This is a genomic window from Mycobacterium sp. IDUB_36 (genome assembly GCF_055419225.1).
The window spans coordinates 851,676-905,913 of record NZ_JBVAXH010000001.1; the positions used below are offsets into that span (position 1 = coordinate 851,676).

59 protein-coding genes, 1 tRNA gene and 1 pseudogene (2 of these 61 only partly in view) are annotated in these 54,238 nt (G+C 64.5%); 26 read left to right on the plus strand and 35 right to left on the minus strand.

What is annotated here, in order from left to right:
- Nucleotides 1–43: the 5' portion of a cytochrome P450 gene (locus ACZYW1_RS04105; RefSeq protein ID WP_463783492.1), read on the minus strand. The gene continues 1,235 nt to the left of window position 1, outside the view; only the first 43 of its 1,278 coding nucleotides appear in the window; its start codon is at nucleotides 41–43; its stop codon lies beyond the left edge, outside the window.
- 43 nt (nucleotides 44–86) lie between these two features.
- Nucleotides 87–287, minus strand: coding sequence for a ferredoxin (locus ACZYW1_RS04110; RefSeq protein ID WP_463783494.1), 201 nt, complete (start codon nucleotides 285–287; stop codon nucleotides 87–89).
- Between the two features lie 165 nt (nucleotides 288–452).
- Between ACZYW1_RS04110 and ACZYW1_RS04115 the strand changes: the two genes are divergently transcribed.
- Together ACZYW1_RS04115 and ACZYW1_RS04120 are read left to right on the plus strand one after the other, a co-directional pair.
- On the plus strand, nucleotides 453–1,001 hold the full coding sequence (locus ACZYW1_RS04115) for a TetR/AcrR family transcriptional regulator (RefSeq protein ID WP_463787672.1): 549 nt from the start codon (nucleotides 453–455) through the stop codon (nucleotides 999–1,001).
- A gap of 207 nt (nucleotides 1,002–1,208) precedes the next feature.
- Nucleotides 1,209–2,048 carry a mycofactocin-coupled SDR family oxidoreductase gene (locus ACZYW1_RS04120; RefSeq protein WP_463783495.1) on the plus strand — a complete coding sequence of 280 codons (840 nt, stop codon included), beginning with the start codon at nucleotides 1,209–1,211 and terminating at the stop codon, nucleotides 2,046–2,048.
- Nucleotides 2,049–2,150: 102 nt separating this feature from the next.
- Here ACZYW1_RS04120 and ACZYW1_RS04125 read toward each other — a convergent pair whose 3' ends face one another.
- The 11 genes and pseudogenes from ACZYW1_RS04125 to ACZYW1_RS04175 all read right to left on the minus strand — a co-directional run bounded on the left by ACZYW1_RS04125 (nucleotide 2,151) and on the right by ACZYW1_RS04175 (nucleotide 10,785).
- Nucleotides 2,151–3,047 (minus strand): SPFH domain-containing protein, encoded by an 897-nt coding sequence (locus ACZYW1_RS04125; protein WP_463787673.1) that lies wholly within the window; start codon nucleotides 3,045–3,047, stop codon nucleotides 2,151–2,153.
- Between the two features lie 309 nt (nucleotides 3,048–3,356).
- Nucleotides 3,357–3,671: a hypothetical protein gene (locus ACZYW1_RS04130; protein ID WP_463783497.1), complete on the minus strand. Its 315-nt coding sequence runs from the start codon at nucleotides 3,669–3,671 to the stop codon at nucleotides 3,357–3,359.
- Between the two features lie 12 nt (nucleotides 3,672–3,683).
- A complete protein-coding gene (locus tag ACZYW1_RS04135) occupies nucleotides 3,684–4,529 on the minus strand; it encodes a TauD/TfdA dioxygenase family protein (protein ID WP_463783499.1) in 846 nt (281 codons plus the stop codon).
- 31 nt (nucleotides 4,530–4,560) lie between these two features.
- Nucleotides 4,561–4,896, minus strand: a complete 336-nt coding sequence (locus ACZYW1_RS04140; protein ID WP_463783501.1) for a hypothetical protein — start codon at nucleotides 4,894–4,896, stop codon at nucleotides 4,561–4,563.
- Nucleotides 4,897–4,898: 2 nt separating this feature from the next.
- Complete coding sequence (locus ACZYW1_RS04145) at nucleotides 4,899–6,161, minus strand: aromatic ring-hydroxylating oxygenase subunit alpha (protein WP_463783503.1); 1,263 nt, start codon at nucleotides 6,159–6,161, stop codon at nucleotides 4,899–4,901.
- 24 nt (nucleotides 6,162–6,185) lie between these two features.
- Nucleotides 6,186–6,929: an SDR family NAD(P)-dependent oxidoreductase gene (locus tag ACZYW1_RS04150; protein WP_463783504.1), complete on the minus strand. Its 744-nt coding sequence runs from the start codon at nucleotides 6,927–6,929 to the stop codon at nucleotides 6,186–6,188.
- A 32-nt stretch (nucleotides 6,930–6,961) separates the two neighbouring features.
- Nucleotides 6,962–7,234: pseudogene (locus tag ACZYW1_RS04155) on the minus strand (2Fe-2S iron-sulfur cluster-binding protein); the annotation flags it as partial.
- 134 nt (nucleotides 7,235–7,368) lie between these two features.
- Nucleotides 7,369–7,821 (minus strand): MarR family winged helix-turn-helix transcriptional regulator, encoded by a 453-nt coding sequence (locus ACZYW1_RS04160; protein WP_463787674.1) that lies wholly within the window; start codon nucleotides 7,819–7,821, stop codon nucleotides 7,369–7,371.
- A 119-nt stretch (nucleotides 7,822–7,940) separates the two neighbouring features.
- Nucleotides 7,941–9,194 (minus strand): metal-dependent hydrolase family protein, encoded by a 1,254-nt coding sequence (locus ACZYW1_RS04165; protein WP_463783507.1) that lies wholly within the window; start codon nucleotides 9,192–9,194, stop codon nucleotides 7,941–7,943.
- Nucleotides 9,191–9,520 carry a hypothetical protein gene (locus ACZYW1_RS04170; RefSeq protein WP_463783509.1) on the minus strand — a complete coding sequence of 110 codons (330 nt, stop codon included), beginning with the start codon at nucleotides 9,518–9,520 and terminating at the stop codon, nucleotides 9,191–9,193. The genes ACZYW1_RS04165 and ACZYW1_RS04170 overlap by 4 nt, the downstream gene beginning before the upstream one ends.
- On the minus strand, nucleotides 9,517–10,785 hold the full coding sequence (locus tag ACZYW1_RS04175) for an aromatic ring-hydroxylating oxygenase subunit alpha (protein ID WP_463783511.1): 1,269 nt from the start codon (nucleotides 10,783–10,785) through the stop codon (nucleotides 9,517–9,519). The genes ACZYW1_RS04170 and ACZYW1_RS04175 overlap by 4 nt, the downstream gene beginning before the upstream one ends.
- Nucleotides 10,786–10,924: 139 nt before the next feature.
- Here ACZYW1_RS04175 and ACZYW1_RS04180 point away from each other — a divergent pair, with 139 nt between their 5' ends.
- Nucleotides 10,925–12,340 carry an aldehyde dehydrogenase gene (locus ACZYW1_RS04180; protein ID WP_463783513.1) on the plus strand — a complete coding sequence of 472 codons (1,416 nt, stop codon included), beginning with the start codon at nucleotides 10,925–10,927 and terminating at the stop codon, nucleotides 12,338–12,340.
- A gap of 12 nt (nucleotides 12,341–12,352) precedes the next feature.
- Here ACZYW1_RS04180 and ACZYW1_RS04185 read toward each other — a convergent pair whose 3' ends face one another.
- From ACZYW1_RS04185 to ACZYW1_RS04195, 3 genes are all read right to left on the minus strand, one after another.
- Nucleotides 12,353–13,690: a nitric oxide reductase activation protein NorD gene (locus ACZYW1_RS04185; protein ID WP_463783515.1), complete on the minus strand. Its 1,338-nt coding sequence runs from the start codon at nucleotides 13,688–13,690 to the stop codon at nucleotides 12,353–12,355.
- Nucleotides 13,691–14,028: 338 nt separating this feature from the next.
- Entirely contained in the window at nucleotides 14,029–14,802 is a 774-nt protein-coding gene (locus ACZYW1_RS04190) for an AAA family ATPase (protein WP_463783516.1), read from the minus strand.
- A 49-nt stretch (nucleotides 14,803–14,851) separates the two neighbouring features.
- Complete coding sequence (locus ACZYW1_RS04195) at nucleotides 14,852–16,000, minus strand: spirocyclase AveC family protein (RefSeq protein ID WP_463787675.1); 1,149 nt, start codon at nucleotides 15,998–16,000, stop codon at nucleotides 14,852–14,854.
- Between the two features lie 141 nt (nucleotides 16,001–16,141).
- On the opposite strand from ACZYW1_RS04195, the gene ACZYW1_RS04200 reads away from it, so the two are divergent.
- A complete protein-coding gene (locus tag ACZYW1_RS04200; protein WP_463783518.1) occupies nucleotides 16,142–16,744 on the plus strand; it encodes a TetR/AcrR family transcriptional regulator in 603 nt (200 codons plus the stop codon).
- 160 nt (nucleotides 16,745–16,904) lie between these two features.
- Complete coding sequence (locus ACZYW1_RS04205; RefSeq protein WP_463783520.1) at nucleotides 16,905–17,285, plus strand: hypothetical protein; 381 nt, start codon at nucleotides 16,905–16,907, stop codon at nucleotides 17,283–17,285.
- Between the two features lie 127 nt (nucleotides 17,286–17,412).
- Here ACZYW1_RS04205 and ACZYW1_RS04210 read toward each other — a convergent pair whose 3' ends face one another.
- On the minus strand, nucleotides 17,413–17,766 hold the full coding sequence (locus ACZYW1_RS04210; RefSeq protein WP_463783521.1) for a hypothetical protein: 354 nt from the start codon (nucleotides 17,764–17,766) through the stop codon (nucleotides 17,413–17,415).
- Between the two features lie 239 nt (nucleotides 17,767–18,005).
- On the opposite strand from ACZYW1_RS04210, the gene ACZYW1_RS04215 reads away from it, so the two are divergent.
- The 3 genes from ACZYW1_RS04215 to ACZYW1_RS04225 are packed head-to-tail and all read left to right on the plus strand — an operon-like array spanning nucleotide 18,006 to nucleotide 20,573.
- Nucleotides 18,006–18,341, plus strand: a complete 336-nt coding sequence (locus ACZYW1_RS04215; RefSeq protein WP_463783522.1) for a WXG100 family type VII secretion target — start codon at nucleotides 18,006–18,008, stop codon at nucleotides 18,339–18,341.
- A 5-nt stretch (nucleotides 18,342–18,346) separates the two neighbouring features.
- Complete coding sequence (locus tag ACZYW1_RS04220) at nucleotides 18,347–20,137, plus strand: DNA/RNA non-specific endonuclease (RefSeq protein ID WP_463783524.1); 1,791 nt, start codon at nucleotides 18,347–18,349, stop codon at nucleotides 20,135–20,137.
- A gap of 10 nt (nucleotides 20,138–20,147) precedes the next feature.
- The gene (locus ACZYW1_RS04225) at nucleotides 20,148–20,573 is read left to right on the plus strand and encodes an immunity protein YezG family protein (protein WP_463783526.1); all 426 of its coding nucleotides are present in this window, start codon (nucleotides 20,148–20,150) and stop codon (nucleotides 20,571–20,573) included.
- Nucleotides 20,574–20,690: 117 nt separating this feature from the next.
- Here the strand turns inward: ACZYW1_RS04225 and ACZYW1_RS04230 are convergent.
- The 3 genes from ACZYW1_RS04230 to pgm form a co-directional block, all read right to left on the minus strand.
- Nucleotides 20,691–20,766, minus strand: a tRNA-Ala gene (locus ACZYW1_RS04230).
- A gap of 54 nt (nucleotides 20,767–20,820) precedes the next feature.
- Entirely contained in the window at nucleotides 20,821–22,065 is a 1,245-nt protein-coding gene (locus ACZYW1_RS04235) for an MFS transporter (protein ID WP_463783527.1), read from the minus strand.
- The gene (gene pgm / locus ACZYW1_RS04240) at nucleotides 22,062–23,693 is read right to left on the minus strand and encodes a phosphoglucomutase (alpha-D-glucose-1,6-bisphosphate-dependent) (protein ID WP_463783529.1); all 1,632 of its coding nucleotides are present in this window, start codon (nucleotides 23,691–23,693) and stop codon (nucleotides 22,062–22,064) included. The genes ACZYW1_RS04235 and pgm overlap by 4 nt, the downstream gene beginning before the upstream one ends.
- A 59-nt stretch (nucleotides 23,694–23,752) precedes the next feature.
- Here pgm and crcB (ACZYW1_RS04245) point away from each other — a divergent pair, with 59 nt between their 5' ends.
- From crcB (ACZYW1_RS04245) to ACZYW1_RS04255, 3 genes are read left to right on the plus strand one after another with little or no spacing between them, the layout of a single operon-like run.
- The gene (gene crcB / locus ACZYW1_RS04245; RefSeq protein ID WP_463783531.1) at nucleotides 23,753–24,160 is read left to right on the plus strand and encodes a fluoride efflux transporter CrcB; all 408 of its coding nucleotides are present in this window, start codon (nucleotides 23,753–23,755) and stop codon (nucleotides 24,158–24,160) included.
- A complete protein-coding gene (gene crcB, locus ACZYW1_RS04250) occupies nucleotides 24,160–24,516 on the plus strand; it encodes a fluoride efflux transporter CrcB (protein WP_463783533.1) in 357 nt (118 codons plus the stop codon). Before crcB (ACZYW1_RS04245) ends, crcB (ACZYW1_RS04250) begins: the two co-directional genes overlap by 1 nt.
- Nucleotides 24,513–25,610: a DUF190 domain-containing protein gene (locus ACZYW1_RS04255; protein ID WP_463783537.1), complete on the plus strand. Its 1,098-nt coding sequence runs from the start codon at nucleotides 24,513–24,515 to the stop codon at nucleotides 25,608–25,610. Before crcB (ACZYW1_RS04250) ends, ACZYW1_RS04255 begins: the two co-directional genes overlap by 4 nt.
- Nucleotides 25,611–25,616: 6 nt before the next feature.
- Here ACZYW1_RS04255 and ACZYW1_RS04260 read toward each other — a convergent pair whose 3' ends face one another.
- Nucleotides 25,617–25,871, minus strand: coding sequence for a hypothetical protein (locus tag ACZYW1_RS04260; protein WP_463783538.1), 255 nt, complete (start codon nucleotides 25,869–25,871; stop codon nucleotides 25,617–25,619).
- A gap of 42 nt (nucleotides 25,872–25,913) precedes the next feature.
- Entirely contained in the window at nucleotides 25,914–26,393 is a 480-nt protein-coding gene (locus ACZYW1_RS04265; protein WP_463783540.1) for a VOC family protein, read from the minus strand.
- A 285-nt stretch (nucleotides 26,394–26,678) separates the two neighbouring features.
- Between ACZYW1_RS04265 and ACZYW1_RS04270 the strand changes: the two genes are divergently transcribed.
- Nucleotides 26,679–27,245, plus strand: a complete 567-nt coding sequence (locus ACZYW1_RS04270; RefSeq protein ID WP_463783541.1) for a hemerythrin domain-containing protein — start codon at nucleotides 26,679–26,681, stop codon at nucleotides 27,243–27,245.
- Between the two features lie 13 nt (nucleotides 27,246–27,258).
- On the opposite strand, the gene ACZYW1_RS04275 is transcribed toward ACZYW1_RS04270, so the two are convergent.
- Nucleotides 27,259–28,947 (minus strand): glutamate--tRNA ligase, encoded by a 1,689-nt coding sequence (locus tag ACZYW1_RS04275; RefSeq protein ID WP_463783543.1) that lies wholly within the window; start codon nucleotides 28,945–28,947, stop codon nucleotides 27,259–27,261.
- Between the two features lie 37 nt (nucleotides 28,948–28,984).
- Here ACZYW1_RS04275 and ACZYW1_RS04280 point away from each other — a divergent pair, with 37 nt between their 5' ends.
- Entirely contained in the window at nucleotides 28,985–30,448 is a 1,464-nt protein-coding gene (locus tag ACZYW1_RS04280; protein WP_463783545.1) for a protein adenylyltransferase SelO, read from the plus strand.
- Here ACZYW1_RS04280 and ACZYW1_RS04285 read toward each other — a convergent pair.
- A complete protein-coding gene (locus ACZYW1_RS04285) occupies nucleotides 30,424–30,876 on the minus strand; it encodes a DUF5994 family protein (protein WP_463783547.1) in 453 nt (150 codons plus the stop codon). The two genes, ACZYW1_RS04280 and ACZYW1_RS04285, sit on opposite strands and share 25 nt — an antisense overlap.
- A gap of 256 nt (nucleotides 30,877–31,132) precedes the next feature.
- Here ACZYW1_RS04285 and ACZYW1_RS04290 point away from each other — a divergent pair, with 256 nt between their 5' ends.
- Nucleotides 31,133–31,366, plus strand: a complete 234-nt coding sequence (locus tag ACZYW1_RS04290; protein WP_463783549.1) for a hypothetical protein — start codon at nucleotides 31,133–31,135, stop codon at nucleotides 31,364–31,366.
- An 11-nt stretch (nucleotides 31,367–31,377) separates the two neighbouring features.
- Here the strand turns inward: ACZYW1_RS04290 and ACZYW1_RS04295 are convergent, their stop codons facing one another.
- Nucleotides 31,378–32,229: an oxidoreductase gene (locus ACZYW1_RS04295; RefSeq protein ID WP_463783551.1), complete on the minus strand. Its 852-nt coding sequence runs from the start codon at nucleotides 32,227–32,229 to the stop codon at nucleotides 31,378–31,380.
- Nucleotides 32,230–32,320: 91 nt separating this feature from the next.
- On the opposite strand from ACZYW1_RS04295, the gene ACZYW1_RS04300 reads away from it, so the two are divergent.
- The gene (locus ACZYW1_RS04300; protein ID WP_463783552.1) at nucleotides 32,321–32,896 is read left to right on the plus strand and encodes a TetR/AcrR family transcriptional regulator; all 576 of its coding nucleotides are present in this window, start codon (nucleotides 32,321–32,323) and stop codon (nucleotides 32,894–32,896) included.
- On the opposite strand, the gene ACZYW1_RS04305 is transcribed toward ACZYW1_RS04300, so the two are convergent.
- Nucleotides 32,893–34,653 (minus strand): N-acyl-D-amino-acid deacylase family protein, encoded by a 1,761-nt coding sequence (locus tag ACZYW1_RS04305; protein WP_463783554.1) that lies wholly within the window; start codon nucleotides 34,651–34,653, stop codon nucleotides 32,893–32,895. The genes ACZYW1_RS04300 and ACZYW1_RS04305 overlap by 4 nt on opposite strands.
- Nucleotides 34,654–34,731: 78 nt before the next feature.
- On the opposite strand from ACZYW1_RS04305, the gene ACZYW1_RS04310 reads away from it, so the two are divergent.
- Together ACZYW1_RS04310 and ACZYW1_RS04315 are read left to right on the plus strand one after the other, a co-directional pair.
- Nucleotides 34,732–36,060 (plus strand): aromatic ring-hydroxylating oxygenase subunit alpha, encoded by a 1,329-nt coding sequence (locus ACZYW1_RS04310; protein WP_463783556.1) that lies wholly within the window; start codon nucleotides 34,732–34,734, stop codon nucleotides 36,058–36,060.
- A complete protein-coding gene (locus ACZYW1_RS04315; RefSeq protein WP_463783557.1) occupies nucleotides 36,044–36,649 on the plus strand; it encodes a TetR/AcrR family transcriptional regulator in 606 nt (201 codons plus the stop codon). The genes ACZYW1_RS04310 and ACZYW1_RS04315 overlap by 17 nt, the downstream gene beginning before the upstream one ends.
- Here the strand turns inward: ACZYW1_RS04315 and ACZYW1_RS04320 are convergent.
- Nucleotides 36,646–37,755: a peptidase M42 gene (locus ACZYW1_RS04320; protein WP_463783559.1), complete on the minus strand. Its 1,110-nt coding sequence runs from the start codon at nucleotides 37,753–37,755 to the stop codon at nucleotides 36,646–36,648. The two genes, ACZYW1_RS04315 and ACZYW1_RS04320, sit on opposite strands and share 4 nt — an antisense overlap.
- Before the next feature lie 142 nt (nucleotides 37,756–37,897).
- Here ACZYW1_RS04320 and ACZYW1_RS04325 point away from each other — a divergent pair, with 142 nt between their 5' ends.
- A complete protein-coding gene (locus tag ACZYW1_RS04325) occupies nucleotides 37,898–38,791 on the plus strand; it encodes a fructose bisphosphate aldolase (RefSeq protein WP_463783560.1) in 894 nt (297 codons plus the stop codon).
- Between the two features lie 45 nt (nucleotides 38,792–38,836).
- Entirely contained in the window at nucleotides 38,837–39,607 is a 771-nt protein-coding gene (locus ACZYW1_RS04330; protein WP_463783562.1) for an AraC family transcriptional regulator, read from the plus strand.
- Here the strand turns inward: ACZYW1_RS04330 and ACZYW1_RS04335 are convergent.
- A complete protein-coding gene (locus ACZYW1_RS04335; protein ID WP_463783563.1) occupies nucleotides 39,604–40,173 on the minus strand; it encodes a class I SAM-dependent methyltransferase in 570 nt (189 codons plus the stop codon). The two genes, ACZYW1_RS04330 and ACZYW1_RS04335, sit on opposite strands and share 4 nt — an antisense overlap.
- A 319-nt stretch (nucleotides 40,174–40,492) precedes the next feature.
- Between ACZYW1_RS04335 and ACZYW1_RS04340 the strand changes: the two genes are divergently transcribed.
- Nucleotides 40,493–41,002 (plus strand): hypothetical protein, encoded by a 510-nt coding sequence (locus tag ACZYW1_RS04340; protein WP_463783565.1) that lies wholly within the window; start codon nucleotides 40,493–40,495, stop codon nucleotides 41,000–41,002.
- Nucleotides 41,003–41,009: 7 nt separating this feature from the next.
- Here the strand turns inward: ACZYW1_RS04340 and ACZYW1_RS04345 are convergent, their stop codons facing one another.
- Nucleotides 41,010–42,737: an N-acyl-D-amino-acid deacylase family protein gene (locus ACZYW1_RS04345; RefSeq protein ID WP_463783566.1), complete on the minus strand. Its 1,728-nt coding sequence runs from the start codon at nucleotides 42,735–42,737 to the stop codon at nucleotides 41,010–41,012.
- Between the two features lie 63 nt (nucleotides 42,738–42,800).
- On the opposite strand from ACZYW1_RS04345, the gene ACZYW1_RS04350 reads away from it, so the two are divergent.
- The 4 genes from ACZYW1_RS04350 to ACZYW1_RS04365 all read left to right on the plus strand — a co-directional run bounded on the left by ACZYW1_RS04350 (nucleotide 42,801) and on the right by ACZYW1_RS04365 (nucleotide 48,682).
- Entirely contained in the window at nucleotides 42,801–43,415 is a 615-nt protein-coding gene (locus tag ACZYW1_RS04350; protein WP_463783568.1) for a TetR/AcrR family transcriptional regulator, read from the plus strand.
- Nucleotides 43,416–43,424: 9 nt separating this feature from the next.
- Entirely contained in the window at nucleotides 43,425–44,099 is a 675-nt protein-coding gene (locus tag ACZYW1_RS04355) for a P-loop NTPase family protein (protein WP_463783570.1), read from the plus strand.
- A 2-nt stretch (nucleotides 44,100–44,101) separates the two neighbouring features.
- On the plus strand, nucleotides 44,102–46,006 hold the full coding sequence (locus tag ACZYW1_RS04360) for a YhgE/Pip family protein (protein WP_463783571.1): 1,905 nt from the start codon (nucleotides 44,102–44,104) through the stop codon (nucleotides 46,004–46,006).
- A gap of 240 nt (nucleotides 46,007–46,246) precedes the next feature.
- Nucleotides 46,247–48,682 carry a glycogen/starch/alpha-glucan phosphorylase gene (locus ACZYW1_RS04365; protein ID WP_463787676.1) on the plus strand — a complete coding sequence of 812 codons (2,436 nt, stop codon included), beginning with the start codon at nucleotides 46,247–46,249 and terminating at the stop codon, nucleotides 48,680–48,682.
- Between the two features lie 2 nt (nucleotides 48,683–48,684).
- Here ACZYW1_RS04365 and ACZYW1_RS04370 read toward each other — a convergent pair whose 3' ends face one another.
- Genes ACZYW1_RS04370 through ACZYW1_RS04390 form a run of 5 tightly spaced genes read right to left on the minus strand, consistent with a single transcriptional unit; the run spans nucleotide 48,685 to nucleotide 52,114 of the window.
- Nucleotides 48,685–49,239, minus strand: a complete 555-nt coding sequence (locus ACZYW1_RS04370) for a carboxymuconolactone decarboxylase family protein (protein WP_463783573.1) — start codon at nucleotides 49,237–49,239, stop codon at nucleotides 48,685–48,687.
- The gene (locus ACZYW1_RS04375) at nucleotides 49,239–49,784 is read right to left on the minus strand and encodes a carboxymuconolactone decarboxylase family protein (protein WP_463783576.1); all 546 of its coding nucleotides are present in this window, start codon (nucleotides 49,782–49,784) and stop codon (nucleotides 49,239–49,241) included. Before ACZYW1_RS04375 ends, ACZYW1_RS04370 begins: the two co-directional genes overlap by 1 nt.
- Nucleotides 49,785–49,800: 16 nt before the next feature.
- Nucleotides 49,801–50,676 (minus strand): dioxygenase family protein, encoded by an 876-nt coding sequence (locus ACZYW1_RS04380; RefSeq protein WP_463783578.1) that lies wholly within the window; start codon nucleotides 50,674–50,676, stop codon nucleotides 49,801–49,803.
- Nucleotides 50,676–51,662: a quinone oxidoreductase family protein gene (locus ACZYW1_RS04385; RefSeq protein WP_463783581.1), complete on the minus strand. Its 987-nt coding sequence runs from the start codon at nucleotides 51,660–51,662 to the stop codon at nucleotides 50,676–50,678. The genes ACZYW1_RS04380 and ACZYW1_RS04385 overlap by 1 nt, the downstream gene beginning before the upstream one ends.
- Nucleotides 51,663–51,712: 50 nt before the next feature.
- Complete coding sequence (locus tag ACZYW1_RS04390) at nucleotides 51,713–52,114, minus strand: DUF4267 domain-containing protein (RefSeq protein WP_463783583.1); 402 nt, start codon at nucleotides 52,112–52,114, stop codon at nucleotides 51,713–51,715.
- Between the two features lie 123 nt (nucleotides 52,115–52,237).
- Between ACZYW1_RS04390 and ACZYW1_RS04395 the strand changes: the two genes are divergently transcribed.
- Nucleotides 52,238–52,906, plus strand: coding sequence for a hypothetical protein (locus ACZYW1_RS04395; protein ID WP_463783585.1), 669 nt, complete (start codon nucleotides 52,238–52,240; stop codon nucleotides 52,904–52,906).
- On the plus strand, nucleotides 52,903–54,078 hold the full coding sequence (locus ACZYW1_RS04400; protein WP_463783587.1) for a PrsW family intramembrane metalloprotease: 1,176 nt from the start codon (nucleotides 52,903–52,905) through the stop codon (nucleotides 54,076–54,078). The genes ACZYW1_RS04395 and ACZYW1_RS04400 overlap by 4 nt, the downstream gene beginning before the upstream one ends.
- Nucleotides 54,079–54,084: 6 nt before the next feature.
- Here the strand turns inward: ACZYW1_RS04400 and ngg are convergent, their stop codons facing one another.
- Nucleotides 54,085–54,238, minus strand: partial view of an N-acetylglutaminylglutamine synthetase gene (gene ngg / locus ACZYW1_RS04405; protein ID WP_463783588.1) — the 3' portion only. Its footprint extends 1,658 nt past the window's final position; the window shows 154 of its 1,812 coding nt (coding positions 1,659–1,812); the start codon falls outside the window, past its right edge; it ends in the stop codon at nucleotides 54,085–54,087.

Below are 54,238 nucleotides of genomic sequence, written 5' to 3' on the forward strand. Positions count from 1 at the left end.
TCTCAGCGTTGGCGAAGTAGTCGATGCCTGCCAGTTGAGTCATGGTCAGCGGCCTTCCACCGGTCGAGGGTGAAGATCAGTGCCGGTCACTGATCGACCCAGGCGATCGCTTGGCGAGGGCATGCCGCCACTGCGGCGTCGACTGCTTCGCGATAGCTGTCATCGGGTGTCTCGTCGCAGCGAGCCACGTCATCACCGAGGTCGAAAACCTCGGGGGCCAGCTCGATACACAGAGCGTGTGCTTCGCACAGTCGCGGGTCCACGCGTACGCGTTGATCGGTGGACATCGTCCTCCTCGTCGGTCCGAGCCTCGTTTTTGATCGATCGATCAAACTGCTAAGGTGCAGCATGCCTATCACGCAGTGTCGGCGGCGGTCAAGCATGGTGCCGGGGATGACCGGGTGACCACGTCGCGGAAGCCGAAGGCCGACGAGCGCGCGACGCGACTGCGCTTGATGGAAGCGGCGGCGCAGATCATGCACGAAGAGGGGTATGCGTCGGCGACCTCGCGGCAGATAGCCGCGCGTGCGGGTGTGAAACAGGCGCTCGTCTACTACTACTTCCCGACTATGGACGATCTGTTCCTGGCGGTTCTGCGGGCAGGCGCCGAAGTCGCGCTGGAACAGATGCGAGCCGCATTGACCGAGGACAATCCACTGCATGCGCTTTGGCAGCTCAACAGCGATTCGCGCCGCACCGTTCTCAACACCGAGTTTGTTGCTTTGGCCAACCACCGCAAAGCAATTGGTGCTGAACTCAGGGCCTACGCCGAACGCGTCCGCGACATTGAGACCGCCGCCGCGACGATGGTGCTACGCGCCAGCGGAAAGGATCTCGGCACCTATCCGCCCGTCGCTATCGCGATGCTCATCGCCCAGACCGCGCGAAGCCTCGGCAACGAAGCCGCCATCGGCATGGACGCAGGACACGACGAACTACGCGCGCTGGTCGAGCAGCACATCGACATGCTCACCACGCCAGCGGCAACGATCCGTAGTTAGCACGTTCTCGCGGTGAAATCCGGCGTTTTGCGACCATAGGGATCGACTGCACGCCCCGACGCTCCCCTCTCGTCTCGGCCGGCGGGTTGACACCGCGAATGGTAAATGCCATTGTTCCTGATCGATCGATCAAATCAACGAGCTTGCCGAGCGGTTCGAGACGGGTGGCGAGCGCGCGACGGAGAACTGCTGAAGCGAAGGTGAAACATGGCAGGACGAGTAGAGGGCAAAGTCGCCGTCATCACTGGCGCGGCGCGCGGCCAGGGACGTAGCCACGCACTGCATCTGGCCGAGGAAGGTGCCGACATCATCGCTCTCGACATCTGCGGTCCGGTCAGCAGCAACACTCAGATCGCGCCGGCGACACCGGACGATCTCGCCGAAACCGCCGATCTCGTCAAACAATTCAACCGGCGCATCGTCACCGCCGAGGTCGACGTGCGTGACTACACCGCACTCGCGTCCGCGATTGACAGCGGAGTTGAACAGCTCGGACGACTCGACATCGTCTGCGCAAACGCCGGAATCGGCAACGGCGGCCATACACTGGACCGCACCAGTGAAACCGACTGGGCCGACATGATCGATGTCAACCTGTCCGGAGTCTGGAAAACCGTCAAAGCGGCTGTCCCGCACCTTGTTTCACAAGGACAAGGCGGTTCGATCATCTTGACCAGTTCGGTCGGCGGCCTCAAGGCCTACCCCCACACTGGCCACTACATCGCCGCCAAGCACGGTGTAGTCGGCCTCATGCGGACGTTTGCCGTCGAGCTGGGGCAACATTGCATCCGCGTCAACTCGATTCACCCCACCAATGTGAATACGCCGATGTTCATGAACGAAGGCACCAAAAGGCTATTTCGACCCGACCTGGAAAACCCAGGTCCAGACGATCTGGCAGCGGCAGCAAAATTCATGCACGTCCTACCCGTTGGCTGGGTCGAACCCGTCGACATCAGCTACGCCGTGCTCTTCTTGGCATCCGACGAATCCCGATACGTCACCGGGCTGACTATGACGATCGATGCCGGCAGCATGCTGAAATAGTCACCGCCGCAGTGAGCTGCTACCCACCCGGCGACGGCTAGCGCGGGCCTGCCGGACGAACTACCGGCAATCGGATTTCTTGGCCATGGACCGCAATCATCGTTACCTGGCCGGGACGGTGGGCATAACCGGAGTGCCCGGCCAACAGCCCAGCGGCGAGATGTTTTTGGCGATGGCCGAGTTGATGCAGTTCTGCACAACGACATTCGGGTCGTTGCTGATCGAGCGGGAGATTATTTCGTTGGCCTTGGCCTGGGCCTCCGCGGTCTTCTGCGCCTCGGCTGCGATAGACGTCTGCGCCCGCTGCTGGTTGAGCTGGTTGATCTTGTCCTCGGTGCCATGGTCATAGCTGATCGTCGGCACGTTGACGTCGATGATTTCCACCTGTGTGTCGACTTCACCGCGCAGGATGTTGGTCGCCTTCTTGGCGAGCTCAGGCAGCGGTGAGCGGTCCAGGTTCTGCGGCGCCAGCGGATCGTATGACGCGAACACTTCGTTCAACGCCACGGCGAGGTTTCGCTCGACCAGGTTGACGCGCACGTTGTCGAACGTCTTGTACTGCTGATAGAGCTCAGGTGCTGCGCCCTGCTTCAGCTGCCAGCGGATCGAGACATCAGCCTTGGCAGTCGACGAGTTGCCGAGCCGGATCAAAATCTGGTCATTGCCAACGTATTTGTCGATCTGGATCGCGCCGTCCATCTCGTGTGTGATCGTCCACGGCATCTTGGCATGGAGCCCGTTGTTCAGCGCGACACCGGTCGGCCGGCCGAAGCTGGTCTGAATCGCGATCTGCCGGGTGCCGACGATCGTGAAACAGCCGAGAAGCAGGAACATGACGCCGACACCGAAAACTACTGCCGCGACTCCAGTTCCGCGGAATCGCCTGACCTTACGTTCTCCCGCGCGGGGCGCGACAACAAACGAAGCGATCGCGGACCCGCCGAAGATGAGCGCCGCGATCACGGCCGAGAAAAGGAACAGGATCATTTGCCAGGACATCAGTTGGGGTTCCTTTGGATAGTCGTTATCGCTGCGGTGATGCGTCTGGGCAGGGTGTGCTACAGGTCTCGCCAGTGTCATGGTGGCAGAAATCGGCCGCCAAGAGTTGCAAGTCGGGGGCACCAACCGGATGCCGGTCGATAAATCAGCCGGCGAACCGATCGTGGTACCACGCGCTCAACGCCTGCACGATGGCCGTCATCGGACTGATCGGTTCAATGCTGTACACCGATGGAAACAGCACCAACGAGCGATTCGCCCTGAATGCCAATGAGCTGTCGGCGGCGGCGCCGGGCGAAGGAGGGCGCTTTACGCGAGGGTTTCACCCACGAACGTCAGGTAGCGCTGAACCGGAGGCGGTTGCAACTGCACCACCTCAGGCCTGGACATCCGACCGGCTTGCAGTGCGGCTTTGAGGTTCGCGCGGGCAGTCTGGACATCGGTGTCGATCTCGTAGAGCGTAACGAAGGATTCCCCATCGTCGGCTTGCCAGCGTCGCGCGGACATGAAGCCGTCAAGGCTGAGCATCTCAGGGATGTGTGTGCTCTCGTGCCACGCGTGGTATTCCTCGACCTGGTCCGGTGATACGGGTTTGCTTTCGACAAATAGCAGTGCTTTGGCCACGACGTTTCCCCTCTACTGAATCGGCTCGTCGCCGAGGACGGTGGTGCGAAGCATCTCGCGCTGAGACTCGGGGTCGTACGGAGCGGCACGATGCAGCACGCCCTGGTTATCCCAGATCACGGTGTCGCCTACAGACCACGAGTGGCTGTAGACCTTGTCCGGCAACGTGGCTCGCTCGAGGAGCTCGTCGAGCAACGCCCGACCCTGATCGACGTCCATGCCGACGACGTAGTCGGCGGAGGCACCGAGCACCAATGACTTTCGCCCGCTTCGATGGGTCCAGACCAACGGGTGCTCGTGATTACGCCGCGCACGCCAGCGCTCTACCTGCTCGCGCGTGGGGTCGGGGTGTACTCGACGTTGGGATGCCTCCAACGAATGCACGACACGCAATGCCCCGAACCGCTCCTTCTCCTGCTCGGTGAGTGCGTCGTAGGCCGCATAGGAGTTGGCGAATTCGGTTTCCCCACCCCAATCGGCAACCTGGACCGCGGAGAGCACGGTGGCCTTTTGCGGGCATTCCTCCCCCAGCGGCGTGCAGCCGTCGATGTGCCAGTCGAAGGTCGCTTTCAGGTAGGCCGCCGAGGCGTTCTTGGACTTGTCCAGCGTGATCGGGTAGATGCCTGCCACGGGATGGTGCCCATCGGAGGAATGGTCGATGTCGCCGAGCCGCCGGCAGAATTCGACCTGAGCCTCCGGATCGAGTCGCAGCCCACGAAACACCAGAACACCGTTGCGCTCCAACGCATCCAGCAGGGCCTCGCCGACCGGATCCTCACCCCCCAACGCGGCTGGGTCGAGACCGATCACTTCGGCACCGACGGATTCGGTGAGTTTGGTGATGGTGAGAAGGCTCATCGATGCTCCTTGACGAAAGCCGGCAGAGTGGTCACGGGAATGGCTCCCCGGTGCGGATCATGACCGCGTCGGCGGCGTCGACCGGAGCGGGTTGGTGCATGATCTCCACGGCCATGGCGACCATGATCAACGAGTAGATCAGCTGCAACAGATGCAGGACGTCGTCAGGCAAATCCTCGAGGGGAAACTTGTCGCAGTACTCGATGGCCTCTTCCAGACGCGGGAAGAATGCGTCGTAAAAGTCGTGGAGGTCAGCCATGGAGGAGTTGACACGAGCATTCCACCGCTCGGTTTCGGTTGCCAGACACCAGATCTGAGCGAAGTCCTCGAATTCGGCGAAGGCGCTGGGCAGCAGACTCTCTCCCATCGTCACACCCGTACCGCAGCGTGGTCGCGCCGATGGGCCTCCACCCAATCGACGACTACCTTGTGCAGGTGGCGGACCAGAATTTCCTGGTCGTTGAGCGGAAAGTCGTCGACGATGCCGTATTCCAGTGCGGCCTGCGTTCCGCCGAGCATGCCCGCATCCTGCAAAGCGAATTCTTTGAGCACCACCGATGCGACTTCGTGTTCGACACGCTCCCGCACGTTGCGGGCCGGATTGAAGTAGGTGAAGGCCTCGAATCGGTGCGTGTTATGCGACGTCGGCCAGTAACGGTAGAGCAGGTACCAGCCGCCGTAGATGAGGATTTCGGTGTTGGGAAAGATCTGGAAGTTGCTGATTCCCCAGGGTTCGATGCCGCCGGGGTTGAGGCCTGCGGGGAGTTCCCCGATATCCGGAGTGCGCCACGGCCCGACAAGTCCGCTGCGAGTGGCTCGCTCGATCGGGTACATGTACTCGGGTGGCAGCAGCCATCGGCGCCGGCCCGCAGTGGACACCAATCTGTGGGGTCCGTCGAGTTGAAAATGGCCGCAGGTGAAACCGGCGTTGGGGTCGCGCACCTCGGCGGGAATCTGCTGTGAGTGCAGAGATGGCACGTGGTAGTACTCCTGGAACGCGTCGGCAAAAATCTTCCAGTTGCTGTTGTTGTGCGCCACCCACTCGTATCGCTCGGTCAGCGTGCCGAACGGGTAGTCGTCGAGCCCGGTGATCATGGGCCCGAGGAATTCGCGAAGGCTCTGCCGAGGCTCGGGGTCGAAGTTGATGAATATGAAGCCATTCCACACGTCGCACGGCACGGGTCGCAGGCCGTAGTCGGCTGGATCGAGGTCGAAGAACTCGGACTGCTGCTGGACAAAGGTGAGCGCGCCGTGCAGGTCGTAACGCCAACCGTGGTACTTGCAGGTGAACTGGCGGCAGGTGCCACGAGTCTCGTCACCGGGAAAGTCGTTCCACACCAGCTTGTTTCCGCGGTGCCTGCATACGTTGTAGAAGGCGCGGATCTGGTCGTCTTTACCCTTGACCACGATCACGGAGATACCGACGACTTCGATCTCTTTGGTCAGGTAGCTGCCGGCGCGGGGCAGCTCCTCGACCCGTGCGACGTTGAGCCACGCTTTTTTGAAAATTGCCTCACGCTCGAGGTTGTAGAACTCTTCAGAAGTGGAGTCTTTGAAGGAGACCGGCCCAGTTCCCAATTCGGGGTAGTGCTCGGTCCACGATCCTTCTGCGGGTCTACCTGTTCGCGTCATCGAAACCTCTTGCCCTTGTTGGGTTCACATCACCGCTCCGCCGTTGACTCCGAGGGTTTGGCCGGTGATGTAGCGCGCCTCTTCTGAGCACAGAAATCCCACCGCCGCCGCGATGTCCGCCCCGGTACCCAGGTAGCCCAGCGGAATGCTGCTGGCCATCTGTTCGTTGGACGGCAGGTGCCCGGCGGCCTGGCCCGCGTGTTGCATCGGTGTCTCGATGCCCGAAGGCGGGATGTTGTTGACCGTGATTCCGTGTTCGGCGTATTCGCGGGCGAGCGACTTGGTCAGCGTCATCACCGCCCCTTTCGACGCGGCGTAGTGGGCCGCGAACGGGGAGCCTCGCTGGGCACTGGACGAAGAAATCATCACGATCCGGCCCCATTGCGCGTACACCATGTCCGGCAGTGCGACCTGGCAGCAATGGAAGGTTCCGGTCAGATTGACGTCGATGATGCGGTTCCAGGCTTCGATGCTGATGTCTGCGAACGGAGAGAAGTCGAACATGCCGGCGCTGGTCACCAAAACCGTGACCGGACCCAGCTCGCTGCGCACCTTCGCGAAGGCATGTTCCACCGCTGCGCGGTCGGTCACGTCGACGCCATGTCCAAGGGCTGTGGTGCCCTGGGCGCGTATGTCATCGGTGACGCGTTGTGCGGCAGACTCGTTGAGATCGAGGACGGCTACCTTCAGTCCACGTCGGCCTAATTCGTGGCACGTTGCTTCACCCATACCCGAGGCGCCGCCAGTGACCACCGCTACCTTGTTCATTACCGGGGCCTTGCGGTCATTGTCTTTGCCGCTCACTCGTATTCAACCCGCAGCGTGCGGCTGGTAGGCAGCGCCTGACACGTCAGAACCCAGCCCTCATTCACCTCGTCCTCGTCGAGCGCGTCGTTGTTGAGCATCCGGGCGCTGCCCTCGGTGATGCGCGCCATACACGTTGCGCACGAGCCGGTTTCACATGACGATGGCGCACTGAGACCCGCCATGCGAGCCGTCTGCAAGATCGTGTCACCAACCGCGTACCTCGCTGTTGTCTTGCGCTTGTCCAGTACAACAACGATCTCGTCGGGTACCGACCCGACAGTGTCGATGCCTGACAACTGACCAGCGGTCGCCGGCGCACTTTCGTCGCTCATCCATCGCAGAGTATCAACTACTTGCGACTTATCTCAAGTACTAGATACTCGGCGGCAGCAGGCGCGGATCAGCCGTCGACATGATCGGTGAACAGCTCGTGACCGGTGCCCTTCTCGACCACGCGCCCCAGCAACTCGCGCAGCGTCTGCTGCTCGTCGTCGGTGAGGACACCGAATACCTCCTGATGCGCCGAAATCGCATCGCTGACAACCGTTTCAGCGACCTTGCCACCCGCGTCGGTGAGAGATGCCCGCAGGATGCGCGCGTGCTGGGGGTCCTGTGTGCGCTCGACGAGGCCCCGCCGCGCCAGCGCAGTGAGAGCAAGCTGCACGCCCTGGGGGCTGATCAGAAGGCGCCTGGCCAATTCGGCGCCGGAGAGGCCGGGTTCGTTGGCGAGTTGGCGCAGTACACCGATCTGGGCGGTGCTGACACCGTGCACCTTCATCGCGTCGTTGATGGTGGTCAGCGAGTAATAGAAGGCCTGCTTGAGTAGCCAGAGAATGTTGTCGGTGAGCTCCAGACCTGCCGGCGCGCTCGCGGTCTGCGGGCTTTGCTTGCGTGAACGCTGATCAGCCACAACTCGACGTTATCCCACGTCGCGGCCCAGAGTGTGGGCTCGCCTCGCGACGGCGCTGCTGATCATGCGGCAGGGGCCGTGAAGATCTGCCCGTCTTTCATGACAAACCGGACATCGAGGGTGGCCGCGACGTCGGCAAACGGATCACCCGGCACGGCGATGATGTCGGCCAGATAGCCCGGCGCCAACTGGCCCAGCTCACCGTCGGCCTCGACCAGTTCGGCAGCCACCATCGTCGCGGCCTTGATCGCCTGCGCCGGTGTCATGCCGCGATCCACCAATGCACCAAGCTCTTTGGCATTCTGACCGTGTGGGATCGCCGGCGCATCGGTGCCACACGCGATCCGGACGCCGGCGGCAATTGCCTTCGGCAGCATGGCTTTCGCCCGAGGGAAAACCTCGAGAGCTTTTTTGCGCAACTCCGGTGCAATGCGGTCGATGGCCATGGCTTCGGTGAGATATGTGGTCGACACCAGGAACGTGCCGTGATCGACCATCATCTGGATGGTCTCGTCGCTGGCGAGAAAACCGTGCTCGATGCAGTCGATTCCGGCGCGGATACAGGCCCGAATTGCGCTGTCGCCGATCGCATGCGCGGCCACTCGCACACCCGCTCGATGCGCCTCATCGGCGATCGCGGCAAATTCGGCATCGGAGTATTGCTGCGCACCCGGGGCCGTGCTGTGCGACATCACACCGCCGGATGCCGACACCTTGATCAACTTGGCCCCGTGGCGGACCTGGTATCGGACACAAGCGATCACGTCGGGCACGCCGTTGGCGATGCCCTCGCCGATCGAGAGGGGCATGATGCCCGGAGCCATCCGCTGAAAGACAGTCGGGTCAAGATGCCCGCCGTAGGGGGTGACGGCATGGCCGGCGGGATAGATTCGCGGCCCTATGTGCCAGCCCTGGTCGATGGCGCGCTGCAACGCGACGTCGAGGAGGTAGCCCCCGGTCTTCACCATCAGGCCGAGATTGCGGACTGTGGTGAAACCCGCCTCCAACGTGGTGCGCGCATTCACCGCTCCGCGCAGTGTCCGGTAGGCGGGATCGTCTTGGACCCCGTGCATCGGTGACGGCAGACCTTCGGGACCACCGGGCCCCCCGATGAGCAGGTTCAGCTCCATGTCCATCAGACCCGGCAAGAGCGTCACATCACCCAGATCCACGATCGTCGCCGAATCCGGCAGCGGCGCTGCCGGATTGATGGCAGAGATACGGGTTCCCTCGATCACCAGCACTGCCGGAGTGCGGATTTGGCCCGCCGCGACGTCCGCCCATCGCGCCGCCCGCAGAACGGTTACGTCGGTCACGGGGCGGGCTCGTAAATGCAATCCAACGTCGAGGCACCAGAGTCGGGGACGCGGGGCTGCTTCCAGCACTCCACCGGGAACGACACCATGATCATCGAGTAGAGCAGATGCATCAGATTCTGAACGTCGTCGGGTAAGTCGTCGAGCGGGAACTTGTCGCAATACGTCAGGGCTTCTTCGGCGCGAGGCGTGATGGCGTCATAGAACGCCTTCATCTCAACCATGGAACTGCCGAGCCGCTTGGCATAGCGCGCGGGCTCGCTCGGCAAACACCACTGCGCGAACCGTTCAAGATCGGCGAACTCGACCGGAAGCACGTTGCTCACACCCCCACCGTGGTGGCCCGCCGATAGTCCTCGATCCATGCCGCGGTCTCTTTGTGTAAGTGCCGCAGGAGAATTTCCTGATCGTTGAGCACGAACGTGTCAATCACCCGCGATTCGATCATCGACTGCGTTGCCTCGAGCGTGTTCGCGTCCTGTAAGCCGTACTCCTTGAACGAGACGGCGGCCAACTCTTGGGCCACCCGCTCACGCGGGGTTCGCGGCGCCGGGAAATACAGCGTGCCCTCGAAAACGTGACTGTTGAAAGACGTTGGCCAGTAGTGATACGTCAGATACCAGCCTTGGCCCCAGAACAGGATGACGAAATTCGGGAACAATTGGAACGAATCCAGGCCCCACGGTTCGCATTTGGCCGGATTCAGTCCGGTCGGCATCGGCCCCAGATCGGGTTTGCCCCAGGGGCCGAACAGGCCACTCTGACAAATGTCCTCGATCGGCTTACGCATCTCGGCGGCCATCTCCCAGGCCCGCACACCTGATGTGCTGACCAGCCGGTGCGGACCGTCGAGGCGATAATGCGGAGCTTCGAAGCCCGCCTGGGCGGCAGCTTTTGAGTATGCGGTCGGCGACTGGTTCGCATGCAGCACCGGCGCGTGATAGAACTCCTGGAACGCGTCCATGTAGAGCTTCCAGTTCGCCTTCACTTCAGAGCGGTAGCACCAGCGCGATGTCATTTTGTCGAATGGGTAGCCCTCCAGGGCAGCCACCATCGGTCCGAGGAATTCTCGCAGAGGTTGGTCCGGCTTTTTTGCGAAGTTGACGAAGATGAACCCCTCCCACACTTCGCAGTGCACAGGAACCAGCCCGTAACGGCTCTTGTCGAGGTCGAAGAATTCGCTTTCCTGCTGAACGAAGGTCAGGTTTCCGTCGAGGTCATACCGCCAGGCATGGTATTTGCAGGTGAACTGCCTGCACGTCCCTTTGGTCTCCTCCAGCGGCATGTCGTTCCACACCAGCTTGTTGCCGCGATGCCGACACACGTTGTGATAGGCCTTGATGTCGCCGGATCCGGTGCGGACCAGGATGATCGACGTGTTGACGACTTTCAGTTCCTTGGTGAAATAGCTGCCTTTGCGCGGAACCTGCTCGACCCGGCCGACATTCAACCAAGCCCGCTTGAAAATCGCCTCGCGTTCCAGGTCGTGGATCTCGGGACTGATGGAATCCTCGTAGGAGACCGGAGCCGTGCCGAGTTCGGGGTAATGCTCTGTCCAGCTTCCCTCTGCCGGCTTCGGAAAACGAGCCATCATCGCTCCTCTGCAGTCCGATCGAGCCAAGGCCTGCGACTGACAACCGTGATGCGCTGGTCGTTACAGGCCCGCGGAGCCGACGGTATAACGTGAGCAGAGCAATAGCAAGTAGTTGATACTGCGCATGGAGGCGCTTATGCCGGTACCTGACGAGGCCCACTTTCTGCGGGTCATCTCGCCGCACACGGAAGATGTCATCGCCGAAGTTGCAGCCTCGACGCGCGAGCAAGTGGACCACGCCGTCACGGCAGCGCGGACGGCTTTCGACTCAGGCGTCTGGCGCCATGGCGAACCCGCAGAACGGATCAACTCGATCCGTCGCCTGGCCGACATCTACGACCGGCGACGCAGTGAGATGGCGAACACCATCAGCGCCGAGATCGGCGCTCCCATCAGCTTTGCTCAACGCGCTCACGTCGGGCTGCCCGCGATGATGATCCGGGCGTTCTGCGACCTGGCTGAGAGGTACACCTGGCAGGAGGATCGACGCGGGTTCTTCGGGCCCGACGTACGCGTTGCCAAAGAGCCCGTCGGTGTCGTCGCCGCAGTCGCGCCGTGGAACATGCCCCAATTTCTGATCATCACCAAACTTGTGCCTGCACTATTGGCCGGCTGCGCAGTGATACTCAAACCTGCGCCCGAAAGCCCGCTAGACGCACTGCTTTTGGGTGAAATACTCAGCGAAGCAGGGCTCGCAGACGGCTTGGTCAATATCGTCGTCGGCGGTAGCGCCATCGGTGAAGCGCTTGTCTCCCATCCTGGAGTGGACAAAGTGTCCTTCACCGGATCGACGGCGACCGGCCGCGCCGTCGCCGGCGCTTGTGCCGCCAACCTGACCAAGGTGAGCCTCGAACTCGGTGGCAAGTCCGCGGCGATCGTTCTCGACGATGCCGCGCCCCACAAGGTCGCCACCGGAGTCCGATCCGCGAGCCTGTCGAACAGTGGCCAGATCTGCAATGCCCTCACCCGCGTCCTGGTACCTGAAGCACAGCACGACGAATTCGTGGATGCGCTGCGCGCCGAGATGGCGAGCCTTGTGGTCGGTGACCCTAGCAACCCTGATACCCAACTGGGGCCGCTCGTATCCCAGCGTCAGCAGCAACGGGTTCGTACATACATCGAGATCGGCGAAAGCGAAGGTGCGCACATGATTACCGGCGGCGCCAGTATGCCCGACGGGCTGGACACCGGCTGGTACGTCCGGCCCACTCTTTTCGCCTGGGCCGACAACTCCATGCGCATTGCGCGCGAAGAGATTTTCGGGCCGGTCATCACCGTCATCCCCTACCGCGACGAAGACCAGGCCGTCGCCATCGCCAACGACTCCGACTACGGCCTGGCCGGCTCAGTCTGGTCCGATGACACAGCGCGGGCCCTTGCCGTCGGATCCCGCATCCGTACCGGAACGGTTGGTATCAATCAGGGTTACACCATGGACCCGTTCGCCCCGTTCGGCGGGGTCAAGGGCAGCGGCTATGGCCGCGAACTCGGACCTGAGGGCCTGGACGGCTATCTCGAGACCAAATCAATTGCGATCGCCGGAGATTCGTAGATTTTCAGCGACTCACCTACTTCTTGACGTTGCCGAGACTTCGCGGAGAGCGAGAAGGAACAGCTCATCCATTCGTGGGCTGAGTTCGGCCAATGTTGCGGCGCTGACATGACTTGCGGAGCCATAGACGCTGTCGTGTTCGTGCGGGGCGGTCGGACTCCCGACGGCCAGGCACAGGACAGCCATTCCATCCGACCGCACCTCTTCCAGGGCCTTACAAGTGTCGGCTTCTGCGTACCGCCCCTCGTAACCCTGGTCGTACGGGGCGCCATCGGACAGGATGAGGAGCAGACGATGTGGCGTACCTGCCTGAGTCTTGAGAATGGCGGCGGCACCACGAATCGCGGCGCCCAGGCGCGTGTATCCCGATGGCTGAAGCTTGTCGAGCCGTCCGCGGCTCACTGCACCGAACCGCTCTCCGAATTCTTTGACCTCAAGCAGGTGGACCGAGCGTCGCCCCTCTGACCGAAACGCGTACAGCGCGACGCGGTCGCCGACTTCCTGCAGAGTGTTGACCAATGTCGCAGCGGCGCGTCGCTGGTGCTCGTGGACGGCGCGACCCGACTGGTCGGATTCGGTGACCGATCCCGACGCGTCGAGCAGCAAAAGGACACCAAGCTCGCGAGCGACTGTCCGGCGTTCGGCGTACACGCTCTGGGACGGATTCTGCCCAGCGCGAAGGTCGGCGACGAAATCAACAAGGGCTTCGGTGTCGAGGTCCTCTCCCTGGGGGCGCCGTCGCAGCATGCGTGGCCCAAGTGCCAGGCCTAACAGCCTTTTTCGAAGCACCAGGTCGATCGAGGGATCAGAGATCGCAATTCCGGCCCGGCCCGTCATCGGATACTCGAGAACCCGGCACCATTCGGATCGGTAGCGGCCGCGGAACGTATCCCACTCTGGGTACAGCGCGGCACGCACCCCCCGGACCGCGAGGAGCTTGCCTCGGTCAGGGGTGCTCGCGATTGACTGAGCCCGTGCTTGCGCGCCGACCCGGTCTGCACGGCGGCTGACTTCGATGTTCAGTTCTGCTCCAGCGGTGTCCTCGCCGTCCGACCGCGCCGTGCCGAACAACTTGCGCAAGAAATTGGACATCACCCGCGAACTCATGAGTGGGTTCTCGAACAGTCTAAGAAGTGCACTCCCCCGACGGTTCTGGTTTGGATCGTCCTCGGACTCGACGGCCTCCGTGGCGCCGATCGCGAATTGTGGGTCCTTGACTGGCGAATGGCGGTCGGTGTCGGGATCTTTCAGCAGAAGCGGCGGTTGGATGACGCCGAACCAATCAGGCGGCTCAGGGACGGCTCTCCGGCTTTTCGCGACAGCGAGGGACTCGTCGGCCGTGACGGTCATAGGTCGGACGTCGGCGCTGTGTGCGGCGGCGAGTGGAAGTTGCTGCGCCAACTCGTACAACGTCCGGAACCCTTCCAGCGCAAGGTAGCGGCGTGCACGGATTGGGCGGCCTCGCAACGCTCGGATTCGTTGCCCATCCAGGCTTCCGGCGCCAAGAAGGGCGCTCTGCACGAGGACCTGACGACGCTGATCGAAGGGAGTTCCTGCGGGAACGAAAATGGCCCGCCCGTCGGTGTGAGCGGCCTCCCCCGGTTTCGCTCTGGCCACTTCGAGAGCCCTGCCGGCTACCGAGGTGGCAAGTAGGCGGAAGCGACCCGTCTCTTGGGCACCCGCTTCAATCACGTCGGTGGCAGGACTGCGTCGACAAGCTCGCCGAGCGCTTTCACCATGTCTCGGTCGTCAGAAAGGATTTCCACGATTGCTGATTGCGCGGCGCGCCGAACACTCAGCCCTTCGGCGATGAGCTCACCGGCAAGGATCAGCGTTCGCGTCGACGCCCCTTCCGTGAGTGGCGATCCCGTCAGATTGCGTATCGAGTTCGCGACCTTGACCAGCTTCTGCGCGATGTCGAGATCGATCCCGGACTCGTGGGCGACCACGTCCGCCTCGACGTCGGCGGTCGGGAACCCCAGCTCGATTCCGACGAATCGCTGACGGGTCGACACCTTAAGGTCCTTCAGGACGCTCTGGTACCCAGGGTTGTACGAGATCACCAACTGAAACCCGGGCGCCGCCTGCAGCTTCAGGCCCAGCCGGTCGACATTGAGTTCACGGCGGTGATCGGCCAGCGGGTGAATGACCACCACGGTGTCTTGGCGTGCCTCTACGACCTCGTCTAGGTAGCAAATCGCGCCTCGGCGGACGGCCCGCGTCAAAGGCCCATCAGCCCAGACAGTTTCGCCACCTTTGAGCAGGAAGCGGCCGACCAAATCGGCCGACGTCATGTCCTCATGGCCCGCGACGGTGATCAGTTCGCGGCCCGACTCGCGCGCCATGGCCTCGACGAAACGAGTCTTGCCGCAGCCGGTTGGACCCTTCAACAACACCGGCAGACCGCGGCGCGCAGCCGCCCGGAATACGTCGACCTCGTCGCCGGATGCACGGTAATGCATTGTGGGCACTGATGACTCGACCGGAGTCGCGCGAGCGTCGGTCAACGCTTCACCTGCCCGGCTGAGTTGGAACGACTTTCGGCAGATCGGCCCCCGTGGGCAGCACGAGGTGTCCGTCGATATCGATATAACCGGAGCGCTTAGTCGGTATCGGCAGCACGGGATTGGGACACGGTTGAGCGGTCCCGTCGCCGCAGATACCTCCGTTGAAATAGGAGCGCTTTTGAACATCCGCGGGCCAGGGGTCGGCGTGCATGGCAAGCCATTGCGCCGGAAGGTTGTAGCAAATGAAGAAGCACGCGCTTACCGCAGCGAAGACAGCCAGGAACCGGACGAGTTGCGTCGTGACGAAACTACCTTGCAGACGGTCGATCTCGCGCTCGGCGATGGTCCGTCCGCGATCGTCGGTGAAATATCTCAGGCAGCACATACCGGTCAGTACGCCGCCCCACATCATCCCTTCATAGATGGGCCACTGGTAGTAGGTGCCTGCGTTGATAGACAGCGCGCGGATTGCTCCCGGGTACACGTAGAACCCGATCGGAAGCATGATCAGGCCTTCCATGATGAAGTCGACGACAATGTTGAACGCGTACACGACACCGATCAACGTGATGTTGCTGACGTGTGGCAAGCGGGACTTCACTTGGCGCATCACCCAGCAGCCCATGATGATGAACAACAGGTTGAGGGCATAGCCCGGAGTATTGGTCAGCAGCGGTTCGGCGACCTGGTGGCCAGGCGCCTCGGGTGACACCCAGCCGGGAATGTTCGACGACCACGAACCCCGGTTGAAGTTCCAGGTGTTGTAGGTGCACCAGGTGTTGAGGTAGTTCAACAGCGGATCCTGGAAAAAGATCAAGCCACATGACACCAGGAGCATGCCGTCGAGAGTGATCCGTCGTTCGCGTCGCCACGGCCGGATGATGAACCACCACACCGAAAGTGGCAGACCGACACTGGCGCAAATCGCGTTCGCGACCAGAGGCACCTTCATGTACATCGGTGGATCACTCGGACCCGACGGCACTTGCTCGAAATAGGGGCCGCTGATCCACCTGACCCATACATACAGCTGAAGGACGAGTAGCGCTCCGCCGACTGCGGCCCACACAGTGACCGGTTTGACCTTGGACTGGATCGGCCCGTCCGGTTCTGCCACGCCTACCGACATTGCTTCACGCGACAGTTCGCCCATCTTCCGCGACTCCCTTCCGGTCGGCCGCCGCACCTTAGGTACGCCGGATCGCTGACCAACGACTCCCGCCGCACAACCAATATACTGAGTAGTATCTGAAATACGTAATAGTTTCCAGAAGGTCTGGCAGAATCCGATCGCATGGTGGAGCGTTGGACGCGAGAGCGACGCTTGGCCCACACCCGCTCGCTACTCATCGACGCTGCCGAAGAGGTCTTTGGCGTCAAGGGCTTCTTGGCCGCGACATTGGATGACATCGCTAGTGCCGCCGGCTACACCAAAGGGGCTATCTACAAGCATTTTTCAACCAAGGAAGATCTTTTCCTCGCGGTCAGTGATCGTTACTGGCGTCGATACTTCGACAACTTCACTGAAGTCATGGCCGAGGCTTCCAAGGTCGGCGCCCGCGAGCTCGACGAAATCGCCGAGCGTTGGAGTCAACTGAGCCGCGACCGCGGCGCCGAACACGCCGCGCTGGGCCACGAGTTCACTCTGTATCTGCTTCGCAATCCCGATGCACGGGAACGAGTAGCGAGCAGAAGGTTAGAAGTGGTCGAGGCGCTGGCCAGGTTCATCAGTGCCGGCGTCGACCGACTGGGCGGCTCGCTGCTGATACCACCACTGACATTCGCTCAAGTACTCGTGGCCACAAGTGACTCGATCGTCCTAGGCAGCCAGCTCGACAGCGTCGATCTGTACCGGCCGATTGTCGAGATGTACATCTCGATGATCAAGATGGACTGACCCGTCGAGGCTTAGGAGCACCGGGTCGGACGCCGCCGCACGAAGCGGCTCAGCGGTCCTTCGCGACTGGGCGCACGGCCGTGCAAGCAAGGCAGGCTGCGGTGTACGACATTGCGGCCACGGCATTTCTGACGTAAATCGATCACAAGGAGCAACAGAGATGAAACGAGTCTTGTTTGTCGGGCAACTACCGGAAACGGTGGACTACTCCGATCCCGCCCTGCCGCCAGGTCTCGACGCCGAGAAAATAAACGCCGGGATTGCAGTCGGCCTCGCCAAGATCGGAGAGCGGGGCTGGCGGGGCGAGCCGTGCATGATCTCGCCCGACGAAGCAGGCGGCCTCATGTTGGAGCAGCGCTTGGCCACCGCGCACTATGACTGCGTGGTGATCGGCGGCGGCATTCGGCTTCCACCAAAGAGCACCTGGCTGCTCGAGGTGGTGGTCAACGCCGTGCGCAAGACCGCGCCCGGCACACCGATTGCGTTCAACACGGAGCCGGAAGATACCGCGGAGGCTGCCGCCCGCTGGTTGTCGGACTGACCGCGGCCGACAGCGCCGCAGAGGCGAGATGGCACGGTCGCCGATAGGCACAAGCCGGGCGCATCGGCTCGTTGGCAACTGCGACTAAACGCCAACCGAACTCACCGTGGACTGACCGTGCTTGTGCTCACGTCTCAGCCATAAAAGGGGTCGCTAACAGCAACATCGAGAGAGCGATTAACACAATCGACGCCGCGGGCCAGATCCACATCGTCCGCTCGCCGTTGGCCGCAATGATGACACCTACGAAACCGATTGCGACTGCGATGCCGATCCCGCCGAAAATGAGTAGGTACAACGCACGCAAATTATCAAAGGCGAGGACGAAGAGGGAGAACACCGCGGCTGCCAGGGCGCTGGTTCCCGCGAGCACGGACAAGATGACGGTCAGGGTGATGTCGACGGTCGTGTGCCGCTTCGGCGGAACGGGCGGGGGGTCGCCAGGCTGGTGCCCAGAGTCGTACGGATATTGCGGCTGCACCGCTCAACCATGGCGCACGATCATCAAACGCGCGGGATCTTGGGGGTCATGCGGTCCATCGGGGTTCGACCCTATGGCGGACGAACGCGTCCAGCCGCACCGCAGAGGGTACCGAGTGTGCAAAGACTCTTCTCGTCGTTGCAACACACGCTCCCTCACTCGTGTCACCCAAAAGCGGTGACTTGCGCTGGACACTCAGCTGTTGTCCCATTGTCGGCATTGCCGACAAGATGGTGACCATGGCGAACAGCAGCAATTTCCGCGTTGACTTAGAGGCCTTGGCGTCCTCGGCGGCGCACGTCACCGGACAGGGTGAGGATCTGGCGACGGCCCACATGTCGTCCGACGACCAGCTTGTCGCGGCTCAGTCGGGCTGGGTGGGCAGCTCGGGCACGGCGTTGAACGCCAAGACGGCGGCGTGGTTGGAGGCCTCGCGCAGGCTGATCACTGATGTCGGCAATCACGCCACGGATTTTCACAACGATGGTCGCAGCTTCGCGGAGATGGAGCAGACCCACACCAAGACTTTGCAGGCGCTGCACCCTGCCCCTGAGGGCCCCGCCGGTTCGGTCTGACCCTCATGGCGCTCACGGTGGCCGACATCGAGCGGTGGAGTGCCGGGGCGGTGCGCGATGTCTTCCATGTCGCCACGTCCCGAGGCAATGCCACCTTGGAGGCGTCCCGTCAGCTCGGCACGCTTAGTGTCTTCGACACCTGGGAAGGCGCGACAGCAGAGGCCAGAAAGCACACCAACGCAGCAATCCGCCAAGACCTCGATGCGCACGGCAATGAGTCCCTGGCCGTAGCCCGGGCAGCAGGCAAGGCCGCCGATGACATCGAACATGTGCAGTCCGAACTGCGGGCGCTGCGCGCCGATGCCACCAAGCTGCACATGACGATCGACGCGACGAGCAACACGATCGTCGCGGCGGAAAAGATGCCGCCGATGGAGGCAGAGCTGGCGAAGATGCAGCTGCAGCCCCGCCTGGACAAGATCCTGACCGAGGCCAACGCGGTCGACGCCGAGCTCGCCGCCGCCATCAACATGGCTGACGGCGACGCACCCATCCCCGCTGGTGCGCCGTCGCCACCAGCCGGTAACCCCGGCGGCAATCCTGCCGGCGAGCCACCGCCTTCTCCGGGCCAGGCCGGCCAAGGCAGACCCGATCCGACCGGGCCCCGTTACACCAAGTCTCCGCTGACCGATCCGATCGTGGCCGCTGACCCGTCGGTGATCGCCCGCCAAGCCGGCAAGGTCGCCGAAGCCCGTCGCGCCCTTGACGCCGCACAGGCCAAACTCGACGCCGCCGCAGCACAGGCCTACACCCAGGGACCCGGCTCCGGGCCGGGCCGCGATGTCACCGACCCCCTTAGCCAAGCTGTGTTCGATGCCCGCCGCACCCTGACCGAGCAGTCAGCGATCCTGGACAACCTCAACAAGTCCGCCGCCGCGACCGGCGCGGCTCGACCCATTCCCACTCCGGCGCTACCGCCCAACGCCAACGTCCAAGCATTCCCACCCGGGCCCAGCGTCGCCAGCCAAGCCGCGAAGGGTCTGTCCGACGCCAGTCACGACATCAACAAATACACCCTGGGAATCGTCCCCGATGTTGCCAAAGACGTTCGCACCTTTGGCAACTGGGGTGAGGCCGGGTCTGGTGAACGCACCGACGCGATCCTCGACTCCGCCGGTCTGATACCGGGCGGCAAGTTGCTCGGCTGGGCCCACCACGGCTTGGGTGGCCTCGTCGACGCCGTCAGACACGGCGACGACATCCCCACCCCGCACCTGGATACGCCGACGCCTCACGCGGACGCGCCACCGCCGGTAGAACACCACGTCGATGCTTCCCCACCCGGAGCCGGTCATGGCGACGGACTGACCCACACCAGCGCCGAATCCGGCGGGCCCGGGGCATGGAACCAAGAATTGAACCATCCGGCGCCGCTGACGCATTACACGGTCGACGACAGGTTCAATTACACAACGGACGCCAACGGCCGGGTGAACCACGCGGAGATGAACTACGACAGCACCCACGAACCGGGCGACCGCAACACGTATCAGCAGCGGATCGCCGGCGGGGACGACCGTCTCCCAGGTGATCATGGCGGGCACATCTTCGGCACGCAGTTCGGTGGGCCCGGCGAGGGCATCAACATCACGGCCATGCGCGACACCCTGAATGCTGTCGGGCAGCGGGACTACTACAACCTGGAGCAGCAGTGGCGCTCCTACGCCGACGCAGGATCACAGGTGCAGGTCAAGGTCGATATCGCCCACCCAGAGGGTTCGATGCGCCCCGAGACCTACTCCGTCGAGACCTACGTCGACGGGCAGCTGAAGAGCACCTACCATTTCGACAACTAGAGAGGTTGAGATGACCGACGAATCGCCGTACCTGGTACAGCAGGGCGAAGCGCAGACCGCGGTGGTGCGTGCGTTGTTCGACTCGCTCCCACCCACCGGCTGGTCCAGTTGCACCGTTGAGTACCGCAAGGCCGCTCGGGTCGCCGAGTCCCAGGTCTATCTCACCTACACCAACGGTGAGACGGAGGTGGTGAAGTCCCCGCTTCCGATGATCACCGCGCTGAAACGGCTGCGGGAGCTGATGGCAAGTCAGGGTCGCGGCGCATGGCTCTCGGTCACCCTGAACGCCTCCTCGGACGGCAAGTGCTCTTTCGACTTCAACTACGACGCCCGGCCGAACTGGACGGTGCAGCCCACCGACGAGACGTACATCGACGATCTGAAGGCGTACCCGCGCCCCGCCGAACTCGTTCCCGGGTGGTACCCCGCGACCTAGCGCCGTAGCGATGGCCCGCTTCTCACCGCAGCAGAGGACCGGAGTCAAACGGCTCCGCAGCCGCGCGGGAAAGGCGATCGCGGCTGCTGAATCCAGCCGTCTGAAATGCGGTTTCTCTGGTGGAGCTAAGGGGATTCGAACCCCTGACCCCCACACTGCCAGTGTGGTGCGCTACCAACTGCGCCATAGCCCCGAAGATGTGCCTGTCGAAGTTACACCACGGCCTGCCAGCCTTCAAAGTCGCTGATCAGGCCGCGTCATCCAGTGCAGGTACAGGGTCTGAGCACTGGGTCTCGGGCGCGAACACCCAGACCACCGCGGCGGCCATCAAGATCAGCCCGCTGACGGTGAATCCCCATCCGAAACCGACGTGCTCGGCGATATGGCCGACCGCGATCGCGCCGACGATAGCGCCGAGATCGGCCACCATCTGAAACGCCGCGACGGCGGTGCCCGCCCGGGCCCCGTTGCCCAGGATGTCGGCGATGGCGGCCTGCTGCGGCGAGGCGAAGACACCCGACGTCGCGCCCGCGAAGCCCGCCGCGATCAGAAACAGTGTCAACGTGGGCGAGGCACCCATGCCGATGGTGGCAACTCCGGACGCCAGCAGTCCACCGATCAACAGCAGCCGCCGGCCGATTCGGTCGGACAGATAGCCACTCGGCAGCACCACGGCGACATTGCCCGCCGCAAATACCGCCAGCACCAACCCGGTCATTCGCGGCCCGCGGTTGAATACGTCGGCGACGAACAACGGCACGACCGCCATCCGTACGCCGAACACGGACCAGCCCGTCGCGAAGTTGGACGCCAGAGCGGATCGATAAGCGCGGTGCCGCAACGCGGTACGCAGCGTCACTTCGGCTTCGATCTCCTCGGCCGGAGCGCTCAGAGTCGAGCGTCGCAGGCTGTAGGAAACCACCGCCGCAGTCACCAGCGTCACGGCGCCGTAGATCACAAAGGGGGCCCGCAGCCCCAATCCCGCTGTGAAGCTGCCCATCAGCGGCCCGGCCACCATGCCCACCAGGAACGAGCTGGCGAATAATCCGGCGACCCTGCCGCGGGCATCAACCGGGCTGATCCGAATCATCAGACCCAGCGCGGAAATGAAGAACATCGTCGACCCGATGCCACCAATCGCGCGGAATACCAACAGTTCCCAGAAACTGTGCACGAATGCGCACGCGCCGGTGGCCACGGCGCCGACGACCAAGCCGGCCAAATACACGGGGCGCTCCCCGAAACGCTGGACAAGCAACCCGCTGGGCGGCGCGCAGAGCAGCCGCATGACCGAGAACATGGTGATCGCCAGCGTCACCGAACTCATGCTCACATTAAAAGTGCGGGCGAACGCCGGCAGCACCGGCGACACCACGCCATAACCCAGGGCCGAAACGACGTTGGCCCCGATCAGCACCCACGCTTCACGCGGGAGCCTCGTGCGTTCCCGGCGCCACGCCGTGAGGCGGGCACGCGGGGCGACGAGGATCATCCAATGACTTTATCCACAACGTGTTGCGCAGCTCTCTGGACGTCGGATAAGTGATCTGGGCCACGAAACGATTCGGCGTAGATCTTGTAGACGTCTTCGGTGCCCGACGGCCGCGCGGCGAACCACGCGTTGGCGGTGGTGACCTTCAAGCCGCCCAGCGCCGCGCCGTTGCCGGGCGCGGTCGTCAGCTTGGCGGTGATCTCTTCGCCGGCCAGTTCGGTAGCGCTGACCTGGTCCGGTGAAAGCTTCGCGAGCCGAGCTTTTTGCTCGCGGTTCGCCGGGGCGTCGAGGCGGGCGTAGGTGGGTGCGCCGTACTTCTCGGTCAGCTCGCGGTAGCGCTGCGACGGGCTCGACCCCGTGACCGCGAGGATCTCGCTGGCCAGCAGCGCCAGGATGATGCCGTCCTTGTCGGTGGTCCACACCGATCCATCGAGACGCAAGAACGACGCTCCCGCCGACTCTTCTCCGCCGAACCCGATGGTTCCGCCGATCAGGCCGTCGACGAACCACTTGAACCCGACCGGCACCTCGACCAGCTTGCGCCCGATACCAGCGACCGCGCGGTCGATGATCGACGAGCTGACCGCCGTCTTACCGACGGCCACACCCTGCGGCCAGGACGGCCGATGCGTGTAGAGGTAGTCGATCGCCACCGCCAGATAGTGGTTCGGGTTCATCAGGCCGCCGTCGGGCGTAACGATGCCGTGCCGGTCGGAGTCCGCGTCGTTGCCGGTGGCAATCTGGAAGTGGTCGCGGTTGGCGATCAAGGAGGCCATCGCGTCCGGGGAACTGCAGTCCATCCGGATCTTGCCGTCGTGGTCGAGCGTCATGAACCGCCACGTGGCGTCGACCAGGGGGTTGACCACGGACATGTTCAGACGATGCCGCTCGGCGATCGCTGCCCAGTAGTCGACGCTGGCACCGCCGAGCGGGTCGGCCCCGATCCGGATGCCCTCCTTGCGGATGATGTCAATGTCGACCACGTTCGGCAGGTCGGCGACGTAGGCATCCAGGTAGTCGTGGCGCTGGACGGTCCGCAGCGCGCGGGCCAGCGGCACTCGCCTGACCCGTTCGCCGTTGCGGAGAATATCGTTGGCGCGCTTGGCAATTGCGTTGGTCGCGTCGGTGTCGGCCGGACCGCCGTGCGGCGGGTTGTATTTGAAGCCACCGTCGTAGGGCGGGTTGTGTGAGGGCGTGACGACGATTCCGTCGGCCAACCCGTCGCTGCGGCCTCGGTTATACGCCAGGATCGCGTGGCTGACCGCCGGGGTAGGTGTGTATCGGTCGGCCGAGTCGACCGCGGTGACGACGTCGTTGGCGATCAGCACCTCCAACGCCGACGCCCACGCCGGCTCGGACAGGCCGTGTGTGTCCCGGCCGATGAACAGCGGGCCGGTGGTGCCTTGCGCTGCGCGGTACTCGACGATCGCCTGGGTGATGGCCACGATGTGGGCCTCGTTGAACGCCCCGTTCAACGAGGATCCGCGGTGCCCCGACGTCCCGAAGGCCACTTGTTGCGCCACATCGTCTGGATCGGGCTCCACGGTGTAGTAGGCGGTGATCAGATGGGGCAGATCGACAAGGTCTTCAGGTTGAGCCGGCTGACCGGCTCGAGGGTTGGCCACCATGCCGTCGATTCTGCCGAATAAGCTGCCGGAGCACTCCCGCGACCGAAGGGATTCGACGAGTGGCCAGCTCTGCGTCGCCGCGCGACTACCCGGAGTTGGCCGCCGTCTTCGTCGGGGGTGCCCTGGGCACCGTCGCGCGCACCGGCCTGGGCCTGATGGCGATACCCGATCCGGCCCGCTGGCCGTGGCCCACATTCGCCGTCAACATCGTCGGCGCATTCCTGCTGGGCTATTTTACGACGCGGCTGTTGGAGCGGCTGCCGCTGTCCAGTTACCGCCGGCCGCTGCTCGGGACGGGCGTGTGCGGCGGCTTGACGACCTTCTCCACGATGCAGGTCGAGACGCTGCGAATGATCGAGCATGGTCACTACGTCCTGGCCGTCGGCTACACCGGCGTCAGCGTCGTCTTAGGGCTGGTCGCGGTGCACGTGGCGTCCGCTCTGGTACGCCGGGCGGCGTTGCGCTGATGGTCTGGATCGGTGTCGTACTCGCGGGCGGTGTCGGTGCCGTACTGCGGTTCCTGGTCGACGGTGCGGTCGCCCGCCGGGCAGGCAAGTCGTTTCCGTTCGGCACCCTCACGGTCAACATCAGCGGCGCGGCGCTGCTCGGATTCCTTGGCGCGCTGGCGTTGAGTCGTCATGCGGCACTGCTCGCCGGCACGGCGTTCGTCGGCTCCTACACCACGTTTTCGACCTGGATGCTGGAAACCCAGCGGCTGGGGGAAGAGCGACAACTTCTCAGCGCCGGCACCAACATCGTCGCCAGCATCGTGCTCGGGCTCGGCGCGGCACTACTCGGGCAGTGGATCGGCGGCCTGCTGTGAGCCGGCCCAGCGCAGGAGAATCCAGCCTCAAGCTGACGGCCTATTTCGGCGAACGTCAGCGGGTGGCCGGGAACGGCCGTCGGCCCGGCTTTTTGGCCGACGCGATGCTGGACCTGTTCGACCGCAAGGACATTGCGGCCAGCGTGATGCTGCGCGGCATCGCCAGTTTCGGGCCGCGACATGTGCTGCGCACCGACCAGTCGCTGAGCCTGTCGGACGATCCCCCCGTCGCCGTAGCGGCCGTCGATGTGGAGTCGAAGATCAGCAGACTCGTCGACGATGTGCTCACCATGACCGGCCGCGGGTTGGTGACGCTGGAACGCGCGAGCCAGGTCGAGTCCGGCGATTTCCAGACGGGCAGCGGCGACACGGTCAAGCTGACGGTCTACATCGGCCGTCAGGAGCGCGTCGGCGGCCTACCCGCACACCGCGCGGTGTGCGGCGTGCTTTACCGCCACCAATTCTTCGGCGCCACAGCATTTCTCGGTGTCGACGGCACCGCGCACGGCACGCGCTACCGGGCCGCCTTCTTCAGCCGCAATGTCAACGTTCCACTGATGGTGATCGCGATCGGAACCGCGGCGCAAGCGTCGGCGGCGGTCGCCGAGCTCAGCACCCTCGCGCCGCGCGCACTCCTGACGGTCGAGCGGGTGCGCCAGTGCAAGCGTGAGGGCCAGATGCTCGACCGACCGCACCCGCTGCCCGATACCGACGACCAGGGTCGACCGCTGTGGCAGAAGCTGACGGTGCACAGCAGCGGGGCCGCCACTCGTTCCGGCGCCCCGGTACACCGCGCGCTGGTACGGCGTCTGCTCGACTCCGGCACGGCGCGTGGCGTGACCGTGCTACGCGGAATCTGGGGTTTCCACAGCGATCAGAAACCGCACGGGGACAGGCTTTTCGAGCTCACGCGCCGAGCGCCGGTCGTCACGGTCATCGTCGACACACCCGGACGGATCGCGCAAAGCTTCGACGTCGTCGACGAACTGACCGCACAGCACGGGCTGGTGACCAGCGAGATGCTTCCTGCGGTGGTGACCGTCGACGGATCACACCGCGACGGCGGCACTGAGCTGGCCGACCACGCCTACTAGGGCGACCTATCCCCCGCCGCCTGCGCCGGGCGCGCCGCCCGGACTGCCCTGACCGGCCCATGAGTCATCCTGCTGTTGTTGCTGCTGCGCGGACGACGGAGACGGCGTTGGTGATTCGGGTGACTGTGGGCTGACGTGAATCGGTGTGACCGGTGCCGCCTGGACGTCCAGGTCGGCCGCATGTGCGCCGAGGCCCACCGCCGCGATGACCGCGCCGATGGCCATCGACACGCCCAGTGTTTTGTTCGAGGCAGCTTTCATGGCGGTTCGGATACCCGCCTCGCTCAATTCGACACTCCCCGGTCAGCCGTTCTCAGTCGTTGCCGCCGACTTCAGGAATGCGGGAAAGTCGGGAAACAACTTGCGGTCGACGATCTCGATGCGGGTGCCGAACGCGTCGATGTAATAGGCGAACAGTGCCAGTTCAGGCGGCGAGGTGTCAGCGGTGGCCTCGAAAGCGAATCCGTTGGCCTCCAGTTCCCTGGCGGTCTCGGCCAGGTCATCGACGAAGTAGCCGAGATGGTGCACCGAGTTGCCGGCCGCTGCCGTCCACGGGCTTTCCGGCACTTGCTGGATCAGCTCCAGATGCGGCGCTTGCAGCGAGTAGACGAATGTCGAGGTGAGCTCGCGAGTCCCGTTCATGGTGCGGAACGGGAGCGTGTAGGTCACCGGGGTGATCCAGGTGTAGCCGGCCACCGCACTGAGCCGCTCCATCGCCACGTCGAGGTCGGCCACGACGATGCCGGTGTGATAGTAGTCTTCGGGATTGAGCGCGAATGCCATTGTTGTCCTTAGGTTTTCGGATTCACGTTGATGCGCAGGCCTAGCCGTCGGCGACTTTCGAGTCTCCCGGCGCACGGTGGCCGGTTCGCCGACGTCGAGTGGCCCCGGTCGATCTCCGCCGCGGGAGGGTGCGGAGAGCCCACGCCACCCTCCTTCTCGACACAGTGCCGGATGCAGACTAGCGCCCGACGTGTCGCGTTTAGCCGCACGGTGCTGGGGTAAGCACAATCTGCCCGGTCAACGGCCCGGACTCCGTCGAGGTTTTGATTGCTAGGGGTATATCGCATGTCCGACATGATCATCGCGTCGCCCGACGACGTGATCGCGTTTCTGAAAGCACAGCACAACCTCATCGAGGACATGTTCGACCAGGTGCTGCACGCCACCGACCCGGAAGCCCGGGAAAAACCCTTCGTCCAACTCCGGCAGCTGATGGCGGTGCACGAAACCGCCGAGGAAATGGTGGTCCATCCTCGAGCCCGCCGGGACGTGGAGGCCTTCGACTCGATCGTCGATGCCCGCCTCGAAGAAGAACACGACGCCAAGCAGTTGCTCGCGCGCATCGAGAAAATGGACATCACCTCAGATGAGTTCATCGAAGAGCTCACCGCGCTTCGGGATTCAGTGCTCGACCATGCGCTGCATGAAGAAAAGTACGAATTCCCGAAATTGGAGCAGCAACTCGACGACGAAGAGTCCAAGCGGCTGACAACCGCGGTGCGAGCAGCGGAATCCATTGCGCCGACCCGCCCGCATCCAGGGGTCGAATCGGCGAAGCTGAACTTCGCGGTCGGGCCGTTCGCCTCGATGCTCGATCGCGCCCGCGACCTGCTCCAGCACGGCCTGGGCTGATGCCCGTGCGGCGCTAGGCGGCCAGCGAGGTGATCCGCCGGATCACTTCGTCGCGACCGAGGGCGCGCGCGATCTGGAACAGATCGGGGCTTTTCGTCGATCCGGTCAGGCCGACGCGGATCAGTTGCGAGGCCTCGCGTATCGAACCCGGATACGCGTCGGGGTTTTTCTTGTATTCCTTTGCGTTACTGGCGAATCCGAATTTCTCGGCCAAATCCCTGATCTGCTGAAACCACTGCACCGAGTCGTCGACATCCCGATACGACGCGACGAAGTCGCCCGCGAACGAACGAACCAGGTCGACCGGCAGGCCACCGAGTCGGTCGTCGTCCGCGGCCACCGGCGTGAAGAGGTCGGCGAAGAAGAAGCCGTAGGCGGGGCGGAAGTCCGACCATTTGCGGAGGTCCTTGCGCGGGTTGTCGACGCCCTCACGCTCAACGGCAAGCGCGGCCAGCGTCTGCTCCGGACGAGCGTCGATCACCAGGTGCACTTCCGGATCGAACTCCTCCGCCCACGCGGTCAGTGCGGCGTAGATCTGGGGTCCAGTCAGCGTCGCGATGTGGTCGGCGCTGATGTCTTCCAGCTTCACCAGATCCACCAGTGGCCCGGCGCCGCCACACTCGGCCAGGGAGATCGGGGCGGCCAGCGCCTCGGGCGGTGGGGTTTCGGCCAGTCGGCCGTTGGCCAGACCGCGCAGGTAGTACAGCACCGCGTCGGCGGGATAGCCGGAGCGGATGTAGAAGTCGACATCGGCTTCGGGGTCTTTGCGCTTCGACAACTTCCGCTTACCGCCGGGAATCTGCTTCATCAGCAGCGCGATGTGCGCGTATGTCGGCGGCTCGAAGCCCAGCGCCTCGAACAGCTGCAGATGCAAAGCCGTTGAGGAGAGCCACTCTTCGCCGCGGATCACCAGGTTGCACCGCATCAGGTGGTCGTCGACAGCGTGGGCGAAGTGATACGTCGGCAGCTGCACCGCCGCCGACGATTTGAGGATCACCACGTCGTTGTAGTTGTCCTCCATGGACAACTCGCCGCGGATCGCGTCGGTGAAGGTAGCCCGCCCGCCGGTACGGCCGGGCGACCGGAACCGCAGCACGTACGGCGTCCCCTCCGCCAACTGCTCGCGCACGGTCGCGGCGTCGGCGTCGCGCCACAGTGCCCACTCGCCGTAGTAGCCGGTCGGGCGCTTGAGTTGCTGCTGACGGGTGCGGATCTCGGTGAGCTGTTCGGAGGTGGCGAAGCAGAGGTATGCCTTGCCGCTGCGCAGCATCTCGCGTGCGTAACTCAGGTAGATCGTCGCCCGCTCGGACTGGCGGTAAGGGCCGTACTCGCCGCCGCCGACCCCCTCGTCGGGGACGACTCCGAAGTAGGCGAATGCGCGGTCGAACTGTTCGAGGGCGCCGGCGACTTCCCGTGACTGGTCGGTGTCTTCGATGCGCACGAAGTAGCGACCGTCGCTGTGATGCGCCACTGACTGGTCGATGATTGCCGTGTAGATGCCACCGAGGTGGATGAAACCCGTCGGCGACGGGGCCAACCGAGTCACCTCTGCGCCGTCGGCCAGGTCGCGGGGTGGATAACGCCGTTCCCACTCGCCCGGTTCGGGCAGATCGGCGGGAAAGAGGCGGTCGACCTCGTGCGGCTCCAGCATTCCGGTGACGGCTCCATTCTCGGCAGGGTTTGCCTGGTCGATGTTAGTCACGCTGGTCACGGGACGAGTCGCCCGTAGGCTGGGCGGGATGAGCGTCGCACCGGACACCTCCGTGGCTCTGCAGGACCGCTTTGCCAGGGACCTGCCCGAGCTGGCTGTCAGCTGGCAGGCGCAGACCTTTCCCGACCCACGACTGCTGGCGTTCAACGAACCCCTGGCCGGGGAGCTCGGGCTCGATCCGGCGTGGCTCCAGGGTCCTGACGGGTTGCGGTTTCTGGTGGGCAACCACGTGCCCGACGGCGCCGCGTCGGTCGCGCAGGCGTACGCCGGTCACCAGTTCGGCGGTTACGTCCCGCGGTTGGGCGACGGGCGCGCGCTGCTACTGGGCGAGCTGGCCGATGCCGACGGCCGGCTTCGCGACATCCACCTCAAGGGTTCGGGTCCGACACCGTTCGCCCGCGGGGGCGACGGTCTGGCCGCGGTGGGTCCGATGCTGCGTGAATACATCGTCAGCGAGGCGATGCACGCGTTGGGAGTACCGACGACCCGGTCGCTGGCCGTCGTGTCGACCGGCCGCATCGTGCAGCGCGAGACTCCCCTTCCGGGAGCGGTGCTCACTCGCGTCGCCGCCAGCCATCTGCGGGTGGGCAGCTTCGAGTACGCCGCCTCGACGCGCGACCTCGACCTGGTGCGGCGCCTGGCCGACCATGCGATCGCCCGGCACTACCCCGGCGCGGCGATGCTCGACAACCCCTACCTCGCGCTGTTTGAAGCAGTCGCCGCGGTGCAGGCGTCGCTGGTGGCCCGGTGGATGCTGGTCGGCTTCGTCCACGGCGTGATGAACACCGACAACATGACGATCTCCGGGGAGACCATCGACTACGGCCCGTGTGCCTTCATGGAGGCCTTCGACCCCGACACGGTGTTCAGTTCGATCGACCAGTGGGGTCGCTACGCCTACGACAACCAGCCCAAGATCGCTGGGTGGAATCTCGCGCGATTCGCCGAGTCCCTGTTACCGCTGCTGGCCGACAGCGTCGACGACGGTGTCGCGATGGCGCAGAAGGCGTTTCAGGTTTTTCGTGACCAGTACGACGCAACCTGGACCGATGGGATGCGCGCCAAACTCGGCCTGTCCAAGGAGGTCGACGCCGCGACCGTCACCACGGTGACCGAGGAACTGCTGGCCTTGCTCAAGGAAAGTCACGTCGACTACACGTCGTTCTTCCGGGCGCTCGCGCACGCCGCCCGTCGGGACGCCGAGCCGGCCCGCGGGCTGTTCGCCGACCTCGCCGGTATCGACGGGTGGATATCACGCTGGCTAGCCCTGGATCCCGACGGCGCGGTGATGGATCGCAGCAACCCGCTCTACATTCCGCGCAACCACCTCGTCGAAGAGGCGTTGGCCGCCGCCACCGCCGGAGATCTGAATCCGTTGCAGCAGTTACTTATTGCGGTCAGCGCGCCGTTCGACGAGCGGCCCGGACTCGAACGCTACGCCGCGCCGGCGCCGGACGGATTCGGCGATTACCGGACGTTCTGCGGCACTTGAGCTCTGGCCGCACATTGGGTCAACGCGGCGTCCAGGATCGAACCCGCCGTCGTGAACGCCGGCTTCTCCCGATCGGTGGGGACAATCGCGAGCCCCGCGGCTCGCCGCAACACCATCAGGGCAAGGCCGCTGTAGGTGGTGTAGGCGACGATCAGGAGGTTGGCCCGCGCCTTTTCGCCGTTGATCGTCATCACGTGCTGGGGTTTGCATTCCCAACCGGGCCAGTTGAAGTCCGGTGGCCGTTGCAGATGCGGCCAATTGACGTTGATCGAGGTGATACCTCCCAGCATCGGCGTCAACGCCTCCACCAGGCCGGGCAATTCAAGAGTCATGCGGTCGACTCGGGGCCACCATGCTCCGTCGATATCGCCACCCAGCTGATCGCCGATCGAAACCCGCACGGGATTGGCCGAGCGCCAGTCGTTCATCTCACGGCAAATCGGGCTGGTGCAACAACGTTGCTAGTCAACAGAATTCCTTCACGGCTGGCGTCGCGTTACCGCGACTGCGGCACAGCGGAGGAATTCCATTGCGAGTGAACGCCATACGCGCAAGCGGCTCGACGCATCACCGCTGAACAGAACGGCTCACTTTCCACGATACGCTGCCGGTAGCGGTTTGTAACCTTCGACGGTGCATGAGCCCGGACTCGCGTAGAGTGACAAGGACAATCGGGGGGACACAATGGCCGTACAGAACTGGTGTGACGCACCCGAGATCCATCCTTCGCAGATCCGCGTCGGAGACGTCATCGGGACACTGCGTGAGACCACTCTGCGTTACACCGTGAAAATGGTCAGCGTCCCGCAGAAGGCTCCCCGCAGGTGGACGTTCTTCGGCCGCGATGACAAAGGCCTGGACTACGCAAACGTCTTCGGCGAAGACGACAAGGTGCGTCGCTACATCAAAGCATCCTGACGAAGCTGCCGTCAGCGAGCATTCAGCGGCACCTGAGTCGGCTTCGGGGCGGCATCGAGCTTGTTGGCCTTTCGAATTCCCCTGTCCAGCAACGCTGTTGGTGCAAATCTTTTTAGCAGCGCCAGTCGCCGAGCCAGCGGGCCGGCGGGATAGCGCAGCTTCGGAGCGCGACTGGTCGCCGCTTTCAGCACCACCGCCGCCACCACCGATGGGTCGTCCCCGGAACGTACCGCGTCGATCAGACCCTCTTTGACGCGTTCGCGCAGGGCCACATAGCTCTGGATCGGCGAATCCGGCTCGGCGGCGTTGGCGTCGAACGCGGTGTCGGTGTAGCCGGGCTCCACTACCGATACCCGCACACCGAAGTCGCGGGTCTCGTGATCCAAGGATTCCGAATAACCCTCGACGGCGTGCTTCGAGGCGGAGTACAAGGCTCCGTACGGCGCCGGCAGGAATCCCAGCACCGAGCTGATGTTGATGATCCGTCCGCTGCGCTGGGCCCGCAGGTGCGGCAGCACCGCGTTGGTCACCCGGATCAGCCCGAAGAAGTTGGTGTCGAAAAGCTCCTGCGCCTGAGCGGTCGAACTCTCCTCGGCAGCGCCGAAGACACCCACCCCGGCGTTGTTGACCAGCACATCGATCCGCCCCGCGCGCTCCAGCACCGTCGATACCGCAGCGGCCACCGACGCGTCGTCACTGACGTCGAGCGCCAGCAGCTCCACGCCGGCAATCGGCTCGTTGCGCTGCGGGTTGCGGCTGGTGCCGAACACCTCGAAGCCCCGGGCCACGAACGCGCCGGCAATAGCCCGTCCGATACCCGACGATGTGCCGGTGATCAGAACTACGGGCGGTCGCTGTGTCATGCTCACTCCTAGTAAACCGATTGGTGTACCTCTACCGGCGCCACGCTACACGCACTGGCCATCGATGTAAACCGTTCGGTATACTCCTGACATGAACGAGGTTGCGCACGTCAAAGGCGGCCGCGGCGCGCGCCAGCGCATCTTGGACACGGCCGCGGAACTGTTCTATCGCGACGGCATCAACGCCACCGGTGTCGAGCGGCTGGCCGCCGAATCATCGGTGTCCAAAAGAACTCTCTATCAACACTTTCCGAGTAAGACGGCGGTGGTGGAGGAATATCTGCGCGGCATGGAGCAGCGTGTCGTCGATACCGTGATCCAGTCCCGCAACGACCTACCACCGCGCCAGCGGATGCTCGCCGCGTTCGACGGCCATGCGGCGCAGAGCGAGACGTTCCGGGGCTGTCCCTTCCACAACGCCGCCGTCGAGTCGGCCGGAACCATGTCCGGCGTCCACGACATCGTGCGGGCCTCCAAGCTCGGCTTCGCCGACTGGCTCACCGAACTCGCCAACCAGGCCGGCGCCGCGGATCCGCGCCAACTCGGCAACCAACTCGCACTGCTGTACGAGGGCGCCGGCGCCCTGGCGACTTCCCTGGACGATGTCGAACCGTGGACTCGCGCCAAGAACGCCGCCGAAGCGCTGATCGACGCCGCGATCGGTTAGCGCGCGCCGCGAACCAGCCGGCCGGGCCGGGCACCAGTGTCGGCGCCGTGACGACGGGTCACCACGCCGTTGACGATCGTGGCGTTGTAGCCCGACGCGCCTTGGATCAGCCGCTGACCGCCGGCCGGCAGGTCGTAGGCCATCACCGGCCGATGCAAGGTGATCGCGTCCATGTCGATGATGTTGACGTCGGCGCGCTTGCCGACCTCGACCACGCCGCGGTCGGAAAGCCCGAACAGCTGCGCGGTGTCGTAAGACTGCTTGCGGATGACGTACTCCAGCGGCAGCCTGTCGCCCCGGTGGCGGTCGCGTGCCCAGTGCGTGAGCAGGAAGGTGGGAAACGACGCGTCGCAGATCATGCCGCAGTGCGCGCCACCATCGGACAGTCCGACCACCCCGGCCGGATGGGTCAGCATCTCGCGAATCGCGTCGTGGTTACCGTGCGAGTAGTTGTAGAACGGCAGCATCAGCATCGACGTGGCGTCGTGCTCGAGCATCAGGTCGTACAGCGTGGACAACGGGTCCTCGCCGCGTTCGGCTGCGATCTTCTCCACAGTGCGTTCGTCGGTCGGCTCGTAGTCGGGTGGATCGCCGAGCCAGTAGGTGCGGCCGAGCGCGTATTGCGCGAGGGCAAACATGTTGTCGAACAACAGACTTGGATCGGCCGGCAGGTCCTCATCGGCGAGGATCGCCGCCTTGACAGCAGGATCGGCGAGCCGCTGCGCCAACTCCTCGCGGCCGCATTCGGCCTTGAGCTTGATGAATGTCGGACGATGGGTGAACGCGTGATGGCCCTCGAAACCGAACAACATGCCGAAGGGCCGGGCCGCGATCTGCGGGTACAGCCGGCTGCCGGCGGCGTGCGCAGCCGCCGAGACGTCCAGCTGCTCACGCCAGAGTTCGGGGGCGGCATCGACCTGGATCATGCCGAACGAAATCGGGCGGTCGATCTCCGCGCCCAATCGCTGCATCCACTCCAACTCTTTACGCGGAGCGATGATGTCCTCACCCGCGATGCCCTGCGGAGCGAGTTCGAACACCGCCTGACCACCGGCGGCCATCGCCCTGCCGAGGCCGAACAACTCGTCCTCCGCGGCATAGGTTCCCGGCACGGGCTCACCGTCGATTGCGCGGTGGCCAATCGTGCGTGACGTTGAAAAGCCGAGCGCCCCAGCCTCGATGGCCTCCTGAACCAGGCGAGCCATGGCTGCGATGTCGTCCGGTGCGGCGGGCTCGTTGCGGGCGCCGCGCTCCCCCATTGCGTAGGCGCGGATCGCACCGTGGGCGACCTGACTGCCGACGTCGACCGCGAATTCCTGCCGCCCGATGACGTCGAGGTACTCGGGATAGCTCTCCCAACCCCAGGAGATGCCCTCGGTGAGCGCGGCGCCGGGGATGTCTTCGACGCCCTCCATCAGGCCGATCAGCCAGTCTTCCTGGCCGGGCCGCACCGGGGCGAACCCGACGCCGCAGTTGCCGGTGACGACCGTGGTCACGCCGTGGCCGCTGGACGGTTCCAGCAGGGCGTCCCAGCTGACCTGGCCGTCGTAGTGGGTGTGGATGTCGACGAATCCGGGGGCGACGATTCTGCCGGTCGCGTCGATGGTTTCGGCGGCCTCACCCTCCAGTGCCGGGTCGCCCGACCCGCGTCGCCTGATCTCGACGATCTTGCCGTCCTTGACGGCGATGTCGGCGTCGAATCGGTCCGCACCCGTGCCGTCGACGACGGTGCCACCGGTGATTTTGAGATCGAACACGGATACTCTCCTGGGCTGCGCTGCCAGCGGATACAGTACGCAATGTAACACCGTTACAGAGGCTTCGGGAGTGCTTCGATGACTGCAACGCCTGACGTCCGGCGCGAGGATGCAATCGGTAGGCCGCCGCAGCGGCCGACCCGGGTCCCGGCGGAGCGTTACTACTCCGCAGAGTTCGCCCAACTCGAAGTCGAGCGGATGTGGCCCAAGGTGTGGCAGATCGCCTGCTCGCTCGATCACGTGGCCGAACCCGGCGACTACTTCGAATACCGCTGTGGGCCCTACTCGGTGATCATCGTGCGCGACGGCGGGGGCGCCCTGCGCGCTTTTCAGAACGTCTGCCGCCACCGCGGCAACTCGCTGTGCGCCGGCGCGGGGTCGGAATTGCGAGAACTCCGCTGCGGCTACCACGGCTGGACCTGGGACCTGTCCGGTGCGCTGAAACGGGTGCCGAACCGCAAGGGCTTCGGAGCGTTGTCGATGGCGGAGTTCCCATTGCTCGCGGTCCGCGTCGACACCTGGGAGCGCCTGGTGTTCGTCAATCTCGACCTCGATGCCCCACCGTTGGCCGACTACCTGGAAGCAGTGCCGGACGACATCTCCTGGCTTGGACTCGGTGACTTCCGTTGTTACGCAACCATGACCGTCGACGTCGAGGCCAACTGGAAGACGATTGCCGACGGGTTCAGCGAGACCTACCACATCCAGACCCTGCACCCCGAGCTGCACAGATGCATGGACGACGTCTATGCGCCACAGGTGATTTGGGGCCACGCCGGCAAGTCCGAGCAGCTGTACGGGTTGCCCAGTCCGCACCTCAAGCAGCCACTGAGCGATGCCGAGGTATGGGACGCTTACGTGACCACCCAAGGCGCGCTGATGGGGATCGCCGAGGGCACACCGTATCCGGGCGGGCACCCCGCCATCGACGTGATCGCCGGCCAGATCCGGGCGTTTGCCGCGGGGCGCGGTGTCGACGTGAGTTGGGCCAGCACCGATCAACTGATGCGACTGCACCAGTACAACGTGTTCCCGAATCTCACCGTGCTGGTCAACGCGGACCACTTGACGGTGATGTGCTCGCGTCCGGGACCCGACCCCGACCACGGCGAGTTGGTGATGATGCTGTGGATGCGCATGGCGCCCGGCGCCCCACGAAGCACACCCGCCGACGTCCGGCTCGCAGCCGACCAGGCTGAGCCGGGTCTGGTTCTCACACAGGATATTTCGGTTCTGGCCGGCCTTCAGCGCGGCCTGCATCAACCCGGGTTCACTCACCTCACATTGTCAGCCGAGGAGCGGCGGGTGATCAACCTGCACCGCAATCTGGACCGGTATCTCGACTTGCCGGAGCGGGACCGGATGAGTGTCACAGTCGGAGGTGAGCCTGATGCCGGAAGCTCTTGACGCGGAGACGATTCTGGACACCGCGGCAGGACTGATCGAGCGCCAGGGTGTCGAGTCGTTCACCATGCGTGGCCTCGCCGAGGAGCTCGGCGTCGCGGTCACTTCCATCTACTGGCACGTCGGCGGACGGGACAAACTCTTCGACAGCCTGGTCGACCGCTTGCTCAGCGAGATGGCGCACCTGCCGATCGACGGCGGTTCGGTGATCGAATGTATTGCCTCCCTTGCCCGTTCGCAGCGCAAAGCCCTGATCGACCGGCAACACCTGCTGGCCATCGCGCACGAGCGCGACCGCACGCCGATGCTGTTCCTGCCGATCCAGAAAAAGCTGGCTGCCCTGCTCGCCGAACTCGGCGTGAACGGGACCGAGGCCGCACTCGTCCTGCGCGCAGTGCAGGTTCACGTGATCTCGTCGGCGGTGATGCAGTTCTCCGCGGTTCGCGGGGCCAAGCACGAAGAAGAGGATCCGTCGCTGTGGGACGACGACTGGCCTGATCAGGCGCTGGTTCGGTCGCTGCAGTCCCCCACCGATTACGACGCGGTGTTCGAATACGGGTTGGCGGCTCTGCTGAAGACCTTGCAGACCTAGAGCAGGAAGTCCGCCACGATCCCGGCCATGTCGTCGATCGCCGAACGTGGAATCACCTCGAAGCCATGGGTACTCAGCGTCGGCAGGCAGAGCAGTCCCGCGCGGGGCGTCAACCCGCTGGCCTTGGAGTGCGAGGCGTCGGACATGAACGCGCCGAGCGTCGCCGGTTGCGGCGACAGGCCTCGAGCCGTGGCGACGGCCATCAACCGGTCGGCGACATCTTTGTCGTAGACGCACAACGCATCGCTGTAGCCGACGATCGGCCCACCGGTGACGGTGGTCGCATACTCCCGCTCGGTCGGCCCGACCTCCAAGGCGATGGTGAGCGTGCCGGGCAGCGTCGCGCTGGCATACGATCCACCGACCCCGCCGATCTCCTCGTTCGTGGTGAAGACCAGATAGGCGTCCTGGGCGGGCCGGCGCCCGCTCTCGTGCAGCAGTCGCGCGGCGCGCAGCAGAGCGGTGACGGCGGCGCGGTCGTCCAGAAAATAGGCGCCGACATAGCTGCCGAACTCGACCAGGTCGCGCTTGCTCCGGTCGATGCACACCCGCGTGCCGACGTGCACGCCCGCCGCGGCGAGGTCTTCTGGACTACGTCCGGTGAATACATAGACGTGTTGCCAGTCGAGCGCTCGGTCACCTTGGTCGGGCTTGGTTTCCCAGATCCTCGGACTCTCCTGGGTAGTGTGCTCCGAACCGAGCGTGAGCACAGCGGTCAGCGTCTCGTGATCGCCGAGCAGGGCGACGGGTCCGAGCCCGAAGTTGCCCGGATACATCACCCCGAGTTGGGTCATATGCAGGGTGCCGTCCGGCTCGACCCGCTTGACCAGCATGGACAGTTCGTCCATGTGCGCCATGACCCGCGTGGCGGCCCCGTCCGCGATCGGACCCGTCCGGTGCCGATGAGTAGAAGGTGTCGCCGCGCCGGCGTCGGCTCCGACGAAACCGATCAAATTGCCGGCCTCGTCGGTCCACATGTCGTCGACCAAGGTCCGCAGTTCCCTGGCGCACACGTCGCGCACCGCATCCTCTTGGCCACAGGGACCGTAGGTCCACAACAGCTCCTGCAGAAGGCTGTTGGTCGGGTCGAGCTCGCCTTGCACCATCGGGTCCCCTCCGTCTTCGCCAACCGTAACGATCACCTCGCCATGGGAAGCGGTGGTTTGCCGGACCGAAGGAAGTGGTAGCCGCAGGCTTGACACTGCGCGAGGGTAGAACGCGGCGGATCGACGACAGAAATGGCGGACAATGGCAGCGAACGAAGAGCAACTCACCAAGATGGGCTCGGGACGGGGCTTCATCGCCGCGCTGGATCAATCCGGCGGAAGCACCCCGAAAGCGCTGGCTCTGTACGGCATCCCCGAGGAGGCCTACGGCAACGACAGCCAGATGTTCGACCTCATCCACCAGGCGCGTGCCCGCCTGATCGAGAGCCCCAGCTTCACCAGCGAGAAGATCCTGGCCACCATCCTGTTCGAGCAGACGATGGATCGGACCATCAACGGCGAAGACACTGTCGCCTTCCTGTGGAAGCAGAAACAGATCGTGCCTTTCGTCAAGGTCGACCAAGGCCTCTCCGACGCCCGGTACGGCGTGCAACTGATGAAACCGATGACCAAACTCGACGAGCTCCTCGAGCGTGCCGTCGAGAAGGGCATCTTCGGCACCAAGATGCGCTCGTTCATCCAGGAGCCCAACGAAGGCGGCATCAGGGCGGTTGTCGACCAGCAGTTCGACTGCGCGGCAAAGATCGCCCGGCACGGACTGGTGCCGATCATCGAACCCGAAGTCAGCATCAAGAGCCCTGACAAGCCGACCGCCGATCGGCTGCTGGTCACGGCGCTACGCGAACAACTCGACGATCTCCCGGACGATCGGCAGGTCATGCTCAAGCTGACGTTGCCGGAGGAGGCCGACCTCTACGAATCACTCATCGACCACCCTCGGGTGCTGCGAGTCGTCGCGCTGTCGGGCGGTTACACGCTGGCGCAGAGTTCGGAGATCCTGGCCCGCAACCACCACCTGATCGCCAGCTTCTCACGGGCGCTGACCGAGGGCCTCACCGTCGACCAGACCAACGACGACTTCAACGACAAGCTGCAGGCGAACATCGACGAGATCTATTCCGCATCGGTGACCTGACCGGGTCGGTACCGTTTTGACGGTATTTCGATAAACTGCCAGGTGATGCCGGAACTCCGCCGTGAGCCAGATGCTCCGACCCGCACCCTGCGACTCACGTCGGGTGACCAGATCCCGGCGCACCGGCACGAGGACCACCAGATCGTCTACGCGGGCCGCGGCGTTCTCGCCGTCACGACGGACAAGGGCTCCTGGGTGGCGCCGGCAACCAGGGCGATGTGGATTCCCGCCGGCACACTGCATGCACATCGCGCCTACGGCGAACTCAAGCTGCACACTGTGGGCCTGGCCGCCGAGGACAACCCGCTGCGGCTCACGTCCCCGACCGTGCTGACCGTCGCTCCGTTGTTGCGCGAACTCATCATCGCCTACACCGGCAGCGACGCGGAGACGCCGGAACGAGCGCGGCTCCGCGCGGTGCTGCTCGACCAGTTGCGCAGTTCTCCGCAGCAACCTCTGCACGTGCCCACCCCGACGGCGCCGCTGCTCGCGGCGGTGTGCGACATCCTGCACGCCAACCCCGGCGACAGCCGCACGCTTGCCGAACTGGGCCGCGAGGTCGGGGCAAGCGATCGCAGTCTGTCGCGGCTGTTCCGACAGGACCTCGGTATGACGTTCCCGCAGTGGCGCACCCAACTGCGTTTGCACCGTGCGCTGATTCTGCTCGCCGGGCGAACCCCGGTGACGACGGTGGCGCATCAATGCGGCTGGTCATCTGCCAGCGCGTTCATCGACGTGTACCGCCGCAGCTTCGGCCACACCCCGGGCACGGCTACCAGGCCGGACAAGCCCGAATTAGGAGCCCTTCCAAGCTAATTCGGTTTAATCGCGCGCCACCGCAGCTGCACTCCCGCCACGTCGATGCGAATGTCGCGAAAGCCCACGAGATCGAGCTGCCGCCGGAACTCGTCGGGCCGGATCGGGTTGTAGGTGTCGCCGATGTGAATGAGCCGAAAGGGCAGCGATGCCAGCCGGTCGCTGCCGGCGAAAATCCCGCCCGGCCGAAGAACACGGAATGCCTCGGCGAACAGCTGATCCTGCAGCCGATCCGTGGGGACGTGGTGGAGCATTGTGAAGCACACGACGGAGCTGAACGCGTCGTCAGGCAATCCGGTGTCGCTGCCGTCGGCGTGCAGGACTCGGGCCTTGTCGCCGTAGAGATGGCGCAGGCGTTCCGCCATCGGCTTGTCGACTTCGACGGCGGTCACCGTGTCGGCGCGGTCGATCAACGCGCGCAACGTGGCGCCGTAACCCGGGCCGATTTCCAGGGTTTGGTCGCCCAGCTCGACACCGGCCAGAGCCCACGGCAACAACTCGTTGCGGACCATGCCGGCCCAGCCCGCCGAACTACACCGCCGCTGATGCAGCAGATTCATCGCCATGATGTGGCACCTTCCTGTCGAGACCGCAGCCATCAATGACGCTACGAGCGGGCCGTACCTGTCGACTTCCGAAAATATGCCGGGCTCTGTCGAGATTCCGCCACGCGTGTCCGCGGGCAACCTTTCCGCGACCCGGCTATGGCCGATCACCACGCGAGATATGTTGACGCACATCATGTTCAGCGTCGCATCCAGCGAAGCGCGCCACGGCAGCGCCGCACACCGGTCGCGCTCGTTCGGATCGGCCGGAATATACGCTCCCGCATGCCCGTTGCGCCCCTCGTAGAAGGACCGATATTCAGAACATCGAGGTGTGACCATGACGACGACCGAACAGATCCGGGAGAACCTGCTAGCGAAGGGCCTCGGTAAGCCGGTAGCTCTGAACGCCGTCGACTGGAAGATCAAGCACGACAACCCATCGGCGTCCGCCGCCGAAGTTCAGGACGAGACCCTGGAGGTCATCCGCACTTTGGTCGACGAGGGATTGTTCACGCTGGGTGCGGTACACAAGCACCGGTTCGTCCGCTCGAAGTGGTCACTGGATCGTTCGATGCACCGCATCTCGCACCGATACCTCGACCACTACGACGACCCGAAACGCTGGATGTTCGCGGCATGGTTGAGGTTGACGCCCAAGGGGCAGCAGCAGGCGCAGTCTTTGGAGCAGCGGGCATTCGATGCGTATCGCGACAGCTGGGCCGGCAGTGATCGCTGCGAAGTGGTTGCGATGCATGACTTCTCGGCCCGCGACATTGCAGGGTTGCGCCAGTTGCGCGCCCAGGTCGCGCAATGGCAGTCCGCAGACTCCCGACGCGACGTCGCCTGAAAAGCCGCTAGCGGCTTTCGGCGTGCAGGAACCGGCCGGCGTGTAGGTCGGTGCCGAAGCCCGGGGCGAATTCGCCTGCCTGATAGACGATCTCGCCACCGACAATTGTGGCGCTGACCAGGTTGTCGTTGCGGTTGACCATCCGCTTGACGCTCGGCGCTCCGGGATAGGGCGCCTCGGCGTAGGCGGCGCTGGAGCCGTCGAACCCCGCCGGGTCGATCACGGCGATGTCAGCCCGACGGCCGTTGCGGAGGTAGCCCGCGTCCAGGCCGTACCAATCGGCGAGTTCACCGGTGAGCCGGTGCACCGCTGTTTCGACAGGCATCGAGCGACGGTGGTGCACACGCTCGAGCATGCGCAGCCCAGCGTTGTAGAACGCCATGTTGCGCAGGTGCGCACCGGAATCCGAGAAGCCGATCTGGACGTTGGGTGAGCGTTGCATACGGTCGAGGACCTCGTCGCGATCGTTGGCGACGACGATCCGCCAGCGCAGTCGGTCGCCGTGTTCGACGGCCAGGTCGAGCAGCGCGTCGGCGGGCTCGATTCCACGACGCGCGGCGACGTCAGCGAACGACTGCCCCACGACCGAGTGATCCGGGCAATCGATGATTTCGGCGTCGGACAGGTCGCGACTCCACACCCGTGGTCCGAACTGCTTGGTCATGTCCTTGCGGAACTGGCGTCGATAGGATTCGTCGGCGAGCAGCTTTCCGCGGCTCATCTCGTCACGGAAGTTGAGTGCCGCTGAGCCGGAACCGAATTCCTCGAAGACGATGAGATTGAAACCGTCGGCGTACATCTCGAACGGCACCGGCAGGTGCTGCCAGCGGAAGTCGCCGCCGGCCCGGTTCGTCACGCCGGCCGCCAGCAGGGTCAGCCGCGCGGCCCTACGGTCGGCTTTCACATCGGCAGCCGCGATCAGTGTGGTTTTCAGTGGCCGCCGGAATCCGCGGCCGATGCTCTGCGCGAGGTAGCGCGACACTTCGGCTTGCCGGGCCAGGTTCGGAGTGCTCTGGTGCACCCGTCCGCGCCGGCGCAGCACGGTGTTGAGCGCGTGGAATTCCGACCATTTCGCGTAGGTGGAAGGCAGCTGGCGGGCCGGGAAGCGGGTGCCTTCGAGTTTGGAGAAGGAGCTGCGCAGCGTCGACAGCCCGACAAAGCCCGCGTCGAGCGCGTCGGACAGCATCTGCTGCATGTGGCCGATCTCCGTCCGGGTCGGGCGGTAGTCGGCGTCGACCGCTCGTCCCAGACCGAGCACCGCGGCCCGGATGTCGGAGTGACCGATGAACGCGGCGACATTCGCCCCGAGTGGTAGTGAATCCACGGTCTTCACGTATTCGGCTGGCCCACTCCAGGTTTTGGCCTCTTTGACCGAATCGTGGACGATCTGCCACGGCAGCGCCTCCACGCGGGAGAACATGTCGGCACAGTCGTCGGCTTCGCTGAAGACCGTCGACAACGAGCAGTTGCCGAGGATGACCGATGTGGTCCCGTGCCGGACGGATTCGCCGAGTCCGGGGCTGAGCAGAACCTCGGCGTCGTAGTGCGTGTGGACGTCGATGAGCCCGGGCAACACCCACTGGCCATGAGCGTCGACGGTGCGGACACCCTCCGGCAGGCCCGGCGCGACCGCAGCGACCTTCCCGTCGTTGATTCCGACGTCGGCGGCGACGGGCGCCGCGCCGGTCCCGTCGAACACGGTTCCGCCGCGAATGACCAGTTCAAAGTTCGCCATCGTTTACCCGTCTTTCGATACTTGCCGGTATCCAGTCGATACCGAGGAGTATGCTTTCGCAGCATGTCGCCTGTCAAGCCGCCGCGAACCCGCCCGACCCGCAGCGAGGTGAGGGACCGCATCCTCGACGCGGCCTCGAAAGTTTTCGCTGCTGAGGGGTTCGCCGGCGCCACCATCGATGCGATCGGCCAGGCTGCGGGATTCACCAAGGGCGCGGTCTATTCGAACTTCGGCTCCAAGGACGAACTGTTCCTGGCTCTGCTCGACCGTGAGTTCGAGCTCCGCGGCGAGCAGATCGCGACCGCGCTGAAGAGCCCGGGCAATATTGCCGCCGCCGCGGATACGTTGAGTCGGTCGGTGCTGGACTCGGTGCACGACCACGCCGATTACTACGTCTTGTTCGTCGAGTACTGGCTGCGGGCGGTGCGAGACCCCGAGCTGCGCGGGCGTTTGATCGCGCGTCGCCGCGCCGCCGCGGCCGCACAGGCGGACAACTTCGCCGAGTCGGCTGCCGCGGTGGCATCCGAGCGGCCCCTGGCCGACCTCGCTCAACTCGTCGTCACCATGAACCTGGGTATCGCGATGGAAGAAGTTCTGCGACCCGGCACAATCGACCCCCGACTTCTCGGCCAATTGATCACTGCCCTACTGAAATCCGTTGCAGTTCAGGGCGATTAGGAGAGCTACGTGGACACCCAGGACGAAACGGGCGCCCCGCCGGTGATCACCGCGGCCGGGCTCGGCGTGGACGGCGAGCACGAGCCACTGTTCTCCGGCATCGACTTGGCACTGCCCGAGGGCTTTCACGCCATTCAGATGCCGGGCGGACCGGGTCAGACGGCACTGCTGTTGACGCTGGCCGGTCGCTTCAAGCCCTCGCACGGCACCGTGACGGTGCTCGGCGACACCAAGCCGCGCGCGATTCGCCGGCATTGCGCGATCGCAGCATTCCCCGACATCGACGAGCTGGAGGATTCGGTGACCGTGCAGACGGTGCTGGCCGAACAGCGTCGCTGGCTCGCGCCCTGGTATGCACAGATTCCGTTGGAAGCCGGCTTGGCCACCCTGACCGAGGTGTTCGGCGAGACACCGCTACCACCCACCGACGCCTACATCGTCGAATTGTCGGACGTGGAGTTGTTCTTGCTGCGCATTGCCCTGGCGGTGATGTCGAACCGGCCCATCCTGGTGGTCGGCGACCTCGAGCAGGTTCGCGAGAACGCGCGTCGCGATCTCGCCGTGCAGCGGCTGGGTGCGCTGGCGGCACAACGCACGGTCGTCGTCGGCGTGACCAATCCCCTTGGCCAGCAAGCACCTGACCATCAATTGCACGATCAACGCACCCTGACCGAAAGGGATTGACGATGCTGGCTGGACTCGCATTCGGCTCGGAGATCAAGCGTTTCGGGCGCAAGCGGATGACGCGGGTGGCGATCGTGGTGCTGATGCTGTTGCCGCTGGTCTACGGGGCGCTGTACCTGTGGGCGTTTTGGGACCCGTTCGGCCACGTGAACAAAATGCCGGTGGCACTGGTCAACTCCGATCGTGGCGCGGTCGTGTCCGGGCAACCGTTCAACGCGGGCACCGAGATCGCCAAGAGCCTGACCGCTGATCACAGCCTGGACTGGCACGTTGTCAGTGCCGAGGAGGCCCACAACGGCGTCGAACACGGCAAGTACTACTTCATGGTCGAGTTGCCACCGGATTTCAGTGCGGCCATCGCCTCGCCGGTGACCGGGCACCCGAAGAAGGCCAACCTGATCGCCGTGTACAACGACGCCAACAACTACATTTCGACCAGCATCGGCCGCACCGCGATCGGGCAGGTGCTCAACGCCGTGTCGTCCCGCATCTCCGGTCAGGCCGTCAATCAGATGCTGTCCGTGGTGGTTTCGTCTGGGTCCGGTATCAAGCAGGCCGCGGACGGCGCGGCACGACTCGCCGACGGCACCAGTCAGCTGACAGCCGGTCTGGACACCGCGCGTACCGGCTCGGCGACGCTGGCCACTGGCGCGCGGCAACTCTCCGACGGAATCAACTCGGCGACCGAGCCGCTGCTCGCGGTGAGCAAGGCGGTGTCTGCGATCGGCGCCAGCACCGACCAACTCCAGGCGGGTGCGACGGCGCTACAACAGGCGGGAGACCAGATCGGCGGCATTGCCGCAGCGCAGGATGCCGCAGCCAATTCGTTGTCGGCGGTGATCGACCAGCTCGCCGCCCGGCAGGACCCGCTGGCGAACAACGTGCGCGGAATCCAGGATCAACTCCGTCAGCATCAGTTCACACCCGAGATCCGACAGCGCCTCACCGATGCCCGCAACGCCGCGATCAACATGACGTCAGGGCTTCGCACACCGGGCAGCCCGCTCGGTGCGGCCCTCGACCAGGTGGGGGGCAAGGGTCAGGAACTGACCACCAAGCTGAGCCAGCTGCGCAGCGGAGCCCAGCAAGTAGCCGACGGTAACGCCCAATTGGCCAGCGGCATAGCGAAACTCGACGACGGCGCACAGCAGCTCAAATCCGGCTCGGCGGAACTTGCCACCAAGCTCGGTGATGGCGCCAAGCAGGTGCCCAACTGGAGCACCGAGCAGAAGGACGCGGTCGCCGATACCATCGGCGGTCCGGTTCAGCTCGAGACCTCACACGAGAACGCCGCCCGCAACTTCGGTACCGGCATGGCGCCGTTCTTCCTGACGCTGGCATTGTTCTTCGGCGCCCTCGTGCTCTGGATGGTGTTGCGGCCCTTGCAGAGTCGCGCGATCGCCGCGGAGATCCTGCCCATCCGAGTGGCGCTGTCCAGTTATCTGCCCGCCGCGGTGATCGCGGCGTTCCAGGCGATCATCCTCTACTGCGTGGTGCGCTTCGGTCTGGGCATGCACGTGGTGCACCCGGCGTCGATGCTCGGCTTCATGATCCTGATCTCGTTCGCATTCGTCGCCGCGACGCAGGCGATCAACGCGCTGGTCGGACCGGCGGTAGGCCGGGTGCTGATCATGGCGCTGCTCATGCTCCAGTTGGTCAGCGCCGGCGGCATGTATCCGGTGGAGACCACCTCCAAGCCGTTCCAGGTGCTGCACGGCTTCGACCCGATGACCTACGGCGTCAATGGGCTTCGGCAGCTGATCCTCGGCGGGATCGACGCCCGACTGTGGCAGGCGATCGTCGTGTTGGTCGCCATCTGGGTCGCGGGGATCGTGGTCTCGTCGCTGTCCGCCCGACGCGATCAGCTCTGGAGTCTCGAGCGGTTGATTCCCGCCATCAAGATGTGATCCCTGCGCCGGGTCGACAACTCTGCGTCGCGAGCCTGTGAGCTTTCGTTAACGCGCCAGACGTCAATTGCGTGCCCGGTGTCCAGTCGTCACTGCGACAATGGCTGCCTGCGCCGGCGCGTGGCGCGCCGATCGAGGGAACAGGACACGTCAATGACCGAAGTCGAGCAGTCACCCGCCGACGGAAAGACCACCAACGGTGGCGTGCGGGCCGATCTCTCCGAGCACTCCCGCACCGGCATGGGCGCCCACGCGCTGCAGCGGGCAATCACCGACCACATCCGCTATTCGATCGGCCGCCCAGCCGCCGCGCTGCGGCCCGAGCACTACTACCGTGCACTCGCACTGGCTGTCCGGGATCGCATGCAGGACCGCCGGGTGGCCTCGACGCAGACGTCGCTCGACCTCGGCCGCAAGGTCACCTGCTATCTGTCCGCCGAGTTCTTGATGGGCCCGCAGCTCGGCAACAACCTGCTGAACCTGCATTTGGAGCAGGCGGCCAAGACCGCGCTCGCGGCGATGGGCCAGGACCTCGACGAGATTCTGGCCTGCGAGGCCGAACCCGGCCTGGGCAACGGCGGCCTCGGCCGACTGGCCGCGTGCTACCTGGACTCGCTGGCCACCCTCGAGCGTCCGGCGATCGGCTACGGCATCCGCTACGAGTTCGGCATCTTCAACCAGGAGATCCGCGACGGCTGGCAAGTCGAGAAGACCGACAACTGGCTGGTCAACGGGAACCCGTGGGAGATCGCCAAACCCGACGTCAACTACCTGGTGAAGTGGGGCGGTCACGTCGAGCACTACACCGACGACTCCGGCCACGACCGTCTGCGGTGGGTGCCCGGACGCATGCTGAAGGGTGTCGCGTACGACACGCCCATTCAAGGCTACGGCGTGAACACCTGCAACGTGCTGACGCTGTGGAGCGCGCGGGCCGTCGAATCCTTCGCGCTGGAGGCCTTCAACACCGGCGACTACTACAAGGCCGTCGAGGACGAGGTGACCTCGGAGACGGTGACCAAGGTGCTCTACCCCAACGACGAGCCGGACGCCGGCAAACGACTTCGCCTGCTGCAGCAGTACTTCTTCGTATCCTGCTCATTGCAGCATGTGCTGCACATCATGGACGACCTCGCCGACGCCGGCGTCCGTGAACTCCCTCAGCGATTCGCGTTGCAGCTCAACGACACCCACCCGTCCATCGGGGTCGCGGAGTTGATGCGACTGCTGGTCGACGAGCGTCGTCTCGACTGGGAGGAGGCGTGGCAGATCACCGTCGCGACTTTCGGCTACACCAACCACACCCTGTTGCCCGAGGCGTTGGAGAAGTGGCCGCTGACGCTGTTCGCCGAGTCGCTGCCGCGCCACCTGGAGATCATCTACGAGATCAACAGCCGGTTCCTCGACGAGGTACGCGCCAAGTTCCCCGGCGACGAGGCCCGGATTCGCCGGATGTCACTGATCGGCGAGGACGGCGGCAAAAACGTGCGGATGGCACACCTGGCCACCGTCGGCAGCCACGCCGTCAACGGTGTCGCCGCCCTGCACTCCGAGCTGCTGAAAGACAGTGTGCTCAAGGACTTCTACGAGTTGTGGCCGGAGCGGTTCAGCAACAAGACCAACGGGGTGACGCCACGACGCTTCCTTGCGCTGGCCAACCCGGGGTTGCGTGAACTCCTCGACCGGACCATCGGTGAAGGCTGGCTGAAAGATCTGGACCGCCTCCGGGGCCTCGAGGCGTTCGTCGACGACGCGTCGTTCCGTGCGCAATGGCGAGACATCAAGCGCAGCAACAAAGGTCGGCTGGCCAAATATCTGCGGACCGCGACGGGTGTCGAGTTGAACCCGGACTGGATGTTCGACATTCAGGTCAAGCGCATCCACGAATACAAGCGCCAGCATCTCAGCGTGCTGCACATCGTTGCGCTCTACCACCGGCTCAAGCAGAACCCGGAGCTGTCGATTCCACAGCGGGCCTTCATCTTCGGCGGTAAGGCTGCTCCCGGCTACTTCATGGCCAAACGGATCATCAAGCTGATCACCGCGGTCGGTGAGACGATCAACGCCGACCCCGAGATCAGCAAAATCCTGAAGGTCGCCTTCGTGCCGAACTTCAGCGTCAAGAACGCCCAGCTGATCTACCCCGCCGCGGACCTGTCCGAACAGATCTCCACCGCGGGCAAGGAAGCCTCGGGTACCGGGAACATGAAGTTCATGATCAACGGAGCACTCACCATCGGCACGCTCGACGGCGCCAACGTCGAAATGCGCGACGAAGTCGGCGCCGAGAACTTCTTCCTGTTCGGCCTCGACGAATCCGAGGTCGAGAGCGTCAAGTCGAACGGGTACCGCCCGGCCGACTACATCGACGGCGACGACGAGCTTCGCGGCGTGCTGGATCTCATTGCCGGAGGGCAGTTCTCGCACGGAGATACCGAGGTGTTCAAGCCACTGGTCGACAACCTGCGCTACGACGACCCCTTCCTGGTGTGCGCCGACTTCGCCTCCTACGTGGCCGGCCAGGAGCAGGTCAGCGCCGCATGGCAGGACAAGGATCGCTGGACGAGGATGTCCATCCTGAACACGGCACGCAGCGGCAAGTTCTCGTCCGACCGCGCCATCGCCGAGTACTGCGACGACATCTGGAACGTGTGGCCGCTGACCGTCACCCTGTGACGTCAGCTCGTCTCGCGTCTGGGCGGGATCGGCAGCCGGGCGCTGTCGTCCAGGTCGACGTCGAGCGCGTTGAGCATCAGCGCCAAGCCGGCATAACGCCCGATCACCATCAGCACTTCGACACACGCCCGGTTGCCGAGGGCACCGTGCACGCGGTCGAACGTCTCGGATGAGACGGCCTGGGTGGTGAGCAACTCTGTGGTCAGCGTCAAGACGCCACGTTCGGTTGCATCGAAATGCCCTGCTTGCCAACCAGTGTCGGACAGGATCGCGTTGATCTCTTCGCCGGTCACACCCGCGGTGCGGGCGACGTCGCGGTGCTGGCCGAGTTCGTAGGAGCTGTCCATCAGGAATGCAGTGCGCAGCACCACGAGTTCGCGCAGCCGGGTCGGCAGCACCGCGCTGGTCAGAGCCGCGTCGCCCGCCACCATCCAGCCGGTGAACACCTTGTCGGCGTTGGCGAGCGTGCGGTAGACGTTGAGATTGCCGCGCGCTCGGGTCAAGTCGCGGGCCTGTGGCGTCATGTCCTCGGGCTCGAGGTAGCCGATCCGAGTCATCAGTGGCCTTCCCCGGGCCGGAATGCGGCGTCGGTGTCGACCTCGACGTCGGCGGCGTTGAGCACCAACGCGAGCCCGTAGTAACAGGCGACGAGCATCAACAATTCGGTGATGCCCTCGTCGCCGAGAAGATCGCGGACATCGGTGAACGACGCCTCGCTGAGTCTACGGGTGGTGCAGAGTTCGGTGACCACATCGAGCAGTACACGTTCGTCGCGGGTGAAGTCCCCCGCGTCGAGATCATCGGTCTCGACGATCGCACTGATCTGCTGTTCGTCGAGCCCGGCGTCGCGTGCGATCGCGATGTGCTGGCTGAGTTCGTAGCGCGAATTCTGCAACCGCGCGACCCGCAAGATCACCAATTCCTTTGTGCGCAGGGTGAAGGTAGGGCTGTCGGACAACTCGTCGACCATCTGCGTCCAACCGGCGAAGACGTCCGGCGCATTGGCGAGCATGCGGAACACGTTGAGCGCACCCCTGCGCGCCATGAAGTCGCGTGCGTGCTCGGTCTGCGCGTTGGCGGAGACGAGCGGTATGCGTGACATCGGCCTCCTGCCTTGGTTATCCGGTAGCGGTGGCCAGGACGAACGTCCAGTCCAGAGTCACGAACGGCGCGTCGACGGCCGTTCCGTCGGGAGCGACACCGGGCTCATGACGGACGAAGTCCGTCTGCAGCGACTGCACATCCGCGAAGACCGCATCGCGGTTGATGTAGGGGTCGTCACGGTAGAACAGCTGGGTGATCAGTGACTGATACCCCTGCGCGTGAATCCAGAAGTGCACATGCTGTGGTCGCATGACGGAACGCTGTGCCGCACGCATGATTTCACCACACGGCCCATCGGTGGGCACCGGGTAGAAGCGCGGCGTGATGGAGCGGTACCAGAATCGGCCGTCGTCGTCAGTGGTCAGGAGCGCGCGCATGGCGAATTCGTCGTGCAGCTTCTCCATTTGCTGGACGTCGTAGTAGCCCTCACCGTCGCTGTGCCAGGTGTCGACGCGCGCCCCGGCCACTGCCTTACCCTGATCGTCCACCACTCGGCCCGTGACGAACATCGGTGTGCCAGAGACGCCGTCGGAGATGTCGTCACCGTTGGCGGCCACCGGTCGACCTTCGACGTAGAACGGGCCGAGCAGAGCCGACGAGGTGACCGACGGACCGCTGTGCTGATTGATTCTGTCCAGCAACATGCTCAACCCGAGAATGTCGGACAGCAGCATCACCTCTTGGCGCGTCGGGCTGGAGACCTTGCCCAACCGTTCGATGAAATCCATTGCGGTGAACCATTCGTCACCGGTCAGACGCACCTCGCGGGCGAAGTCGTGCAGGTGCTGCACGAGGCTGACGAGCACCTCCCGGAACCGTGGATCGGCGGCGGTGTCGAAGGTTCGCTGCACAGCGTCGGTGATGGTCTGTTCGTTCAGGTCGGATGACATCATCGCGCCTTTCCGTGATCGGCGGGCCTGATCACGATGCGTCCGGGGGTCTGGTCTTCGACGGCCCGGTACGCCACGACCGCCTCGTCGAGCGAATAGATACCCGCGATCGGCAACGGGCGAAAGGCGCCCGACTCGAAATAGGGCGCCATCCGCTGAAGGCGCCTGGCCGAGTCCACGACACTGAGCTTGCCGCTGTCGGCACCGAGGATGCGAGTCTCGTTGTGGTACAGGTCGCGAAGGTTGATCCCGACGACGGGCGAGGACACCGCGCTGATCACCACCAGCCGCCCACGGTGCGCCAGCGCATCGAGCGCCGCGGCGGTGGTCACGCCGCCTACCGCGTCGTAAACCACATCCGCAGCCACGCCCGCCACCGCGTCGTAGGTGACGAAGTCATCGAGCACCGCCGCGGCGGGAGTATCAGTTCCCGGCGGGCGTCGACCGACTCCGATCACTCTGGCGCCCAATGCATGTGCGATCTGCGCGACCGCTCCGCCCACACCCCCGGTCACGCCGAACACGGCGACTGTTTCCCCCGCGGCCAATTCCGCGACCTCGACCAGCCCGTACCAGGCCACCACGAAGTTCACCCCGACGGTCGAGGCCTCGTCGACACTGAGCCGCTCGGGTCTGGCAACCAGAGCCTGGACGGGAACCGAGATCAACTCCGCATGGGACCCGTCGCGGGTGAACCCGACGTCGCCTCCGGTGCCCCAGACCGATACGCCTTCCCAACCGGGTGGGCCGCTGACCACGACGCCGGCGAAGTCGCGGCCGGGCGTGCGCGGCAGCACGGTCCAATCCATGGCGCCGGCAACATTTTTCACGTCGGAGGGATTGACCGATGCCGCGTCGACGCGGACGACCGCCTCCTGCACGGTGGCAAGCGGATCCGCGAGGTCCACCACGCGCAGCACGTCGGGGTTACCGAACTCGGTGAATCGCAGGGCCAACATGGCTTCAGCCAACACCACCGCACGCATCGCGTCCAACGAAGATCACGGCCGCAGCGCCTGGTCGATACTGTGGCCCGTCACGTCGATTGAGGCACAGAGTCTTTCGCCGTCGTGCTGTGACGGACCGCGCCCCACAGGCCGGTGGCGATGCCGACGGCAGCACCGCCCAGTCCCACCGCTTGTTGCGACCGCTTCATCTCGTGGTGGACGCTCATCCCGCCCAACAGGTCCGCGGCGTCGGCACCGGCAGAGGCCAGAAACCAGCCTCGGGTGTTTCTCCCGCGCAACGCCGCCGCAGCCAACAGGCCGCCGATCAACGCGTCGCGGTAGCCCATCGAGCGCAACAACAGTTGCGCGGTAGGCGCGGGCTTGTCGGGATCACCCCACAGCTTGTTCGCCCGTAAGGGGTCGACAAGAAAAGAAACGCCCGAGGCGAGTCGGATGCTGCCCACGGCCAACGCTGCACGGTCGATCGTCATGGCTTCAGAGCCTAGATGCTCGCGAGCGTCGAGTCGTCGAACGTCATCGCGGGATCTTTCCCATCGGCCTTGGTGCTTGCAGCGAGATGTCAGAATTCATCAAGCCAACCAGGAAACGAGACCATGACCGATGTATCCCCGCCGGCCTCCGGGCCGAGATTCGAGCCCGACGAGGGCTGGGTTCCCGCCGACGAGCGACGGTTCGGCCTGGATCGACGCAGCCTGCGTCCGACGCTGGCGGTGTTCGCGCTGGTCTTTCTGATGTCGGTGGTCCTGCCGGTGATCAATGCGACGGTCCCGTATCACGACCTCGTTCGTCCCGGCGATGTGATGCAGATCGACGGTGATGTGACGTTCGCGCCAGAAACCAGCTGGGGCATCACCTCCGGTGTGCGTGCCGGCCATGCGCCGATCTCCGGTCAATACCCCGCCTCAGCCACTGTCGAGAACGGCGCGCTGAAGTTCACGGTGCGCACCGGTCCGTTCAAGGGCGACGCCGATCAACTGCTCAATCAGATCCAGGCAACCTCCGAGGCGCTCAATCAGGGTCGTGGCGTACACATCAGCGGCACGCCCGCCACCATCGTCACGGCTGCGGGCAAGCAGGGCGCAACCGTACGTGTCACCGGCCCTCACACCGCCGGATTGATCGCCGCCTTCGTCTTCGACGATCGCGGAGTCGAAGCCGTTGCGACCGGACCCACCGACGCCGGTGCCGAGCCCAGCGCCGCGGTGTTGCGAATGATCGCCAGCCTCAAGGCAGTCAAGGCAGACAAGCAGGAGCAACGATGACTCTCACCGACCTCGATCGCGCCCGCGATGTGGCACTCGACCTGTCCGGCTGGGGCCGTCGGTTCGTCTTCTATCAACCGCGAAACTTTGCCTTCTGGGGATATCTGGCGCTGGTGGGAATCGGAATCCTGGGATTCTTCTCCACCCTTGCCCGCGAATACAACGCATACGGTGAAGCGATCGGGTTGGCAGTCACCTCGTTCGCCATCTATGCGGCGCTGTTCTGGTGGTTCACCGACCGCATCGACCACTACGCCAAGCTGCCGCACAACCTGATGGTGGTCGCGTTCCTCTGGGGAGGCTTCGCGGCAACCGGAGCAATGGCCGCGAACGCCAATGACGCGATACTTGCGTTGTACGGCAAGCACTTCGGTCAGGTCTGGGCGCTGAATTGGGGCGCCGGCCTGGCCGCGCCGTTCACTGAGGAATTCGCCAAGGGCGCCGGCCTGTTGCTGCTCATCGCGCTGGCGCAGCGGCATGTGCGCACGGCGTTCGACGGGTTCATTCTCGGTGCGTTCATCGGTCTGGGATTCCAGATCGTGGAAGACATCACCTACGCGATGACGTCGGCCGGTACTCAGTTCGGCGCCAACCAGATCGGCGCCTCGATCGGCACCATCATCCTGCGCATGCTGACCGGGGTGGCAGCGCACATCCTGTACAGCGCCATCTTCTGCGCCGGGCTGGTCTACCTCATCGGCCGGCCGGCCGAGCCGCGCAAGATCGGTAGGGGTCTGGTCCTGATCGCGATACCTATCCTGCTGCACGGGACCTGGGATTCGGTGGCGGCGATCGCCGGCCAGAATGCGCTGCTGCTGATCGGATTGCTGATCGGGACGATAATCATCGCGCTGATCATCGTGTCGCGGGTGTACAAACTGACCGTGACCAGGGAACGCGACTTCGTCCGCGCCGTCATGGCTCCCGAGCAAGCCCGTGAAGTCATCACACCGGTCGAGCTCGAAGCGATGGCTGGCAATCGCAAGGCCCGCAAGGCTTATCGCAAGAGCAGCCACAACCGTCAGGAACGCCGACGGGCGCGCTACATTCTCAACGCCGCGTACTCGCTCGGCGACGAGCTGGCAGCGGCCCGTGGCGCCGACACCGATCGGGTGCGCTTCGCGCGCTCGGAAGTGGCCCGCATCCGCGCGGGAATTCCGTCGCCGTGGTGAGCCGGATTACCTGACGACCGAGTCGTCGGGATTACGCGGCGACTCCTCGGGCGTCCAGGCGAACGGTTGCCCGGGCTGGCCGGGGAACAGGAAGTCGACGAAAGCCGCTGCGGTGGGCTGTGGTTCGTGATTTGCCAGGCCAGGTCGCTCGTTGGCTTCG

Excerpts from the sequence above, each read along its gene's own strand:
- ACZYW1_RS04110 (WP_463783494.1), bottom strand. The coding sequence starts at position 287 with ATGTCCACCGATCAACGCGTACGCGTGGACCCGCGACTGTGCGAAGCA.
- ACZYW1_RS04120 (WP_463783495.1), top strand. The coding sequence starts at position 1,209 with ATGGCAGGACGAGTAGAGGGCAAAGTCGCCGTCATCACTGGCGCGGCG.
- ACZYW1_RS04125 (WP_463787673.1), bottom strand. The coding sequence starts at position 3,047 with ATGTCCTGGCAAATGATCCTGTTCCTTTTCTCGGCCGTGATCGCGGCG.
- ACZYW1_RS04135 (WP_463783499.1), bottom strand. The coding sequence starts at position 4,529 with ATGAGCCTTCTCACCATCACCAAACTCACCGAATCCGTCGGTGCCGAA.
- ACZYW1_RS04140 (WP_463783501.1), bottom strand. The coding sequence starts at position 4,896 with ATGGGAGAGAGTCTGCTGCCCAGCGCCTTCGCCGAATTCGAGGACTTC.
- ACZYW1_RS04145 (WP_463783503.1), bottom strand. The coding sequence starts at position 6,161 with ATGACGCGAACAGGTAGACCCGCAGAAGGATCGTGGACCGAGCACTAC.
- ACZYW1_RS04150 (WP_463783504.1), bottom strand. The coding sequence starts at position 6,929 with ATGAACAAGGTAGCGGTGGTCACTGGCGGCGCCTCGGGTATGGGTGAA.
- ACZYW1_RS04175 (WP_463783511.1), bottom strand. The coding sequence starts at position 10,785 with ATGGCTCGTTTTCCGAAGCCGGCAGAGGGAAGCTGGACAGAGCATTAC.
- ACZYW1_RS04180 (WP_463783513.1), top strand. The coding sequence starts at position 10,925 with ATGCCGGTACCTGACGAGGCCCACTTTCTGCGGGTCATCTCGCCGCAC.
- ACZYW1_RS04185 (WP_463783515.1), bottom strand. The coding sequence starts at position 13,690 with ATGACCGTCACGGCCGACGAGTCCCTCGCTGTCGCGAAAAGCCGGAGA.
- ACZYW1_RS04190 (WP_463783516.1), bottom strand. The coding sequence starts at position 14,802 with ATGCATTACCGTGCATCCGGCGACGAGGTCGACGTATTCCGGGCGGCT.
- ACZYW1_RS04195 (WP_463787675.1), bottom strand. The coding sequence starts at position 16,000 with ATGGGCGAACTGTCGCGTGAAGCAATGTCGGTAGGCGTGGCAGAACCG.
- ACZYW1_RS04200 (WP_463783518.1), top strand. The coding sequence starts at position 16,142 with ATGGTGGAGCGTTGGACGCGAGAGCGACGCTTGGCCCACACCCGCTCG.
- ACZYW1_RS04205 (WP_463783520.1), top strand. The coding sequence starts at position 16,905 with ATGAAACGAGTCTTGTTTGTCGGGCAACTACCGGAAACGGTGGACTAC.
- ACZYW1_RS04215 (WP_463783522.1), top strand. The coding sequence starts at position 18,006 with ATGGCGAACAGCAGCAATTTCCGCGTTGACTTAGAGGCCTTGGCGTCC.
- ACZYW1_RS04220 (WP_463783524.1), top strand. The coding sequence starts at position 18,347 with ATGGCGCTCACGGTGGCCGACATCGAGCGGTGGAGTGCCGGGGCGGTG.
- ACZYW1_RS04225 (WP_463783526.1), top strand. The coding sequence starts at position 20,148 with ATGACCGACGAATCGCCGTACCTGGTACAGCAGGGCGAAGCGCAGACC.
- ACZYW1_RS04235 (WP_463783527.1), bottom strand. The coding sequence starts at position 22,065 with ATGATCCTCGTCGCCCCGCGTGCCCGCCTCACGGCGTGGCGCCGGGAA.
- pgm (WP_463783529.1), bottom strand. The coding sequence starts at position 23,693 with ATGGTGGCCAACCCTCGAGCCGGTCAGCCGGCTCAACCTGAAGACCTT.
- crcB (WP_463783533.1), top strand. The coding sequence starts at position 24,160 with ATGGTCTGGATCGGTGTCGTACTCGCGGGCGGTGTCGGTGCCGTACTG.
- ACZYW1_RS04260 (WP_463783538.1), bottom strand. The coding sequence starts at position 25,871 with ATGAAAGCTGCCTCGAACAAAACACTGGGCGTGTCGATGGCCATCGGC.
- ACZYW1_RS04265 (WP_463783540.1), bottom strand. The coding sequence starts at position 26,393 with ATGGCATTCGCGCTCAATCCCGAAGACTACTATCACACCGGCATCGTC.
- ACZYW1_RS04270 (WP_463783541.1), top strand. The coding sequence starts at position 26,679 with ATGTCCGACATGATCATCGCGTCGCCCGACGACGTGATCGCGTTTCTG.
- ACZYW1_RS04280 (WP_463783545.1), top strand. The coding sequence starts at position 28,985 with ATGAGCGTCGCACCGGACACCTCCGTGGCTCTGCAGGACCGCTTTGCC.
- ACZYW1_RS04285 (WP_463783547.1), bottom strand. The coding sequence starts at position 30,876 with ATGAACGACTGGCGCTCGGCCAATCCCGTGCGGGTTTCGATCGGCGAT.
- ACZYW1_RS04290 (WP_463783549.1), top strand. The coding sequence starts at position 31,133 with ATGGCCGTACAGAACTGGTGTGACGCACCCGAGATCCATCCTTCGCAG.
- ACZYW1_RS04295 (WP_463783551.1), bottom strand. The coding sequence starts at position 32,229 with ATGACACAGCGACCGCCCGTAGTTCTGATCACCGGCACATCGTCGGGT.
- ACZYW1_RS04300 (WP_463783552.1), top strand. The coding sequence starts at position 32,321 with ATGAACGAGGTTGCGCACGTCAAAGGCGGCCGCGGCGCGCGCCAGCGC.
- ACZYW1_RS04310 (WP_463783556.1), top strand. The coding sequence starts at position 34,732 with ATGACTGCAACGCCTGACGTCCGGCGCGAGGATGCAATCGGTAGGCCG.
- ACZYW1_RS04315 (WP_463783557.1), top strand. The coding sequence starts at position 36,044 with ATGCCGGAAGCTCTTGACGCGGAGACGATTCTGGACACCGCGGCAGGA.
- ACZYW1_RS04320 (WP_463783559.1), bottom strand. The coding sequence starts at position 37,755 with ATGGTGCAAGGCGAGCTCGACCCGACCAACAGCCTTCTGCAGGAGCTG.
- ACZYW1_RS04325 (WP_463783560.1), top strand. The coding sequence starts at position 37,898 with ATGGCAGCGAACGAAGAGCAACTCACCAAGATGGGCTCGGGACGGGGC.
- ACZYW1_RS04330 (WP_463783562.1), top strand. The coding sequence starts at position 38,837 with ATGCCGGAACTCCGCCGTGAGCCAGATGCTCCGACCCGCACCCTGCGA.
- ACZYW1_RS04335 (WP_463783563.1), bottom strand. The coding sequence starts at position 40,173 with ATGGCGATGAATCTGCTGCATCAGCGGCGGTGTAGTTCGGCGGGCTGG.
- ACZYW1_RS04340 (WP_463783565.1), top strand. The coding sequence starts at position 40,493 with ATGACGACGACCGAACAGATCCGGGAGAACCTGCTAGCGAAGGGCCTC.
- ACZYW1_RS04345 (WP_463783566.1), bottom strand. The coding sequence starts at position 42,737 with ATGGCGAACTTTGAACTGGTCATTCGCGGCGGAACCGTGTTCGACGGG.
- ACZYW1_RS04350 (WP_463783568.1), top strand. The coding sequence starts at position 42,801 with ATGTCGCCTGTCAAGCCGCCGCGAACCCGCCCGACCCGCAGCGAGGTG.
- ACZYW1_RS04360 (WP_463783571.1), top strand. The coding sequence starts at position 44,102 with ATGCTGGCTGGACTCGCATTCGGCTCGGAGATCAAGCGTTTCGGGCGC.
- ACZYW1_RS04365 (WP_463787676.1), top strand. The coding sequence starts at position 46,247 with ATGGGCGCCCACGCGCTGCAGCGGGCAATCACCGACCACATCCGCTAT.
- ACZYW1_RS04370 (WP_463783573.1), bottom strand. The coding sequence starts at position 49,239 with ATGACTCGGATCGGCTACCTCGAGCCCGAGGACATGACGCCACAGGCC.
- ACZYW1_RS04375 (WP_463783576.1), bottom strand. The coding sequence starts at position 49,784 with ATGTCACGCATACCGCTCGTCTCCGCCAACGCGCAGACCGAGCACGCA.
- ACZYW1_RS04380 (WP_463783578.1), bottom strand. The coding sequence starts at position 50,676 with ATGTCATCCGACCTGAACGAACAGACCATCACCGACGCTGTGCAGCGA.
- ACZYW1_RS04385 (WP_463783581.1), bottom strand. The coding sequence starts at position 51,662 with ATGCGTGCGGTGGTGTTGGCTGAAGCCATGTTGGCCCTGCGATTCACC.
- ACZYW1_RS04390 (WP_463783583.1), bottom strand. The coding sequence starts at position 52,114 with ATGACGATCGACCGTGCAGCGTTGGCCGTGGGCAGCATCCGACTCGCC.
- ACZYW1_RS04395 (WP_463783585.1), top strand. The coding sequence starts at position 52,238 with ATGACCGATGTATCCCCGCCGGCCTCCGGGCCGAGATTCGAGCCCGAC.
- ACZYW1_RS04400 (WP_463783587.1), top strand. The coding sequence starts at position 52,903 with ATGACTCTCACCGACCTCGATCGCGCCCGCGATGTGGCACTCGACCTG.